Raw genomic sequence first — 57,671 nt, forward strand, 5'->3', positions numbered from 1 at the left:
GCCGCCGACCGGATTCACCACTACCGGCAGTGAATTGACAATGGCCCGTGCACCGAAGCCGTTGCAGAAGAAATCCCCTAGCGGAACTTCAACGGAAGGCTGTTCTTCATGATCCCAATACATGCGGAGTACCAGATCGCGCAGGACAAACCAGCCGGATTCGGTCTTATCCGTTACGGTCATCCAAATATGCTGAATGATCCCGGGACCTTCAATATCAACAAGCGTTGCGGTTTCTCCCTGAGCGAGTGAGATGAACGCCTTGCCTTTGCGGGCAATGCCCAGAGGCCCTTCCGCCTGGCCCCCTTGTCCCTTAAGGCCCTGCGGATTCTCTGCTGTAATCGCTCTGCTCCTGCCCTTCATTCTGCCAAATAGCTGGTCCATGGATTGCATCGTTTATCGTCTCCTTATCCTTTATCCTTTGACTGCGCCGTCTGACGCCCCGGCCATCACATATTTGTTCAGGAACAAGTACGTAATAATAATGGGAATAATGCTGATACTGATTGCTGCAAAAGTCTGGCCCCAATCCGTTGCCCCAAAAGCTCCGATGAATTCCTGAAGCCCGACCGCAATCGTCTTGTATGCCTTGTCATTCGTGAACGTGTTGGAGAATACGAAATCATTCCAGATGAAAATAAAGTTAATAGATGCCACTGTAATGGTTGTATTGACCGTAAGCGGTGAAATAATGCGGATAAACACCTGATAGATGTTACAGCCGTCGATCACTGCAGCCTCGATAAGCTCATTGGGAACATACCTGTAGAAGCTGGTAAAGATCAGAATGGACAGAGGCAGAGCGAAACCGACCTGCGGCAGGATCAGTGCCGGATACGAATTCAGCAGCCCGTAATCCTTGTACATAATAAACAGAGGAATCAGTGTAACCTGAATCGGAATCATGATGCCGACTGTAAAGAACAGCAGCAGCTTCGAATTCAGCCGGTTAATCATTTTGACAAGGGCAAATCCTGCCGTCGCGCTGAGTACAATAATTAGAGCCAGACAGGTAAAGGTTACAATGGCGGTATTCTTGATATACAGGAGCAGACTGCTCTCCCGGAATACACTGGCATAGTTCTCAAACGACCAGGACGACGGCATGGCAAACGGCCGTGTCGTCAGCTCGATGCTCGACTTGAAGCTGGACAGCATCAGCCACACTACCGGGTAGATCTGAATCACAAGAATCACAATCACCAGCAGATAGAGCAGTGAAGAGGAGAGCTTTTTTCTCGCAAACATATCAGGCATCTCCTTTCTTCGCATTAAAGATAGCCCGGATGATCATTACCGCAAGCAGACTCTCGATAACGATGAACACGGCAATGGTGCTTCCATACCCATACTGGATAGTGGAGAATGCCTGCTTGTACATATAGGTGGTGACAAGCTCTGTAGCAGATCCGGGCACCCCAATAATGTAAGGAATATCGAAGCCGCGCAGCGCCCCGGTTGTACACATAATCAAAGCCAGGCTCAGCACATGCATGATACTCGGAAGCTTAATATAACGAATCAGTTGCCAGCCGGTTACACCGTCAATTCTGGCTGCTTCCTCGATTTCTTTGGGGATCGCAATCAGAGCGGCATAAAAGATCACCATATACATCCCGATAAACCGCCATCCCTCGGGAATGGACACTGCGATTAACGCCGTATGGGGATTGGAGAGCCAGGCCGATTGCAGATGCCCCATTCCCGCCCAGTCCAGGAACATATTCATGAGACCCAGAGGCTGAAGCGAGTAGAAATTACGGAACATCTGCGCAATAGCCACAGTTACAACAACCGCCGGCAAATAATACAGGGTTCTGAAGATCCCTGCACCTTTGGTGACATAGGACAGGAGCAGGGCAAAGAACAAGCCGATGAACACCTGCATGAATACCACAATCACTACGTACACCAGATTGTTCTGCACTGAATTCCAGAAGTAAGAATCACTAAACATCGCAATATAATTATCAAAGCCGGTATAGCGCGGCTCCTGAATGCCATTCCATTGCTGAAAGCTGTATTTCAGTGACTGGATAATGGGAACAAAGACCGTACCCAGATAAAATATTAATGCTGGCAAAATGAAGACCAGCCACGCTTTTTTGTCCTTAAGTACATTCATTTAGGGTCACCCCGTTTGTGGAATTCCATCATTATTGACAAAAGGCTCCACCCGGCCCTGCAAGCCCGGGCGGAGACAGGTCAAGGTTACTTATTTGCTGCCTGTATTCTTGGCAATGGCTTCATCAATCTGTTTGGCAAAGTCCTCAGGAGTCATAAAGCCCATAGTCATTTTGGTAATCAGATCACTCATCACCGAGTTGGTATTCGGATCAAGCAGAGTATCCCAAGGCTTGGCGAACTCTGAGCCATAGTTGTCCATATCCTTTTTGATCCGCAGGAACAATTCCGAGAATTTGGACTCGTCGTCAATCGTGAATTTCAGCGGTGACATTTGTTGTTTGGCCACGTAGACATCGCTATAATTTTTCAGGACATAGCTCAGGAATTCCTTCGGCAGCCCATCGAATGTTTTGGCAGAAGCTCCTAGTCCGATACCGCTGTTGCCGAAGAATTCATTCTCCGGTGTAACCGCATTGCTGGTGGTAGGCAGATAGAAGTAATCGACATTGCCTTTAAGTCCTTCCGGCAGGCTTTCTTCCACGAAGGATGGGATTTCCCAAGTGCCCATGTTGTACATGGCAGCTTCTCCGTTCAGGAACATGTTTTTGGCTGTCGTATAATCCGTGGTTGCGAATCCCTCCTGAAAGTATTTACCGATTTGAGCAGCGAAGGTAGCCGCCTGCATGCCTGCCTCATCGGACATTTTGGCTTTGCCCTGGCTCAAATCACGGATGAACTGATTGCCTGTGGTGCGGAAAGGATACATGGCTGCATAACGCAATACCGGCCATACATCAACGCCGTCCACTGCGATTGGCGTAATTCCCTTGTCTTTGAGCGCTTGGCTGACTGTAAGCAGGTCGTCAAGGGTTTTGGGTACCGTAAGGTTGTTGTCTGCAAATATTTTTTTGTTATACCAGGTCATTTCCATGTGATATTCCATCGGCAGAAGATACAGGCTTCCATCCGGCAGCTCCTGATATTTCAGCGCGGGTTCATAGAATTTATCGTACAGCCCCTCGTCCTTCAGGAATTTCCCCATATCCACCAGTAAGTCTGCATTTACAAGCTCCTGGGCAAAAGGGTCGGCATCGCTGTCAATGAAATCAGGCATCTGTCCTGAAGCAACCAGTGTTCTGAGCTTGGTTAGATATGAGGGTCTGTCCGCCGTCACCTGAAGGTCCAGCTTAAAGCCCGGGTGGTCGGCGGCGAACCGGTCGGCAAGCTCACGGATTGTCTGGACAATCGCTCCATTCTCCGGTCTGGCGGAGAGCCAGGTTACCGTCTGCTCCTTAGGTGCGTCTGTTGAACCAGCGGTGTTTGTGTTTTTGTTGTCCGCAGAGCTGCCGCAGCCCGCCAGAGCTGTTGCTGCCAACGATAATATGGCAAGTCCGGCGAACATTTTAGAAGTTGTTTTTGTCATTGTAATAACCCCTCCAATAGATTGATCGGTATAAGTTCTATGAAATTCATCTCTGCCAAGTTAACGGTCAGTGGCCGTCTTCATGCGGATGTCCTCCACATTCACAGCACCCTCATTGGCAAAAAAACCAAAATGTCCGTCTTTGAAATTATAAATTCGTGTGGTCATGGCGACTTCATCGTTGACATACAGACAGAGGATATCTTCTTCCAGAATCAGCTGAATACGAATTCGGCTATAAGCAGCAAAATTAAGTGGACGCTCCAGCTCAATCATCTGCGGTTTGTCCCCGGCAATTTGCCATTGGAAAAATCCCGCTTCCCTTCTCGGCCACATATCAAAGGTGATCCGGTTGTGAAAAGGATCAAACTTGATGAAATAACCATTGTCCAGCTTCTGGTCCGTGCGAACTGCGATCCCAAAGTCCTTAACATGCTGCCAATCCGTAAAGGAAGCCTCAAGCATGACCTGAGAAGGCAAGGGGTTAAGCACGCTATATGCCAGCCCATCCGGCGAAGATAGCTGCAGCCTATCCCCCTGCTTCAGGCAATTGTCCGCCTCTTGGAGAATAATCGGTTCGTTCCTATTAAAATGTCCATAGATGGAAGAAGGCATTCTCACCAGCAGCTCTCCCCGTTCGTTCTGGTACACTTCATGGACAACCAGCGTGCCTGCCCACTCCCAATCTCCATAATCATTGCTGCCCTTCTTCGAGGGGACCCAGCCGAAGGCGTACCGCTTCTCGCCGTCTGAGGCTGTCTTGGCTGCGTAGAATCCTCTGCCGTCAAAGGTGTCCAATACCGGTGAGGTATATAAGCCGTCAATCGTTTTGCTCTTTTTATAATGGGTGACAAACTTCTCACTGAACGTGGAGTAGACGAGGTAATGCCATTCTCCCATCTGGAAATAATCGGGACATTCCATCGTAATGTATTTGTCCGGGCTGTAGAAGGGCTCACGGAATTCCCAACTCAGCAGGTCGTCCGATGTCAGAAGTGCGATGCACCCGCCTCTTTTCTCAGAGGAGTTCATTTCCCTGGTAGTGACCAGCATCCAGTACTCCTGCTTCTCTTGGTTGAAGAATACAAAAGGGTCCCGCCAATCAAATGCCTCATAGATCACTTCATCCCCGTAAAGCTGGAATTCACGATCCTTCGTCCAATGAATACCGTCGGTGCCAGTGGCACGCAGTACAACTTGTAAGGGCTTACCATCCTTGCAAAACGCAGAGTTGGGATTATGTCCCGTGTAGAATAGATGATACAGGCCTTCCTTGTCCCGGATCACAGATCCGGTATACGCGTTCCGGTCTGACTCGGTCTCACTGCCATTCGGCACAACCTCTCCGTAATCCTCAAAATCAAGCCCGTTTCCAGTGGCCACCAAATTCCATGAGGTATGGTTGCCATACTCCCCCCCCACTCTCTCATCGTGAAGATAATACAGCTTGTACTCCCCTTGATCATAAAACGGAATTACGTCTCCTACCCAGCCATTCGCAGGTCTGTAGAATACTTTTTTCATTGTCATCATCTCCATTGGTAAAACGTTTTACAAACATATATTATCATATTATTTTTTGTTGTCAACGGTTACATTCTTTTATATAATGAGTTTATTAGGGGATAATAAGCTTGGTTAATTATTATTGAGTAAAACGTTTACTAATATATATTCACATGAAATGTTCATTGGGGAAAATAAGAAAAACGCTGCCAGCCTATTGCCAGCAACGTTTCTCTTTTTGGTTATAGTTTACTTTTTCAATACAATTTCAAATCGGGAGCCAGCCTCACCTGCAAATACAATGCGGCCGTTTTCCGGTAGGACAACCTCATTCTTACCACTGACCACGCTGTGGTTCATACAGATCCCAGTCTGATCATATACGGCAAAGCCCCCCTTTGCAGGAATCTTCACGGTCATGACTTTTCCTTTCACAGCAGCTGGTACCGAAAACCATCTGGCATATCCATCTGTCTGAATGGTGGTTACGGATTGTTTACCCGAATAGATGGGCTTCACCAGCTCCTCACTGGCGTATACATAACCTGAAGCTTTAAGATACTCTCCTCCATCCTTTTTAGAGAAATGAATATCCATTGTATCGCGTCCGGCTGTGCCGGGAATTTGCAACAGGTTGGCTGCTTCGTTTGCTCCAAGAATCTTATTGTTGATCATATACCCGGGATTCTCTTTATTCAACTGAATAGGCAGGATGGATGTGCCACTGAGATAGACCATGGATGTGGACTTTTCATTCAGCAGGTAATATTTTGTACCATCGCGCTTGTTCCATACGGCGTCAATCTCCTTGGATAATTCATTGGCCTCCAGCTTCTCTGCTTTATATTCTGAGAAAGCCAGCTGTCCGAGTTCTGGTATGGATATATAAGACCGGGACCAGAGGTAGGTATGCCCATTTTTCTCGACAACGAATTTCAATTTCCCTGTACCATCCTCGTTAACAAAAGTACCATCTGCTGTATAGGTATATTCTTGAGCCGGATTACTAGGAGCTGTAGGTGTGGATACGGTCATTTGCCCAGCCGGACTTATTTTGATCTTCATCACCGAATTATTACCGCCATACATCCCTTCATACTTGGACAATTCTTTGGGCATGTCAGTCTTCACGGGTACACCAAATGATTTTTCCGGCTTCCGTTCTGGAATAAGGTTCTTTTCCTCAAGTGCGCTGAGCAATAATTCATTCGCAATGAATTGATTGGTTAAGCTTGTCCCGCCTGAAGAGGTAACTGCTGCAGCCATGTTATGTTCCGGAAGCACCACGAATGAAGACTGATAAGATAACGTATCTCCCCCCTTCATCACTGCCTTAATGCCGTACTCGTTGAATGGGAACATGTTCACCGTATCCCACCCTAACCCGTAAGACATGAACGTATCGCTGTCCTCTGACCACATGCCTCTTTTATACTCCTCCTGCGCCATGGCTTCTACAGATGTACTGGATAGAATGCCGTTGACCTCTCCCGTGAAGATTCTTGAGAATTTGACCAAATCTTCAGCGGTGGAATACAGACCTCCAGTACCGATAATATTATAATTCTCTTTGGGAAGCTGTCCCTTATACAAAGGAGAATAGACTCCCGCCATGTCTGCCGGGTCAAGCGCATCCTGTGGCGTTGTGGTATGCGTCATATCCAGCGGCCCTGTAAAATATTTGTGTATAAATGCGGTATAACCGATGCCGCTAACTCTTTCGACCAGAATCTCGGCTAACGTAAAACCATCGTTGCTGTAGACGGAGTAAGCGCCGGGATCTGCCTTCAAGCGTTGATTCGCTAATTGCTCCACAAACATATCATGTAAATACGTGTCGTTATCTCCGTACAAGGCGGCATTATTGCTTGAGGTGCCCAGAAGACCGGAGGAATGGTTCAGCAGCATCCGGGGGGTAATCTGTTTGTAGCGGTTATCTTTCATCGTGAAGTCAGGGATATAGTTCACAACAGGCAGATCCAGATCGACCTTGCCTTCATCGACCAGCTTCATGACAGCGGCAGTAAGCATTATTTTACTGGTTGAACCAATGCCATAGACCGTGTTCGAAGTAAGAGGTACCTTGCCGTTCATATCATTTTTGCCCGTTTGACCGGACACCACAATCTTCCCATTATCCATGAGCGCATACTGCAGACTTGTCGTACCGTACGTCTCAGTCAGTAATTTGGCTTTGTCCATCATGGTGTTCTTCGTTGCTTCATACGTAAGATTGCTGTTGTTATTCACGGCAGCCGGGGCGGCCATTGCAGACATTGGAGCAAGCACTGTCAGCATGACACTCACAGCGGCTATAGCACTTCTGTGTCTTGTTGTCCTCGTACTCATCTTCATTGTTGTTACCTCCCTTGGTTTCACTCACACATCTACTCCTGTCTTCATCATTAGATTGGGGCACCTTATCGGGGCGCTACAGACAGTATAGACAACCAAGATGTCCCCTTAATGACTACAACATGAACGGAGGATGAACAAGCCGGAAAGAATGAGCTCAACTAGAGGTAGTACCAACAAAACGCGGAAAGCATACTTATTCTCCAGCGACAATTACTCCTTTGATCCTTCTGACTCAAGCAGAAGATTGTTCTTTTGTAATCCTGAACTTTCCTAAGGTTGTGGTATCTTCTATATGAGGTCCTCCACATACTTCCCGGCTCCATACTTTCCCTTCGTGATCTTGGATGGTATACACCTTAACGATATCCGGATATTTATCCCAAAAGTTTCCTTCCACATTACTTTCTTTCGCTTCAAGTTTAGGCAGCTCTGAAATATAAGTAACTGCTTTTGATGAAATCGCATCATTGACATACTTCTCCACCTTAGCTATTTGCTCGGGCGTAAGTTTATCATCATGGTTGAAGTCAAACCGTAATCGTTCGGAAGTAATATTACTTCCTTGTTGGTGAACATGATCACCTAATCGGGCAGTCCCTCAAAAGAATTCCCGCGTGTCAGGCTATGACTCTGATCGGCCCAGCGGATCTGAAGCGAACGGGAAGTGAATATGTCGGGTCCGTCTGATACTTGAAAATGCAAGTGTGCTTCACTGGAGTTCCCTGAATTACCGAGATGTCCGATGAGATTTCCCTGCTGGACGTTATCCCCTTTTTTGACGGCTACACTGCCTTTTTTGAGATGTGCTGTTATGCTGTGCTCCCCGTTTCCATGATCAATGACCACAACATTTCCTTCCGGTTCTTCGGCGTTCATTACGCCCGGCGTGTTATCCGGGATGTCATTTTTGACTTCAACCACCTTGCCCTCTGCTGCTGCATAGAGCGGTTCGCCAAAAGCATAATAGTCCTCGTTGTCCTTTCCCTCCCCTTGATAGCTGGAATCATCCTGTGTGCGGATAATGTCGAGTGCGTAACGCTGTGTTTCATGAGCATAATGATAGTTGGACAAGACATCGTTTCCTCCCCAGAACACAAACCATTCGCCCTTCAACGGAAACTGGAATTCTGCCTTGGTCAATGCCTTGTCCGTTGCTTCATGCGTCTCAAGCGGCTGAATAAGCAGCCCCTCAATCTGGTGATTTTCGGCAAAAGAGGCTTGAATCCCCTTAGTCCCCGTCTGATCCTTCCACGAACGATCAACCAGTTTGTTCAGGTTAACTTCCGTAACCTTGTTCCATGAAGTAACGCCTTCCATAAAGCTAGCGGCAGTTGTCTTGAATTCGTCCAGCGATATGATCTTCTGTAGCTCCGGACTCATCTGCTTATAGATGTCCTCCTTCGATCCATTCATTAAGGTATCCATGAAATTGTCAGGTGTAATCATTGCGTCCTCCTTGGCTGTCTGTTCTACCGGTAATTGCTCTTGTGGTTCAGTTGCTTCCGAAGTGCCGCAGGCAGACAACATCACACACGTACCAAGCACTGCGGCAAGCCGCTTCCAGCTTTTCGAATATACTCTAGTCATTTCCCTGCACTCCTTTGTCAGATCAATATCTTTCCAGTTCAGTGTACGAAATCAATCTTATCTGCCGTCTAACCTACTCTTACGTCTATCTTAACTTTGCGGCGTGTTATATCTCCAAAATTAAGCATCCGTTAAGGTTGCCGGCACGCAACACAGTGTTTCAGAATGGTATGATACTTATATAAAAAGCTGGGAGGCTCTAATTCGTCATGGAAGAAGTTTCAATCCTGCTTGTTGATGATGAACAGGCGATTCTGCATATGCTCAGAACGGTATTGCTTAAAGAGCAATTCCTGGATATTGATACGATCACTACCGGTGAAGACGCGATTGCTGCATGTAAAAAGAAAACCTATCACTGCATTGTGCTGGACGTGATGCTTCCAGGCCGAAGCGGGCTGGAAATCTGCCCTTTTCTGCGTCAAATTACAGATGCACCTATCCTCTTTCTGACTGCGAAAACTACCGATTATGACAAGCTGACCGGCTTTGCGGTTGGAGGAGACGATTATGTCGTTAAACCCTTTAACCCGCTGGAAGTAGTCGCACGGATCAAATCCCTGCTGAGACGATATTTGCCCAGACAGACGGAAGCAGACAGACTGCCGCAGGATGGCATCTATGATTTTGGACGCTTTCAGGTCATGGAGCCTGCCGGTGAACTCAGAGTCGAAGGTCAACTGGTGAACTGCCCGGCGCTGGTATACCAGTTGCTGCTGTTCTTTTGCAAACATCCCAATCGTATCTTCACTAAGTCTGAATTGTATGAGCGGGTCTGGGGATCGGGGGCCATTCGAGATGACAACACCGTCATGGTTCATATTCACCGGATTCGTGAGCGTATTGAGGCTGATCCGTCCAACCCTGAACTGTTAGTGAACGTTCGCGGGATGGGCTATAAGCTCATTCAGACCGACATGGGGCCTGGGCGATGAGTGTAAGACGCAGATTGATGACGCGGTTCATTGGCCTGCTTGCGGGGACGGTGATTCTGATCCTGGTCATCGGCGGAAGTATAGCTTACTGGGTCATTCAGCAGCTGAATGAGGCCAGCCTTGTTGAAGATTTTGCCACTGTGGGGCTCGATCAGCTAATCAGCACAGCAGAGATTTTGCCGGACGGTAATGTTAAGTATGATCCCGGACTGCTGAAGCGAATCGAAGAGAACGACGGCTGGCTGCAGATTCTCGATGAGCAGGGCCGTGTTCTGGATGCTTTTCATACCCCTCCCGATGTGCCGGATCACTATAAACCTGGAGAGCTGATATCCTATTGGCAAGGAAAAAAGCCTTTTCCTTACGAGCTATATCTTCTGATCCGTGAACGGAAAGGGATTAATTTCACCCTGCTGTATGGAGAGAACAACCAGGCTGCATCCATGTTGGAGCAAGTATATAATGGGGGCCGTTATGCCAACAACAAGCTGGAATTGGCACCCGGGCATCAGGACATCATTCGCACGGCGGATGCCTATCTGCAGATTTTGGATGAACAGGGACGTGAGGTCACTTCTTTCAACAAGCCCGCAAGCGGTATCCCGGACAGCTACAGCCTCCAGGATCTGATTCTGCGTACACGCTACCCCGCCCGGTATGGGATGACTACAGTGACCAGCTATGATGAGCAGAATCATTCTACCTGGATGCTTAGTGTTCCTCTTGGAAGTAATCCGGCGGGTAGTAATGAGAATCCCTTCGGGTTTATTTTGGGTCCTGCCCTGATTGCACTTCTGGTATCTATTATCAGCTTGCTTATCCTGCTTGCGGTTTGGTATGCCAACCTGTTCGGTTATCCCATGCTTCATATGCTCCAATGGCTGCAGCGGCTTGAACGCGGACAATATGAGGAGCCAGCCGGCCCCCGCGGCAGGCCGCTTAGCCAGAAGGAGAACGGGAAATGGCGGCGGAACTATCGGGTATATACGGAAGTGTTAGGTTCCATCCAGACGTTATCCGATACCCTGAGACAGGATAAAGAACTCCGCAGACAGACCGACTCTTTGCGTGAGGAATGGATTGCTGGAATCACCCATGATCTAAAGACACCTCTATCCTCCATCCAGGGCTATGCACATATGCTGGAAGCAGAGAAATACCAGTGGACTTCAGGAGAAGTCCGCGAATTCGCGGGCATTATGCTGGACAAGTCCATGTACATGGACAGGCTGGTGAACGACCTGGCCATGACATACCGTCTGCGTAGTGGCGGATACCAGCCCCCTATTGAACAAACGGATATAAATGCTCTGCTTCAGGATTTGGTACATCGCGCTGAACGTAACCCGGCTTATGGAGAGGGCCGCATTACTTTCCAGCCTGCCCAGATTGAGGTACAAGGGCATGTACACATTCCCTCCTTTGAACGGATCGTTGATAATCTGACAGCTAACGCCCTGCTGCATAATCCGCCGGAAACGAAGCTGATTGTCAGTGTGCAGTCAGGTGAAGAGGCAGGCGATTTCATCGTTCAATTTACCGATAATGGACGCGGGATGGATCAGGAGACGGTGTGGAAGCTGTTTGAACGATACTACCGTGGAACAGATACAGCAGCACCCGATGTCGGCTCAGGCCTGGGCATGGCGGTAACCAAAGGCTTGATCGAGGCTATGAAAGGACGAATTGAGGTTCGATCGAATCCCAAAGAGGGAACGGAAATCCGTTTGATATGGGATGTTCATTCGAGGGCTGGAACAAAATAATCCAGAGTTCATGTACACATTAGGGCTTCAAAAGAAAGACGCCGGGCATCTTCCCGGCGTCTTCTTCGATAGTCAGTTGTGTTCCGTATATGGGATTGGAGCTTTCCGCATCGAACGTTTCAATGATCTTCGTCGCTTAGTTACTTACCATTGTCTCCTAACTGCTTGTGCAGTATCCCCTGGAGTATCACTTCAATGGCCCAGAAGAACCTCTCCTTGGAGGCGGTATCCCCCGAGAAAAAATCCGTCTTCAGCCTGTTCATCAACGGAAACCGTACCGGATCTGCTTCATTATAGTAACCTTGGGCAGTTTCCATCAGTTCGCTTGCTCTCTTTGCCTTCTCCAAGGCTATGGAAGACACATACAGGAGCAACAGGTCCGTTCCCCAGGCAGCGGCCGTAGAGGTGATTCCGCCCTTCTGGAGGACGGTAAGTAAATACTCATTCAGACGAAAGGCATGATTTCCAATAGGAATCGTCTGCAGGGACAGCTCCGCTAATCCGGGCTGCTCGATAAGCAGCTCCGCATAAGCATGCAGTGCTTGGAATAACTGGTCCTTCCAGTCATCGTCTCTCAGCTCCGGCAGGTTCAACTCACCAAGACCAAGGTCAAGCACATAAGAACTCAATTCCTGAAGATTTTTAACGTAAACATACAGGGAGGAAGGTCCAGTGTCCAGATGCTTGGCTACCTTCCTCATGCTCATGCCGGAGGTTCCTTCCTGCTTCAGCAGCTCATACGCGGTCTTCACAATTAATTCATGACTTAGGGGTTCTTTGGCTGGCCGATTACGGCGGCTCACAATTTCACGTTTAGGTTTCATCATACTTTCCTTATAACATGCCGGAAGCCAATAGTAAATACATGGCGGAAGATAACATCACCCTTGCTGCTCATACAGGTCTTGATAGGATTGCATGAGTGCTGCAAACTTTGGAGCGGCGTTCTCTGAGAAGCTGAGGATGAGATTTTCGTTAGATACATATGCTTTCTCTGAAGCATACTGGAACATTTTCTCCTCATATTCTTCAATGGCCACAGGTGTCTGCTTGTTCCTTACTATGGCAATAGCCAGCTCCAGCGCATCCAGCATCGCGAGATTCACCCCTTCTCCGGCAAAAGGAGACATGACATGAGCGGCATCTCCGATCAACGTGACACCAGAGTTCCGTTCCCAGCGAAAGCCGACAGGCAGCATGTAAATCCGTCTGGGTACAACAGCATCTTCCGCATACCGGATATAGTTCTTCAGCGGTTCACTCCAATCGTGAAATAGCTCTAGCAGCGTTGCTTTCATCTCTTGCGGGTTATCGTTGCGGATCTCGTCTAACCAGTCCCGGCTGGCATTGAAGCTCGCATATACTTTGATCCGTCCGTTGCCGTTCAGCTGGCCCAGAATCCCTTTGTGATCATCCAGTGCAAACATCTTGCCGCGTGCATTGAATGCTGCTAAATCCGGGTGTTTGTCTGCAATAACGTTAAGCTCCAGCATAGTCAGACCTGAATATTCCACATCTGTATCCGTAAGCAGAGGGCGAACGCGGGAAAAGGCGCCATCCGCCCCAATTACAAGATCGGCCACAGTGAGATGTCCATTCTCAAAATGAAGCTCCGTCTTCCCTTCGCCCAGAGACACAACCTTCTCCAGTTTATAGCCATACTGTATAGTAGACGGATCTAGTTTGTTTAAAAGCAAGTCACAAAGCACACCGCGGTCAATCTCCGGGCGTCTCTGCTCTTCCGAGATCTCTTCATCAGCCACTTCATCCAGGTATAGGGTTCCCGTCTTATCCATGAGCCTGAAGTCTTCACCCTCAAACCGTGCTGCCTGCAGAAAAGCTTCATATAATCCGGCTTCCTTCAAAGCGAGCTGCCCGGACTCTTCATGGATATCTAAGGAGCCTCCACGTTCATGGCTAAGGTCCTCATGTTCACGTTCGTAAATCGTCGAGGAAATACCATGCTGTTGCAGAATCAGTGCCAGCGTTAACCCCCCGGGTCCACCTCCGATAATGGCGATCCGGCGTTGTTCTGTAGAATTATTTGTTGTCATGTATAGACATCTCCTTCGTTTGAAAGTTAAAAAACAAAGATAAAACCAATGCACCTATTGCAAAGCCCAAAGTAATCCAGAATGTTGAGCCGAAGGCATGACCTAATTGATCGGGTGAATGCTGTGCTGGAAGTCCCCTCAATTGTTTGGCCAGAAAAGCCATCGTGATGGTAACACCGAAGGAGGACATGATCTGCTGTGCTGAAGTGGTTATGGGGGTAACACGGCTAATTAATTCCTTCGGAGCTGATCTGAGGACATGTGTATTAATCTGCATCATTGTTAATCCTTGGCCAAGCCCTGCAAAAGCGAAGCTGCAAATGATATATAGAGAACTCGTCTGGGCATCAATCTGCGTCAGTGCAAGTAAGGACCCGCAGAGCGACAGAATGCCCATGATGGCGACCGGGCGAACACCGAAACGGTCAAATAACCGGCCGCCTACGTTAATCCCGACAGTAGATAACAGGGCTTGCGGGATCACATATAATCCAGCCTCAAGAGGAGTTAGCCCTCTTACTTGCTGTAAATACAGCGGGAATAACAGAATACTCCCGAATAAAGCAATTTGATTCAGCCAGGCGACAGAAATGCCATGTACAAAGGTAGGCGAACGGAATACTCTTAGCTCCAGCAGCGGGTGCTTTTGCCTGAGCTCATTCCAGATAAAGACGGCCAATATAACCAGGCCCCCTGCCAGTGGAGCTAACGTCCATAGATTGGACCACCCCTTCTCACCTGCTTGATGGACGGCAAACACAATTGAGGTAAAGGCAACCGGGGCCAAAAGTGCGCCGGTCACATCCAGCTTGTTGCTCAATTTTGAATCCGATGCAGGTAAATACCTCCAGGCCATCAGTAAAGCTAAAACGCCAACCGGTACGTTGATGAAAAAGATCCAGTGCCAGTTGATGTACTCGATTAGCCAGCCCGACAATAACGGGCCTAGAATGGGAGCAAGCAGCATCGGGATCCCGAGGATGCCCATAACAGATCCTCTTTTGTCAGGAGGAGCGACCATGAATACAGTAGCAATTCCGATGGGAGCAACCATGCCTCCGCCCAAACCTTGAATAATACGGAAAAAGATAAGCTGCTCTGGAGTGGTTGCCATTGCACACAGAACAGAAGCGAGAACAAATAATACAATGCTGGTCATAAACATCCGTTTGGGCGAGAAACGGTCAGAGAACCAGCCCGCGAGCGGAATGACTGCCGATAAAGACAAGGTATACGCCGTAATGACCCACTGAATCGTACTAAGATTGGTATCGAAGGCACTTACCAATTTCGGAACAGCTACATTCATGATGGTGCTGTCTAATATCACCAGGAACATCCCTGAAGCAACAGCGAGTAGTATGGGCAAAATCTGTTTTAAGGAAAAGTCTGCTTGCATACTGCGGCTATTATTTGTCTCTGACATAAACGCTCTCCTCCTTTCCTTAAATAAAGCGTATGAAATAGTTAAGTTGATACATTTATAACATAACGAACACTGTTCGTCAAGAATGATGTTCGTTATTGAATTACAAAAAAACCCTCAGGAACGCATAAAGGCTTCCTGAGGGTTCATTCATTGTAATATTCCTTCGTGGACCTGGTCAGTTGCGTCGGTTCTCCACCGATTTCATACGGTTCTGATCGTCAGGCAGCCGGTCATTACTGAATTCCTGACCTGCTTCTACTTCCCCATCGGCGGATACCGCCCGGGCGAAGTTGGTGAACTGTCTCTTCTCCTCATCCTGCTCGTGCTTAAGCTTCAAGAGCTCCTTCGGATCTTGGGTTGTCATGCGGTTAACCTCCTAAGGGATCAAATCATGCTGTTTGTATGCACTATAGAAGTTTCTCCATAAGATCACGGTGCTTATGCAAATAATTCTCTGCTACACAATGATCAAGCACATTTCACCTCTTTTGGGAATAGGCTAACGCATACCGTTTAGGAGGGATTGTCATTGTATACTTATGAATCACGACAGCAGTATCCGCATCTGGCCTGGCACGAAACACTTGAACTGCATGAATTGACGGCTTACCAGAGCAATCAGCTCACGTTGTTTAAAATGGTGCTGGAGGATGTGAAAGATCCGCAGCTATATGCGCTGTATTTAGAGACCATTAGTGCTGTGGAGATGAACCTGCAAGAGCTGCTGCAATATTTTCCGCTTGCTCCCGAAGGAACGCGGAACAGCTCCAAGACTTCCGATATGACAGGCTTCTATGCCGGACTGCTCTTAGGCTTCGCCAAGACTGCGGTGCGTAGTTATGCTATCGGCATTACGGAAACAGCCACACAGAAACTTCGGGAAACACTGCAAAAGCAATTAAACGGTGCAATCCTCCTGCACGGTAAAATCTTCTACTTTATGCTGGAACGCGGACTCTATCCCGCTTATGATCTCCCCAAGCTGCTCTCCAACGACGTTGCTAATGCGAACAAGGCTTTATCCCTGTAACTGACAGCCTATAAAAAGGGTTTCCCGTAAGCTTAATTATGGCTTATCGGGAAGCCCCTATTTTACATATTCCGCTAATTAAAAGTTCTCACATCGCCAGCGGCCTTTCTTATGCAAGTTTATTTTGATCGTATAATGGGGCATTTTACAGAAGACACTACATAGGAAAAGCCAACCAGACTTTTAAGGAGGACGTTCGCTTGTATTTCTACAAAGAAGGTTTGATCAATAACATTGTGGTGGACAAACCCGATCCGGCCGCTGCCAAAGTGCTTCAGGAAATCTTAGGCGGTCATTACGGAGAGATGCGGACCATGATGCAGTATTTTTTCCAAAGCAGTAACTTTCGCGGCAAAGAAACCCAGTTCCGTGATTTAATGCGGGGGGTATTCCTGGAAGAGATCGCCCACGTTGATCTGGTACAGCATACCATTAACCAGCTGTTGAACGGTTCCGGTGAAGATCAGGTCGGAAATGGGGGCGGGGAGGGTGCCCCTCTCGAAGTGGCTGCGAAACATGCGAATCCCCATCATTATATTATGGGAGCACAAGCCTCATTGCCTGTGGATGCGATGGGTAATCCGTGGCTCGGAAATTATGTCTATAGTCATGGGAATCTGATCAGTGACCTCTTGGACAATGTTGTACTTGAATCGACTGGTGTGCTGCAGAAAACCCGGATTTACGAGATGAGCTCCAATCAAACCTTCCGCGAGACACTCGCCTTCCTGATTGTTCGCGATAATGCCCACCAAAATGCTTTTGCCAAGGCTCTGGAGACTCTGGGCGTGAATTGGGGAAATGTCTTCCCTGTTCCGAACTATGACATTAACAAGTATCCCGAGTGCCGCAAATTTGTAGATATGGGCTACCATAATGCCCAATTCAATTTCAGCCTGGACCCGACAAGGATGGCAGAAATATTCCAAGGCACTTCTCCAAGCCGTAATAAAGGCAATCTGGAGGTAGTTCCGCCTCCACCAGGCTTCCCTGTACCTGTTATGCCGGAGATGCCGAATGAACATAGTCCTGGTCTGCACGACATGAATGCCTGAGCTGGATACTGGAGAAAATGAGCAAACGCTTTGTCCTTTATTCCTGCGTAAAAGGCCCGCGAAAGATCGCGGGCCTTTTACTTCATCCTTTTACCGGTGAGCTGCTGTTCGGATTACGCTCCGGTACGTTTAGACCGGGCCGCTGAACGGCTCTTGGAGGATTTGCTGCTCCCCTTGTCCGGTTCTTCAAGAGGCCTTAGCTGCTTCAGGCTGGCCTGGAGGGCATCCATCAGATCTAGTACATTGGTTGCCTTATCTTCAGGAGCGACTTGCACTTCCTTGCCGTCCATCTTATCCTTAATCGCTGTACGCAAACGTTCTTTATATTCATTCCTGTATTTCTCGGGTTCAAAATTCCCCGTTAGCCCCTCAATAAGCATTTTGGCCATGTCCAGTTCTCTGCGGTCTACCTTCTCCTTATCCGGCAAGTCTGGAATTTGGCTGGGATCGCGAAGTTCTTCATCATAGAACATCGTTGCCAGACAGAGTACCCCATCAATCACTCTTACAGCGGCCAAGCTGCTTTTCTGCCGGATCGTTACATGGGCTACACCAATTTTATGTGTGGACTCAAGTGCACTTACAAGCAGCTTATACACATGCTGACCCGTCTCCTCCGGAGACAGGTAATAGGTTTTTTGATAATAGACGGGGTCGATTTCAGTCAGATCTACAAAATCCACAATACGAATCTCACGCGAGGTTTCCGAAGCCAAGTCCTCTAATTCCTGATGCTCAAACGTAACATAATGCCCTTCCTTATATTCATAGCCCTTCACAATGTCGTTCCAGGGAACCTCTTGCTCACATTTGGCACAGGTGCGTTTATAGTGGATGGGCTCCTTATGCTCCCGGTGGAGCAACCGCAGTGGAATATCCTTGTCCTCAGTAGACGAATACATCTTGACAGGAACATGTACCAGACCGAAGCTGACTGCCCCTTTCCAGATGGCCTGCATAATGGCAACCTCCTTCATGTGATCATTGTTGCCATTCATTAACCTCATAGGACAATCCGCAATCAAGAGAATAATATGTTTTTATGTTTATTTTCTACCAGACAAGTGTACTAATGTATTGACAAAAATTATTAAACCAACATGGAGGAGAAGTGATTATGGCTAAAGAATTGGCATTGCATGAGCAACTCGAAGTACATGAGCTTCTGACCCTGAGAACCTCTTGTGCCACCAAAGCTGTTACTATGCTGGAGCTCGTCAAAGACGATAAGCTCAAAGCACTAATTGAAGATGATCTTAAAAACTCGTCAAAAGCAATTGAAGAATTGACATCACTACTAAAATAGGAGGTTCAACTTATGCCAACAACAACCAAAACAAAAGAAATGCTGGTCAAAGCCATTGCCCCTATGGATGATCTTGCGATCGCTACCGACATGCTGTTGTCCGCCAAAGCCGCTGTCCGCAGCTACGCTATTGCACTTACCGAAACCGCAACGCCCAAAGTGCACAAAGTTCTCAAGGCCCAGCTGGATACCGCGATTAAGACGCATCAGAGCATTGCCGCCTATATGATTGAGAATGAAATGTACCACCCTTACGATTTCACGGGACAAGTGGTGCATGATGTGAAGAAAGCTGAAACTGCGCTTGAGCTGTTAAAATAATAGACTAAGACACATCAGAACACACCGCCAATTTTCTTAGCGGTGTGTTCTATTACGATAGTATGGTGGGTATGTTATGTGATATTCACCATAAGGTGAAGGTCATATTTTCTGTTTCTCTACCATTGTGTAATAAATCCCCCTTCGGGCGTACAGTTCAGCCGGACTGCCCTGCTCTACAATTTGTCCCTTCTCAACAACCAGGATGATATCCGCACTCTTCACAGTGGACAGCCGGTGTGCGATCACCAGTATAGTCTGCTTCCCCTTCAGGTTCAGTAAGGTATCATTTAGGTCACTCTCCGTAATGGCATCCAGAGCTGAGGTATACTCATCCAGCATGAGAATCCGGGGTTCATTCATAAATGCCCTGGCTAATAGAATCCGCTGGATTTCGCCACCAGAGAGATTGTCTCCGTGGCCCTCGACCTTCTTATCATATTGCTCAGGCATGGCTTGAACAAATGTATTGACATGAGCCATTTCAACAGCAGCATTGAATCTGAGCCATGTCTCTTCATCCATATCTTCCTTTTGCAGCGGGTAAATAATATTGTCCAGAATGGACTTATTCCATAGGACTCCCTTTTGCGGGGAATAGCCGACATATTGTCTGAGTTCATGAAGATCCAGCTCCTTGATCGGTACGCCGTCCAGGCATATCTCTCCTTCATCAGGCTCTATGTACCTGTGGATGAGCTCGAAAATCGTAGATTTCCCTGAGCCGCTTAAACCAATAATTCCCACGAAGGCTCCTGGCTGAATGTCCAGATTGAAGTCTGTGATCCCAAAAGAATCTTCAGGAGCGTACCGGTAGGATACATTTCTCATCTGCAGAAGGGGGACACGGCTATAATCAGGAGCTCTAGCTCCCGATTCGATTTTCTCCAGTTCAAGGATGTCATTCAGGTTATTTATAATAACCGTCATCCGGCTCCTGTCCATATTCAGCGTAAACAGTGACTTGAAGATGTTATATAGCCTTGGAAGAATAACAATGAATGCCAGTAACGTGCCAGGCGAGATACGGCCTTTCAGGATCAGGTACAGACTATAACCGTAAATGATACCTGTAATTAAGGATACCACCGTATCCGCAACAAGGTTCAATACCACATGATGAAACACCCGGGACTGCCTGGATATCTTCCACACCTCGTCATTCCAGTCACTCCATCGCTTCTGCTCTGCCTGATGTCCGTTACACCTGTGTACCGCCTTCAGATTCGTGAAGAAATCATTTAAATAACTGAGTCCCTTGTCCAAAATGCCATGATACTGCTTATCCAGCCTCTCTGTCTTGCTCCTGAAGCGCCTGAAGCCATACATACAAAGAGGAAACGAGAGCATGGCCGCGAGCGTGAGCTCTGCACTCATCGAGAACATGATCCACAGGGTAGCGATCAGCAGAATAACATTCGATACGAGGGACATGAGGGTATCTACCACGAAAATTTCACACAGCATCCCCACCTGTAAGGTGATCCGGTTAATGATTTCCCCCCTGCCGATGCTGTCTACCTTTCGTGGCGGGGTCTGGAGTAGATCAGAAAATAGCCGGAGGCGAAGATTCTTGGATAAATGGTTGCCGAGCTCATTATTGTAATAAGAGGTGACACTGTTCAAGGCGGCGTAAATAACAGGAATTAGAATGAGCAGCAGCATATAGAATGCAGCCGTACCGATCTGCCTGCCGGGCAGGATATCGTCAAATAAGTCTTTGAACAGGAGGGGCTGAAGAGTTGAGACGAATGCGGCTGAGATGTTGAAGAGCAGAATCAAAAAAAGGGTTCCCTTGCTTTTAGACAATATCTCCTTAATCAATGTCCGGGTTGGATTCATAAGTCCGCAGAACCTCCTTCAAAGGGCGCAGCTTATGTAATCATAACGGATCGGAAATATGAATTTAACCTGACTAATCATAGACAATCACCTGTCAGATTATAGGATCAGCCATCAGGGCTCTATTCCACTGCTGCCGCAGCTTCATTCTCCAGGTAAAGCACCTTTGCCTTCTTGTCATAGGCAATCAGCTCCGCATATCTGCCCCAGTCGATCACAATGTCCAGTTGAAGAGCGGCTTCCTCTGCTCCAAAATGCTTTTCAAAAATCTCCACGAAAAAGGCCCCTTCCATTTTGTTATTTGATTTCGATTGCAGAATCCAGATGATTTTCTCCATGATTGGAACATGCTCCAGCACCTGGTCTTTAAAAATCTCCTTCCGGAAGAGAACACTGGCATTGGCAAACCGGCGTCCTGCCTCAGTCAACCCGATATCTCCATGCACAACTGTAGCAAATTGCAGCATTTCCACCGCCTCGACGATGGGCAGGAAATCCTCCAGCTTCAGACTTAATTGATCCGCTAGTTTGTACAAGTCCACTTGCTGACCCAGGTCGTCAATCAGTTCAATGAAGCCTGTGAGGGCACCTGCCGGAACTGGTGGAATTTTCTCGATAGTATTGTCCTTTTTTTCGGCCTGTCCGGTAGTTTTCCCTTCCCTTTGGGTCAGTATGGAATAGATGCGGTCCACAAGCGAGGTGAACTGCAGATCTTGTTTATCCCTCCAGTGCGCCATGGGAATGGGAATATCGGAGATTACACGGGCAGGGTCCCTCGACAAGACGATGGCCCGGTCCGACATATAGACGGCTTCCTCAATACTGTGTGTAACCATAATGATGCATTGGGTAGGGATTTTGCGCTCCGTCCACAATTCCAGCAAGTCGCGCTTCAGGTTTTCTGCAGTCAATACGTCAAGGGCCGAGAACGGTTCATCCATCAAAAGGATATCCGGTTCCATGACCAAAGCCCGGCCAATACCCACGCGCTGCCGCATCCCGCCGGACAATTCTTTGGGGTAGGCTCCTTCGAATCCGTCAAGGCCGATCATATCAATGACTGAGAGAGCTTTACGCATTTTGTCGGCTTCACGTAACGGTTTATTCTCCAGTCCCAGCTTCACATTCTCCAGGACTGTAAGCCAAGGAAACAACGCAAACGATTGGAAGACCATTCCGACGCCCGGATTGGTTCCGGCAATCTCTTGTCCATTATAGAGAACCGTGCCTTGTGAAGGAGGGACAAGACCTGCAATGATGCGCAGGAGAGTCGATTTCCCTGAACCTGAAGGTCCCAGTATGGAGACCAGCTCGCCCTCCTTAATCTTGATATTAATATCCTCCATAATGCTCACACTTGCCTGCTTCGGCTGATCATAACGTTTGCTGATCTGCTGTAATTCAATCAGAGTTTTTCTCATCATCGGCACCTCTAGTCCATGTGATATTTATTTTCGGCTAATGCATACAGCCTGCTCCACACCAGGCGGTTCACAATTACAACGAGCAGGCACATGACAAGTATTCCCCAGATGATCTCCGGCCAGTTGCCGTTAGTAGTGGCCTCAGCGATGAACGTACCTAGTCCGGCTGCCTGAAGATCTTGATCCTTCCAGGATACGATTTCGGAGACAATGCTGGCGTTCCAGGCGCCTCCGCTTGCCGTGATGCAGCCGGTTACGAGAAATGGAAAGACAGCAGGAAGAATCAGCTTCTTCCAGGTCTGCCAGCGTGTCAATTTCAAAGTCACCGTGACTTCCTTAAGATCGGAAGGAATGGCCATCGCTCCGGCAATGACATTAAATAATACATACCATTGGGTACCCAGCATCATCAGCGGAATTGCCCCGATCTCCATCGGGATCCCGAACTTCAAGTACAGAATCGTGAATATCGGGAATGCCATGTTCGCCGGAAAAGAAGACAATACCTGCACAACAGGCTGAACCATCCGGGACAGCCGCGGATTCGTTCCAATGAACACTCCGATAGGCAGGGTCCAGACAACTGCCAGAAGAGTCGAAACGACAACCCTTAACCCGGTCAGCAGACCGAGGTACACCACATGGATCAGCTCGCTCCAGCTTAATTGGGCAATCTCAAGAATACCCGAATACAAATATCTCAGTATTAGTGCAGCGGCAGTAAGCAGAATCAGCCATTTGAAGATTTTCTTTATACCTGGCGGGACCTGTGGCAATTTCACCTGCGAGCTTGTGGCTGAGAGCCGTAAGAATCCGTCATGAACCCCTCGGCGCAGCTTACGGTTAAGATAATGGACAAAGCTGGCCCGCTTCAGAAGGTTCAATACCCATGAGGTTGGAACCTCTCCTGCTTCCGTCTGTTCATTCTTGAATTTCTGACTCCAGGCCACAATCGGACGCCAGAAGAATTGGTCTACTAGCACAATCAGCACAACCATCGTCAGGATCGCATAGATCAGGGCCTTAATATTGCCGTCATCTGCGGCCAAGGCCATGTATGTCCCGATTCCGGGCAAATGGAGATCCTGGTTCAGTACGCTGATCGACTCGCTGGCCGCCAGGAAAAACCATCCCCCGCCAAACGACATCATGCTGTTCCAGACCAAGCCAATCATCGAAAAAGGCGCTTCCAGCTTCGTGAAACGATGCCATCCGCCCAGCTGGTTCATTGCGGCAGCCTCATTCAATTCCCGGGGGATCGTCTTAAGGGAATGATAGTAGCTAAGTGTCATATTCCAGACCTGACTGGTGAAGATAGCGAAGATCGAAGCGAATTCCACGCCCAGCAGGCTTCCCGGAAACAATGCCATAAAAGCCAGTACAGTGGCCGACAGGAACCCCAGCACCGGCACGGATTGCAGAATATCAATGGCGGGAATCATGAATTTCTCTGCAGTCCGGTTATATGCCGCGATGCGTCCATACACGAAGGTGAACAGTAAGGACGCTGCAAAAGCAATAAACATCCGCAGGAGCGAGCGTCCAGCATAGTACGGAAGCCATTTAGGGTCCAGGCTCAAGGAGGACAGTTCATCCGGATCTAAAGGCACCTGCATACCCGAGCCTAACTTTGCCGCGGCATAGAGAATAGATAACAGCAGGGAAATCACGAGAATATCTGCCCAGCCAAATGGTCTTCTCTCGTTACCAGTGTGGAAATAATTCAATTGCATAGAGAACAACTCCAATCTGCGAGGCATGAATACAAAAAATCCCCGGGATTGCTCCCAGGTATGACTTGAATAGTATAGTGTAACATTGTTTTCCGCTTAAGGGTACCTCAGAGCGTGAATCAGCCAGCAGCATTGTGACCATACTAAGCGTCGAAATATGAATAAGGGAGAGGCTGATATGGATCTGCAGAGCGGTAAATTGTACTGGCCCACAACGGTGGTTAATCCTCCTTCTTACCCTAAGCTGGAAGAGGAGCACGGGTTCAAAGTGGATCTATTGGATGCGCAGCGTATAGCCAGCCTGTATCCTTTTCAGAAGGAAGCAGCACTGTACTATTATGAGGATGCTGAGATGAATCCGCTCAAATTTGTATACGGGCTTCTTGAGAAGGCGCAGTCTCAGGGAGGAAAGATCTATGAGGATACGGAAATAACCGGAAGACGTTTCGAACAGGAGTATGCCCTCTTCTACACCAAGGAACACCGCGAAATCCGGGCCAGACATGTAATTATTGCCGCGGGTTATGAAGACAGCGATTTCAAAACTGAAAAAAATGCAACACTGGCCAGTTCCTATGCTGTCATTACCAAGCCGGTCGCCGATCTTTCGAGCTGGCCTAAAAGAACATTAATATGGGAGACCGCACGCCCTTATGTATATATGCGTACTACCCCGGATAACCGGATCATTATTGGGGGCATGGATAAGGATACGCCTTTCGCAACAACAAGGGATTCTAAAATTCCGGCTAGCAGAGACAAACTTCTTGAAGCCTTTAAGACGCTCTTCCCGGATATACCGGCTCAGCCGGAATATTATTTCGGGGCGTTTTACGGAGGAACGCATGATGGCCTGCCTGTCATCGGCCGGTATGAAGATTATCCTCATTGTTATATCCTTATGGCTTACGGGGATAACGGAACGGTATATAACGGGGTGCTGGCCAAAGTTGTTTCGGACTCGATACTTAAGGGGTCCAGCCCGGACCTGGACCTCTATCTGCAGACCAGACCCCTTGTTCACCGATAGTTGTGTCAGGGACTAGGCATCCCGTCTGCGGTACAATAGTATGGCTGCTGCCATAAGGCTCAGCGTCCATAACATGGCAACACCAGTCCCTTCCATGGGTGTCAGGATATTACCGGCATCCACGGAAGGCGGCGTATACATATAATATCCCGCCTTATCCGGCAAATAGCCGGGTAGCCAATCTCTCGTCAATGGACTGACAATGAAATAATAACCGAGCAGCACCACTACAGCGGGAGTGGTGCGTCTTAATATTGCACCTACCGCTGCACTGAGCAGTGCGGTTAAGGTAAGATAGCCTGTTGCACCTGCTAAGGTCTGTATCACTGTGCCTATTTCCGTCATTAATGCAGTGTCTCCCAGCATGATAAAAGCATATAGCACGCCGGAAGCAGCCATAATAAACGCCGCAGGAATGGTTATCATCGCTAGTGCCAACATTTTCGCGGATATTTGAACACCCCGCCAGGGCATCGCAGTTAGAGTCGTTCGAATCTGCCCGCCGGTATACTCCGAACAAGTGGCCAAGATCCCAAGAATGATAAACCCTGCCTGAAGATATCCCATTGAAGCAAGTCCTGTGTTTAGCGTGTTTTGCGTTCCTGTTGTCTCTTGTAAACTCACAGAAGTAAAAGCTGCGGTTAGCGCTATATTAAGAATGAATGTAACGGTAAGAGTGAGTCTTATCAACGGCAATGTACGAAATTTATCCAGCTCAGCACCAAGGATGGGTGTGATCCTTCTTCCAGATGAGATTCTCATGCTGCAACGTCCCTCCTACGGAATACAATAGCTGCAAGCATGAGTAGCACGGCTACCCAGGCAAACATGACTAAGCCGCCTGTGAGCGGAGTGAGATAACTTTCAAATAAACTGCCTGTCCCCGGGGTGTGAGCGCTGCCGCTTGTAAACATAAACATCTCAAAGCCGGCCCGGTCTGGCAAGTAAAAAGCAAGCTTGGTAACCTTGTGCAGCAGGACACTGAAGGATACAACGGATGAATTGATAATGAGCACAGCAAGCGGGATAATGCCATTCCTGGTCAGCAAAGTCATCCCAAATGCCAACAGTGCCGTGAAGGTCCAGTAACATACTGCCCCGGCAAGTCTGGATCCTTCAAATGCAGGGGTATATTCACCCAGAATAAGATGTGTTGCTGATACCGTGGTTAGAATAGCCACCATACTAAGCAGGATGCTGATCACTGTCACAGCGCCTGCTTTGGCCAGCAGGAAATGAAGCCGGGAGGAAACAGCCGTTAAGCTTGTGGTCATCTGTTGTCCTCCGCCAGTCTCACTGCTCTCTGCCACATATTCACTGCTGACTGCAAGCACGCCAAGAATAATAACGCCTTGTACACCAAGGCCCAATCCGCTATAGCCCATTTCGGGCAGCCGTGTGCTGACTCCAGCTATAATCGCCTCTTTCTCGGCTATAGCGTCCAAGGCAGCAATGACCGCCGGGGCAACTGCGCCAATAAGCACGGCCAGCCAAATGCCCGGCAGAGAGAACAATTTGGATAGTTCCGCCTGGAATGCTCTCATACACCGTCACCAGCCTTTTCCATTGTCAGGGCAAAAAAGGCTTCCTCCAGCGAGGAATGGCGGCCTATTACTTCCTGCAAGGTTCCAGCTGCAACGATGGTTCCCTGCTTAATAATCACCACATCATCCACGGTCTCTGCAAGCTCGCCCATTAGATGGCTGGATAATAACACTGTATGTCCAGACTCTGCCCGTTTACGCAAAAAAGTCCGAATCCAGCGGATTCCTTCCGGGTCGAGCCCGTTGACAGGTTCATCTAAAATCAATATGTCGGGATCGCCAAGCAGTGCGGCTGCCATGCCAAGTCTTTTTCCCATCCCCAGGGAATAATTCCGGACCCTTTTGCCGGCGGCGTCAGACAGGCCTGTTAGTTCCAGAACTTCCTCGACCCGTGAGCGGGGCAAGCCTGCGGCGCGTGCGATCCAGCGCAAATGTGCCCGTCCTGTCCGCATAGGGTGAGCGCCGGAGCCATCCAGGGCCGCACCTACTGTGGCCAGAGGATGATGTAATTCTGCGTATGGCTTGCCTTGAATGAGCGCGCTGCCAGAGGTGGCCCGGTCTAGTCCAAGCAGGATACGCAGGGTAGAGCTTTTACCCGCCCCGTTTGGCCCCAAGAAGCCTGTTACTCTCCCCGGACGGGCTTCAAAGCTGATCCCGGACAGAATTTGTTGAGATCCGCGACGTTTGACTAAGCTATTGATTGTTAGCAACCATAACACTTCCTTTCGGTTATGGCCCTAATTATAAAGAAGCAAGGTTACATCGCGGTGATCACGTTGTTTAATTCCGGGTTACTTTTAGGTTAAGCTCTGCCAATAGCTACTCTGGTGCCATTTTCACTGGATGTATAGTCAGCCTTCAGCTTCATGGTGTTCAGCATATAATGGGATATCGATAACCCCATCCCTGCCCCCCGTTCATAGGATGAGCGTTCCATCCCCGGGCCCCGGTCGGCAACAATGATCAATTCTTGTTCTACATCTACGACAATGCTTGCATATTTCCCCTCTGCGGCATGGCGGACAATATTCTGGAATACATTATCCAGCACCCGTGTCATCCACCCAGGATCTGCTTCCCAATAAAAGGTCTCCTCTGCCGGTATATCAACATCCAGCTGAATGTCATGTTCTTCAAATACCGGATACCACGCAGCGACAGACGCTCTGACTAAACGTCCAATATCTGTGGAGACGGGCTTAAAAGGATGTTTTCCTGAGGTAAGCAATGTATAGGACAGCAGATCATCCATCAGCTCTCCGACTCTTGTAATCGTATCGTTCATCTCTGTTAAAGAGTCTTGTCCTTCTTCACTTATGGATTCTTTATTTAATCTGGTGATATGTCCCCGCAAAATGGTAAGAGGCGTCCGCAAGTCGTGAGACAAATTCGCAATAAGCCGGTGCCGCAGACCTTCCTCCTCATGCTCCCGCTTGCGGCTGTCTTCAAGCTGCTTGATCATCCGGTTGAAAGAACCGCCCAACTGGTCTATTTCATCCATGCGATCCTTTTGAATCAGGACAGGCTCTGTCCACGAATCAGCAGCGGGAGTAGCGGACATAGCTTCTTGTAAGCGGGTCAGACGTCTGCGTAGTCTCCAGAAGAACAGCCAGGATAGCACAACAAATGCCACGATAATACAAGTGAACAATAGCACTGTAACGTAAAATAGGTTCAGCGTATTGAGCCGTGGCTCGTGCTCAGAAGACCCAAAGAATGATGAGAAGACCAACAGCACAAGCGGCGGAAGAAGGATAAACAGAAAGTGCAGTTTTAGAAAATGGCGAAATAAGGATCTTGGCTGCTTCATAGCTTCACCCGGTAGCCGATTCCCTTCAGCGTCTCAATAATCTCCGGGGTCTCCGGGTCACGCTCCAGCTTGTGCCGCAGCCGGTGGAGATGTACCAGCAAGGTCTTGTCGCCAGGGATATAGGCTTCCTCCCAGACGGCTTCATAGATTTGTTCCTTCGGCAGCACTTGATTAGGATGGCGCAAGAAATACATTAGGATCTGATGCTGCTTCCCTGTCAATAGGATCTCTTCTCCTGTGCGCTTGTCATAGACTGTCTGAAGCTTCGTATCTACTTCAATATGAGTACCCAGCCTAATACGGTCCGAAGTGATTCCGCCGCTCCGGCGGATTAATACCTCTAATCTTGCAACCAGTTCATCCGTATGGAAGGGCTTGGTCAGATAATCATCAGCAAATTGTAAGCCTTCTACCTTATCGTCGATTGCGGTTCTAGCAGTTAACAGCAGAATAGGAACGGCGGGCGCTGCCTTTTTTAACCGTCTGCCCACAGTGAATCCGTCTAAGCCGGGCAGCATAATATCCAGAATAACGAGGTCATGCTCATTGACTTCTTGTTCGGCGCCTTCGCCGGACAGCAGCCACCGGACGGAGAATCCGCGCTGTTCCAGTTCATCTTTCACCCAGCGGCCTATTTTCTCATTATCTTCAATATAGAGTACGTTTTTTCTCAAGTGATTTCCTGCTCTCTATGGATCTGTGACTCTCCCTTCTTATTATACTGATTAATTAACTCATCCAATACCCTGGATTGCTTAAGTACAGCAGGATGCTGAAGATCATGATGTTTCTCCGCCAGAAGGTGAAGCCGGTTACGGGCACGTTCGATACGGACTTGTACGAGCATATTTCTGTTCACCATAGAATCCTCCCTTTACGCTATCTTAGGATTTTATGACAGATAATAGGATATCTGTTTGATTGCACAAAAATAGGCACCCCCGAAAAGTCAGGAGCACCCTTGTATATTTTCGCGAAAATGATTAAGTTCCCCAGCCATGCGTCAGTGTAGTCACCAAGGTTAACGTCGTTGAAATAACAATTGAAACACTACAGAGCGTCAAGAAGAATAAGACTTTTTTCCGCATTGAGCTGATACACCTCACTTGATAGATTTTTGAATCTTTCCTGCAGTTCCTGATCCGCAAAATCTCTATACTGCTCAAAAAGAGTCATACAAGCAATCATATTTTTACTGCTATTCATGGTAATTGATATTTCCAAGCCTCTCAGTACCGTGTTCAATGCCTGTTCCTTACTCTTGCTGTGATTGAAAAGATAGACTGCAAGCTCGATGAGGAATTGTGCATAGCTCTCTTGCAGAATGGCCTGCTTGTAATCGCCGAACTCTGTCTTGTTGGATTGATAAGGTATGTATGGCGCGAACCGCTCTAAGATGCTGTCAACATTAAGCTTAAATACATTTGCCGCTTGAAGGATATAACGCACTGCCACAAATATTTCATTCTCTTGAAGCGCTATATAGTCTGCATACTCATGTATTACATCCAGTTCTCCGGACATTAACCGGTACAGATAGGTGTTAGCAACCGCCCAATCCGTAAATTGTGCAATGATCTGCCGGGATTGTTCATCGTTCTCCTGTACCCAGTGCTCGGCATTTGCATATAGTTGTACAAAGGATAAGGCCCGTTCATAATCGCCACACGCTTCGCTGGTTTTAGATCTGGCTAAGTATGCGTACAGGATATAATAGTAGAAAGGGTGTTCAGGACACTTCAACCCTTCTTCTACTGTGTCCGATCGGCGGCCTTCCAGCTCATATTGAACGGATGCAATGCTGTGCATTTCCTTAGCAAGTTCGTCTACTTTTGTCCACTTGTGCACCAGACCATAAATATGCATTAGCTGTTTCAATGCATCGAGCTGATCGGCCGCGTCTAAGCGGTTTACATACAACTCAAATTGAGCTGCTGCGCGTAATTTCTCCTCCAGATCCTCTTGTTCTTCTATTTCAATCCGAAATATCCGGTACTGACATAACGCTAACCGTTCGGAATGCTGATACTTCTCAGCTTCGCTCACACCCTGATACAGTATCCTTGCAGCTTGGCGTTTATTGTCCCAATAAAAATGATCAGCGAATTCAAACAGTACAGATGCATAAGACAAATCCTCCAGCAGACGGTTCACAACCTGTTCAAGACAATCCAAACGTTCTAATTCTGCAGAGCGGAAAATAAAGGGTCGTATCCGCCTCATGGAGACTACAAAAGAGAAGCATTCATCTATGTAGTCTTCAAAAAAATAGTCTTCCGGCAGCTTCATTCCAGCGGTAATTGCAACAAGTTGTGCCATAGAGATTGGATGGTTGCCTTTTAAAATCCGGCTGAGCGTACCTGAATTGATACCCGATAACTCGGCAAAATGTGAATGTATCATTTGATTTCTGTTCATATACGCGAGCAGTTCTTCCCGGATAGAATTTACCGATCCCAAACCATTACACCTCCTTCCATAAAATAGGATTAAAAGCATACGTATAGTTGATACTAAGGTTGAATCAAACGGCGGTCAATATAAAGGGATATTTTACTATTTAATCCGTTTACATCTATTATTATATACTGAAAAAATTTTAACGCAATATATTTCGTGTATTATAAAGCGTTAAATTAACTGGTTTCCTCCCCTATCATAAAAACATACCGAAAAGTTGAGGGAGATATTGCATTTTGAGGATAAAGGATGCACGAAAAGCCGCAGGGTATACCCAAGAATCCATCGTACATCAGATTAATGACACCATGAAATGCACCTTGCGCAACTACCAGAATATTGAGTACGGTGTGGTACTCCCGAATGTTACATTGGCGCTTCTAATCAGTCACTTGTTTGGCGTTGATCCCCGTGAAGTAGATGAATGGAAATACTCAAATCACAGTGCAGATGCGCAAAAAAATGGCAATTGAATGTCCATTGTCAATTTTTTTCACGGCAAGAGGTTCATTTTATACGCAAAAAACCACCAGTGAAGGTTCTGAACCTTCACTGGTGGTTTTTCTTTTCTCTCCACGTTAACCGATGGTTTCAATAATAACATTCTCTCCGAAATCATCACTTACAAGAATTTCAATTAATTTAGATGCGGTGTATTCCGGCGTTTGCAGTTTGCCTTCCTCAGAGAGTTGAATGAATTCTTCCACATACGGGAAAAGCTCTTTGCTTACGGATCGTATATCCGATTGTAAAGCAGTATCAATCATGCCCGGATACACCGCCGCGACTTTGGCCGGATATGTAACCAGCTTCTGCTCAATGTCTATACTCCTTGTAAAAGAGTCTAAACCAGCTTTGGCAGTACTGTAACAGCTTTGCGAGGGTAAGATGTATTTCGCAGAAGCTGAGGAGATATTCAGGATTCTTTTGTCCACATTCATATGCTTAGTCAGCTTTAGATAGTTGGAGGTGATTACCATCGGCGCTAATAGATTTAAGTGGATATTCTCGATTATTTTCTCCGTTTCCAGCATTTCTATTGGGCTTACTGGAGTCAGCATGGCGGCATTATTGATCAGATACACGGCTTCATTGCTGGCATCAAGATCTATTAGACCGAAGATATCTTTGATAAGCGGATCAATCTCCCTAATATCGGTTAAATCAGCCTTCAAATAATCTCAGGGGCAATCCATTTCCTTCGCCCGGTCGATGATCCTTTGGTTAGCCGTTCTGGATATGCATATCAGGTGGTGGGACTTATTGATTAATTGATGAGCCAATGCTTCGCCGATCCCTCTGGACGTACCTGTAATAATAATATGTTTCAAATGTATCGCTCCCCGCAAGTTATCTGTGATCTTCCCGGATAATCAGTCTATGAACCGTCTCTTGCCAAATGAGCTGATAGTCCAGCTCCATCTTCATCATCTTACATCTGGACAAATTATCAATAAGGAGGGCCAGAATCTGAGCGCTAACCCCGGTTGTGGAAGGTGCAACAAGCCCGAATTCAGCGCCCTTCGCCAGGAGTTGAACCAAACCGTTGACAAAATCCTGTTGAACTTTCAATAGCGGCGCTCTAAATTGCTCATCCCGCTCGGCCAGCATCGCAAATTCACTTAGCACCCTTAAAGTTGAACGATACTCTTCATCAACGCTTGGCAGCATGTTTAGACCGCCGCGAATTAACGTCTCTGTGAAATTGTCTTCATTAACAGAGATAGTATCAAAGTATGCTGCAAATTGATGATCTCTAAAAATATGCTGAAAGGTCCGGCTGATCAGCTCTTCTTTGGTAGCAAAGTGATAATAAATGGAGGATTTAGTGATGCCCACTTTTTTGGCAATCATGCCCAGACTCGTCTTATCTATTCCATACTCAGCAAACAGCTCAAAGGCTGCCTGGATGATCTGACTGGATGTAATCTCTCTTTTCTTGATCGCCCTCAGCCTCCCTTCGATATGAATTAATGCCATTATAAGGATTAGTCAGCTAGAATGTCAATAATTAAACGACCGATCGTTCAAAAAAAAGCGGGATACGAAAACCACAAACGCAAAAGCGACCCTCCAATAATGGAGAATCGCTCTTTAGGACAACGCCATGAAAAGGCGCCTATGATTTTTTCACTGTGAAGTACACTTGATAGGGTTCATACCCGATGTCGCGGATTCTTCGGAGCTGAATGCCCGGGTCCTGATTGGCCGTCTTGAAGAAATAACGCCAGCTGCCCCACTCCCGTTCATTCTCCATGACGATCTCAGCGGTCACATCCTCTGACGGTGTGAACAGAATCCGCTCGTGCTCGCTGATTCCGGCCAGCACTTCAGGACCAAACCGGAAGGCTCCGGTCTGTTCGTCGTCAGGTAGAGGAATGAAACGGATGCCGACCGGCAGAATGATGCTGATCCGGTCTCCGTTCTTCCAACTCCGCATGATGCTATAGAAGGCATTGTGATCCGCAGATTTCCCGTGAAGCTGATCATTCACATAGATGACGGCTTCCGACATGATCCAGTCCGGTATGCGCAAATGGATGGCAAATGCTTGGGCAGAGCCGGTATGGACTACGAAATCATATTTTTTATAATCAGGCAGGTTCTCGTGAAGCGCGGTAATCTCATTCAATTCCTGCTGTCCGGCGGTGTTCGAGGAGTCCAGCATGCTTCCGCTCATGTAATCCTGCGATTGCTGAATGCGCACGTTCTCTTCATTGATCTCAGTTGTCAGCTCCGAGCGGAAATACTGGCATACATAGACATCCTTCTGATCCTGATAATAAATCCCTCGGTTCAATGCCGCATTGGCTTGTACCATAGTTCCGTGGCAGCAGAAAAAGCTGTCGGTCTCTGTACTCCAATCCTTCCGCAGCCCAGCCTTCATAGGCAGGAAGTAAGTAAGCAGCCCGGTGGCAGGATTATTATGCTTATTGCCGGTCAGATGATACTCCTGGTAGTAGGCCTGAGCCATAATTCCGTTGTACAAATTATATTCAATATACTGTGCATAGGCCGGATGAGAGGTATGCCGGAACAGAAACTCTGCCAGACGAATCATGTTATACACCGTGCAGTGTTCCTGATTCTTATCACCGAGGCGGGCCTTGATCTTCATCTTCGGCATCCACACTTCACCGGCCGTATTCCCACCAGTGGCCAGCGTTCCCCGCTCTGTGACCGCACATGTCCAGTAAGCTGTGACAATGTCCATCCATCTCTGCTCCCCGGTAACCTCGTAAGCTCTGGCACAGCCGAGTACCTCAGGAATGGTAGTGTTGGCGTGCATGTTGGTCAGCGGGTCCTTGTTCTCCAGTAACGGGCGGAACAGTCTGCTGCGGTAATAACGCTCCAGCAAGGTCTTGTATTTATCATTCCCTGTAATATGAAGCAGGTCCGCCCACGCTTCCAGCATCCCGCCTGTCTCCATGTCGAGAATATCATCGAATTTCTCTCTGCTGAAGGTACTGCTCCACTCCATGAACCAGTCTGCGAAGCGATCGGCTATCTCTAGTGCCTTTTGACTGCCGGTGAACTGGTACATATCCACCAGCCCCATGAATAACTTATGGATATTATACTGCGGGGCCCAGATCGCTTTGCCTTGGGCAACCCAGTGCAGGTATTTCTCAGGAATAGGCGCAGCCCATTGTCCGCCGTTATCCTTCTGGCATTCCGCCAGCTCGTCCAGGATGAGATCCGCTTTGAGCTTGAGCTCCAGATCACCGGTCTCATGAAACCGCATAGCTGCGGCAGACAGCCAGTGTCCAAGGAAATGCCCCCGGATCTGACAGACCGGCGTCTCCCAGCCCCCGTGTGCATCCGCTGGAATATCTCTGCCGTCATATCTGCCTGCTTCTACTTTATAGTTGAACAGGAGATTATCATTCGTTAGTTTCATTAGATAACGCCGGTTTGCTTCTTCCCTGCGTTTCAGATCATTATCTTGAAGAACGACATTCTTGCCCTTAAGTTCTCTCATTGCTGCAGCCCCTTAATCTAGTGACATTAATTTCACAATGAAAGTATATAGCAGCGCTTCCATCAATCCAATGATTAATACTCATATAAAGTTGATCCATACTGCTAAGATCAACGTGGGCACTTTAAGCGGACGCTGCGCGAACGGACCGTTGTTTGGGTCGCTGTTGTCTCCAGATTTTATTGATTCTCCTTAGCGGTGAAAATCCGGGGACAAAGGCGAACGCTTCATTAGGCAGGATACTGTAGCCATAATGGCTGAATATCCATTTGTAATTACTTTTTTGATTGAGTTAATATATTTGTTTTTCCTATAGATTTAATTACATTTATATATTAGACGAATAAGATAATACACCATAAGATGTTTTTATATAATACTAACGTTGGGGGAATAATCTGATGGCTATTTATGATTTTCAAGTAAACACGATCAGTGGTAAGACCATTGAATTGTCAATATACCTCGGAAAAGTACTCCTTATTGTTAACACTGCCAGCATGTGTAGTTATTCTCGCCAGTTCTCTGATCTTCAGAAGCTTTATGAAAGACACAGTAAACAGGGATTTGAAATACTCGGTTTTCCTTGTAACCAGTTCAATGAGAAAGAGCCCAGGAACAACTCAGAAGTGCAGGAATACTATAAAAGCAACTTTGGAGTGACGTTTCCGCTATTTGAGAAAGTGGAGGTTAGAGGTCAGACTGCTCATCCATTATTTAAATTTTTAACGAAGCAAGCACCATTTCAAGGCTTCGATACCCGGACTTCGAACGGTGAAAGGATGCAGAATTTCCTGCAAGAAAAGTATCCTGACCTACACGCTGGGGATGGGGTCAAATGGAATTTCACAAAGTTTTTGATTGATCGGAACGGACAAGTACATAATAGATACGAAACAACCACGGAACCATTTGATATACAGCCTGCAATTGAAAGACTGCTTTTAAAGTAATTGAATTGTTTCGGTCATTAAGTTAATGGGCAGGTTAGTTGAACAAAATCAGTGGATTTATGTCGCATTTGTTGCATATAGCGCACTAAGGGAGGGATAGTACGGTGAGAAAACTCAGCTTATCGCGGCAGCTCTGAACTAAACTTAAAACCAAAGTCATAGACTGCCGCTGTTATTTTTAAACTAACGTTTCCCGTTAGCCATACATGCAGGACTTGCGCTGCATCACAGATGATAGAAGTTATTGAGTTCTTCCATGGGAGTTTAACGCAAAATGGTTATTCATTAGTCAAGTTTAATAAACTTATCAAAGCAGTATGAATCTTTGTCATAGCCATTTTGTTCATAAAAAGCATGAGCCTCGGTTCTCTTCATCCCGGTGCATAGAATTATGCTGGATATTCCGTAATCTTTCGCATAATTTTCAGTGTATCTTAGCAGTTTAGTGCCTATCTTGTGTCGCCTGAAATCATTATGTACAGCAAGTCCGGTTATATGCAGATAATCATTCGCAGACCCTACAGCTAATGAATGAACGCTAGATATAAAACCAACAACATGGTTCTCAAGTAACGCTACAAACGTTTTGTAATTGCCTGCCTTTCTCATCTGTTCCATCTTAACGCGAAAGTTCTCATCCGTAACAGTATGAACGCCAAGTACATTGTTCCATAAGAAAACAACTTCAGTATAATCGTTTGCTATAATTTCTCGTATCTTAATTTCCATACCCTGCCCCCGTTATTAAAATATTCTCAATAAAGTATTCGTCAATTAAATGAAGCAATCCTTCCTGTGAGCTTAATGAAGTTTTTTCATCGAGAGTCATAGTGATTGATGCGCAGTACGAAGATATTCTGTAATAAAAAGAAAGCGTGCTTATTCAACTAACGGAAAACGTCAGTTGAACGACAACAGCGACAGTCTAAGACTTTATTTTTCAAGTCTTGTTCTGTCGCTGCTTTTTTAAACGGGCCATGGCTTGCTAAGGGTCTGTAATTCACTGATGACAGAGCTTGCAGCAGGCTTAATTGCACTTCGTACAGCTAAAACGTCTGATTTCAAACCAATTATTCGTTTAGATGTATTTCGTACATTTAAAACTCCATTTTCTCCTGGTTCTCACCCCTTTGGGCTGATTTAGTTGTACAGACTACAGGTATACGATGCTCGTATGCCTTTTCGGTGTTTTTAATTGTACATTCTACAGTTATCATTGAGTCCCTTTGCCGATTGATCTAGTTTCGTTTCACGGAATCTCTGAGGGTCTGACTCTATTTACAGATTCAATCTGATACCGTAATAGCCTTAAAAGCCTGCTTCCGTTCCCTGTATAAGCACCTCTACTAGCGCTTTAAGTGAATAATCAGAGGTGGAGCATAACAGAATGCTTCCGGCATTCTGCGGCAGGTACGCATCGTCATACGGGTTGCGAAGCACAAGGTTCAGCAGCGGTCCGGCGGCTGCGAGCTGACGGGCAAGCTGGAGCTGCCCGCTGAACAGATGGGCGTTCAGCGTTCCCTGAATCACTACGCGGCCGGCAGCCTGTGCACACAAGGCCGCGATTTCAGCGGCTTCGGGCTTCATGCTGCAGTATTGCACCTGCACGGACAAGCCCACGGCTTCCAGCAGTGCGGCCAAACCGATGTCATTGCCGCCGGAGTTGTCGGCAATGGTAAGCTGCTCCTGCTGCGGCAAGATCAGCATATATTGGTGTGAGGCAGACAGCGGCAGCAGTTGCAGCGGATCGCGGCTGACCTTGACCGTTCTGCGTGCAAGCTGGAGAGCCGCCTCGTTCCAGCCCTCCCGTGGAATGGGCCGGGCCCCGGTCTGGTATTGCCGGAATTTCGTATACAGGTGTTGGATACGGATGACTGATTCGTCGATTCTGGATTCGTCAATTACGCCATCCAGAACGGCTTTGTGGATTCCGGCGATCACCCGCTCCTGGTATTCCGGGGTATGGCACATCAGAATCATATCGTTACCGGCCAGCACGGCCAGTACGCCCACCTCATCCGGACTGAAATGCTTGCGGATCGCTCCCATCTCAATATCATCCGTGCAGATGATACCCTCGAAGCCCAGCCTGCTGCGCAGTAAGTCTCCGGCAAAGAAGGGGCTCAGTGAAGCAGGCAGTCCTGCCGACTCGGGAATGTTAGGAAATACGAGATGTCCCATCATGATCGAATCAGCCCTGGCTTCTATGGCGGCTATGAAGGGAAGCAGCGGCCCGTTCAATAATTCCTCCATGGTCAGTCCGCATTCAGGAAGGACGACATGGGAATCGCCGCTGACCTGTCCGTGGCCGGGGAAATGCTTGGCCGTCACAGCCACCCCTGCCTCGTGCATCCCCTGAATATATGCCTTGCCGAAGGCAGCCACCGATTCAGGGACTTCGCCGAAGGAACGTACTCCGACGACCGGATTGTCAAGGTTCGTATTCACATCCAGCACCGGAGCCCAGTTCATCGGGATGCCCAGCGAGTGTAGCTGGCTGCCGATGATTTTTCCCTGGAGATAGGCGGTGTCTGGATCTTGGCTTAGTCCTGCCGCCCGGTTGCCGGGGATGTAGGGATAGAAGGATTTGAACTTGGAGAGCGTACCTCCCTCCTCATCAATCGAGACATAGTAAGGCTGCGGAAGGCCATAATCACCAGTAATCGACTGCACTTCCTCCATTAGCTCCAGCGTCTGCTTCTCATTCTTCACGTTATGGGGGAAAATCCCGATCCCTCCGAACCGGTTCCGGGACATCCGACCGCGGAATTCCGGCTCTGCTGCCTTGGAGGGGGTCCCGACTACACACATCAGGGATATTTTGTCCTCCAGACTCATGTCTGCCGGTGCCGGATCTTGTAGCGGATTCACTTCGTTCTGCTGCATAACTGCTCCATCCTCCTGTCGGTTTGTTTGCTAACCCTCGCTGTGGACAAGCCCCAGCTCCTGATAGAGCGTCCGCTCCAGATAATCGTGCAGATAGAACCGGGAATTCACGAAATGCTCGGCCATATCGCGGGGCTGATACTCCATAAGAGCCTTCAGCATCCGGGGCCGGGCAGCTTCCCGCCCGTTGTGGTTACGCGTGTAATTGTTCCGCAGCGAGCGCCATTCCGCGCTGTCGCCCGGGTACAGCTCCCAGCGGTAGACATACTTATGGATCGCCCTGGAGCGGTCTGTCGCCACCTCGAACTCATGCATGATCGCGATTAGCTCGGCGTAATCCTTATTCTTCTGTACCTCATCCAGCAGCTTCCAGATGATATCGTAGTAATCCTCCAGCCGGTAATTGCCGAGCTGTGCATGACCAGCTTGGGGAGTAATCCCATGGAACAGCTCCAGGAAACGGTCAATGAAGGAGGAAGCATCGGCCCTCCGGTTCCAGGCCAGATCGGCATGCAGCAGCATCGGGTACCAGGTCGTCTCGAAGACGCCGTAAGGAACGCCAAGGCTGAACGGACCGGTCCAGTTCGTAGCCACCATGCAGCTGATATTCAGCCGCTTGGCGGTCTCTGCCCACTGCAAGAGGTTGTCGGTCCGGTTGTCCAGAACCGGATAATTCTGATGCTCCGCCCAGTCGAAGCTGCGGACTGCCGGTGCACCCATCACCTTGATGCCGAGTGCCCTGAACTTATTCGTTAAGGCAGTAACCTCTGCTTCTATGTTGCGCCCGTTATAGATCCAGATCATCGCTGCACTGCGCGGATCAAGCTTCGCCAGCTCCTCCGGCGGGCACTTATCCAGCATGTCATGCCAGAAGACGGGCTGTCTGCCCCGGCTTGCCGTGAATTCAATCAAGCGGTTCAGGAAGGAGATGAACGCACGCTCCCGCACGCCGCCGAATTGCTTCCGGCACGCTTCACATTCACACAGGCTGTACACCTCGTCACAGCCGAGATGGAGATAGTGCGACTCCGGATGAGCATCCATCATCTCGTCAAGCAGGCCGGTGATCAGGTCATAGGTCTCTGGATGTGAAGGGCAGATCTCCCCGGTCGATTCCTCGGTTTCCCGCAGATGCCTCCAGGCGTCATACCGCAGCACATACTCCAGGTGACCGAAGCTCTGCTGTAATGGAATAATCTCGATATAATGCTCATGGGCCGCAGTCTGGAGCGCTTCCAGCTGCTCCCGGCTAAGCGCGTGCTGTGGATGAGCGAATTCCCGGTGCGCCTTGAACGGGAATTTGTCCTCGTATTCAATGAGTACGGCGTTCGTCTTGAAGCGGGAGAATTCCGCCAAATAGTCCATTAGCCGTTCCGGCTTCGAGAACGTCTGGCGCAGATCGAAATTCATCACCCGCAGGGCGGTATCGGGCCAGTCTGTTATGGACACGGCAGGAATATCGCCGCCATACAGGCTCTGCAATTGCAGCAGCGTCTGCAAGCCGTAGTAGAGTCCGGGCGCATCCAGCGCGCGGATCACAGCCCCCCTTGCGCCCGCCTCCAGCAGGTACCCTTCCGCCTTGCCGTTCAGCACAGACAGGTCTGCCTCTTCAACAGCCTTGACTGGTGCTGTATCCCGCCCAATCTCTTCAGATCCTGTCTGTTGCGGCAGGGTCTGTTGAATATGCAGCGAATAGCCCCGTCCTGATACAGCGCTGGTAACTTCCTGATCCGGGAATGCCCGCCGGCAATGCAGCTCCAGCCGGGGATCTTCCTGTTCCATTGTTAGATGAAGATGTACCCCTTCGCGGATCTGTAAAGGCTTCTCTTCTCTAATCCTCACCTGCTTCGGCTCGGGTATCAAGCTCAGCATCGCTCTCTCCTCCTAATCCTTATCGGCCGCGTGAATCTGGCCATTCTTCCATACCGCCTGAATATCCATGGCCCCGCCGTTCCTGCGGAAGCTGATCAGATCCGCAGGCGCACCGGCGGTAAGCCCTCCTGCCTGCGCAAGTCCCAGCAGCCGGGCCGGGTGAACCGAGGCGCAATCAAGGGCCTCCTCCAGCGGTGCCAATCCGGCTTCCGCCAGATAGGCTACCTGCTCGGCCAGCATCATGGCCGAGCCTGCCAGCAGCTGCGGATTGCCTGCCAGATGCAGCCGCCCTTCTGCCGTCAGAACAACGTCTCCGCCGATATGCAGGCGGTAGGCGCCCGGCGCCATGCCGCTCAGCGATACGGCATCGCTGACCAGGATCGCCCGGCTGCGCTTCATCCGCAGAATGACCTTCAGCAGTGAATCCGGCAGATGGCAGCCGTCCGCAATCATACAGCCGTACAGCTCATCGGCGGCCAATTGCTCCCACAGATAGTGGGGATGCCGCGGAAGCGTAAGATGTGTGCCGTTGCCCAGATGAGTAGACATCACCGCGCCTGCGGCAACGGCTTCCCGGATCTGCTCCGGCGAAGCCGCCGTGTGTCCGATGGAGACCCGGACGCCGGAGGCGCTGCATCTGGAGATGAAGGCTGCGGCATCCGGCCATTCAGGGGACAACGTAATGATCCGGATCTGCCCTTCCGCCGCCTCCTGCCAGCGGCAGAAGGATTCCCAGTCCGGCGGGCAGATATGCTCCCTTGGATGGGCCCCGCGCGGTCCGTCCTCCGGTGACAGAAAGGGCCCCTCCAGATGAATCCCTGCAATCAGACCAGCGGCATTCGGCTGTGTCCGCATGGCTTCCGCAATGACGGACAACGCCTGGGCAAGTGCCTCTGCCCCGTTCGTAATCAGGGTCGGGCAATAAGCCGTGACTCCCCGCGCCAGCAGGCGGCGTGAGAGTTCAGATACCGTCTCCGGCCGCAGCGGCAGCGTGTTAAGATCCAAGCCCCAGCCACCGTTCACCTGTAAATCGACCAGACCCGGCGCCAGCCAGGGCCAGTCTAATGTGAGAGGATTCTCCTCCAGGGTAACGATCTTGGCAATGACGCCGTCGGTTATACTCACCTCAACCGGAAGGCCGCTTCTGTAATGTCGTCCGGCGATGACGCCGCTCATGAGCCGTAGGCATCCCGGTCGGTGAATAGCGTAATACCTGGATGTGTACGGAGAATGCTGGCCGGACACGCGGTGCTGACCGGATCATAGAGAGCCGCCTGAAGAGCGTCATGCTTGGCCTTGCCGGGAACCATGGCGAACAGATGGCGCCCTGCCATCAGGGCAGGCACCGTCAGGGTCAGCGCATGGGCGGGTACCTCCTCCAGGCTGGCGAAGCAGCCGTCGTTCACCTGCTGCTGGCGGCAGGCTTCGTCCAGCAGAACGCTTTTCACGGGATAGGGATCTGCAAAGTCCGCCACAGGCGGGTCATTGAACGCAATATGCCCGTTCTCCCCGATGCCGAGGCAGACGATATCAATAGGCGCTTCATTCAGCAGAGCCGCGTATCTCCGGCATTCCTCTTCGATATTGCCTGTTCTCCCAAGCAGCTCTATACGTCCCGGATTCACTCTGCGGAACAGCCGCTCCTGCAAGTAATTCCCGAAGCGCTGGGGAGCGTCAGCCGGCAGGCCGATATATTCATCCATATGAAAAGCACAGACACGGGACCAGTCGATCCCCTGCTCCTGCAGCAGCCCCTCATACAGCTCCTGCTGTGACGGGGCTGCTGCAAATATCATGCGGACCGGAGCTGAGAAATGCTCCTGCAAGTCTCTGATCCTCTGCCCGACCTGTCCGGCTGCCGCCGCACCCATGTGACTGCGGTGGTTATAGACCAGCACACGCATACGTTCCACCTGATGCTCCGCCGCCGGGTTAATAATGTCTGTCATGGTTATGCCCTCCGTCCTTATTGGGGCGAAGCTCTCGCCCCTGTCTGTTAAGCTAGCGTTGAAGCGCCAAGTCTACACCATATGGAGTAGCGTCATGGCTTACGGCTGGTTATGGGCGCTGGCATAGTAATAACCGGCTGCCTGAATTCTTCTGGGCTCGAACCCGGCCTGCCGGCCCGGGGGAATGGCTTCTGAAGTAAAAGCCGCACGCCCGTCTGCTCCCGTAACAGCCGCCGAGTAACGGCCTGCGGAATACGTGAACCGCCCTTCCACTGCGGCACCGGCAAGCACATTCCCGGTAGCGTAATCACGCACCTTCATGGAAGCTGTCGCCGCTGAACCGTTATACGATAACAGCAGATCTGTCACGATCATCGGCTTAAGCGCCGTGCTGCCGGTGACCGCAGACACAATACTGGAGAACGGACCGATATTGCCCGCCAGATCGCGGGCCGCAATACGGTAGTAGTAGGTGGTCTCCGGCAGCAGTCCCTTGTCCTGGTAATTCAGGCCCCGGGCCAGTCCGGCAATGTCCGCAGCGGTAGGCGTGAAGCCGGGCACCGTGCTGCGGTAGACGATATAGCGGTCTACCTCCGAATTGTCGCTGGCCATGCCGTAAGTCAGCCTTATACTCTGATAGTCACTGGCAACAGCGGACGGTGTGCCCGCAGGTGCAGACGGTGCTTCATGGTCTTCCGGCGCCGTCCAGAATACCCCTCCCGGTCCCCAATACGAAGGTAGTGCCCGGTAGGAATCATAATGATGTACAGCTATACCGCCGAAAGCGCTGCTCTGCCCGGAAGCGGCATACACCTTGTCCAGCTCAGCTTCCATGTGGCTGCGGCCCTCCTCCTGAAAGGTGATGGTCTCCGGGTCGCCGCTGTTCGCAATATCCAGAGTCTCCACTCCGATGACTACGGAATTCGGCTTGCCGATCGCCTCGGCGTAGGCCAGCTCTCCGGCTGCACCGGCAATGATGCCGGCGGTTCCGTCCGCAGAATCCCGGTAATCCATGATCGAGATGTAGTCGGAGATATCCTGGATATGCTCGGACAACCATTTCGTTGTACCGTTCCACTGGATATTCGCCCCCTGCTCTGACGAATCGTACCATTTGGGCACAGCCGGGCCGAAGGGCAGCCGGATGCCCGCTGTATCGCGGCGGTCAATCATCTTCTGCAGGCCATCCAGGTACTCCTTCTGCAGGAACTTGGTTGGGTTTTTGAAATCCGGGGAAATATACGGCTCGATGTCCACATTGATTCCGTCGAACTGCTCCTTCCCCGCTACGGAGAGATTATAGTTGATAATCTGCTCGATCTCCCGCACCGCATGATCGTGGTAGCGCTCATAGGCTCCCATATAAGCCGGGGAGGTTCCGCCCGCCACCAGGGCATGGACACTTAAGTTCCGCTCATGCGCCCAGCGCATGAAGGAGCGCAGCTCATCTTCCTGCTCCTCCAGCGCCCGGTACCCGGCATAACTGCCTACAGCCAGATACAGCGTCGTGACCGGCTCTGATCCGAAGGTTGCGGTGTCCGTAACGAAGGCTTCCAGCACCTCCCGCGAGCCCGGATTCAGCAGCAGCTTGTAGCTCTCCGGCTCCCAGATCCACATCGCCCGGTCCTGCTCCGGCAACGGAAGTGCCGGCTCATGGGTGCCCGCACCGACCTGAGCGTAGACGGTCGGACTATAGCCGTAACGTCCGGGCGCATTGGTTGCCCGTGCTTCAAGGCTGACGGTCCGGTCGCCGGTTCCGGCCGTGTTCCAGGCATATACATAGTCCGTGCCGTTATAGGCTGCCTGCTGCCAGGGTCCCCGGTTCACCCGGACCTGTACGGCCGAGACCGGCGTAGCCGATCCTGCCTGGACGGTGACCGCCACTTGTCCGGTCAGCGCAATCCCTTCGTCCGGCCCCGTAATCGTCACCGCAGGCGCAACGCCTGCAGGATTGTTCACCTCCAGGCTGACGCCTGGACTCCACACCCCATAACGGGTGGCGGTGTCCAGCCCCCGCGCCACCAGTTCCACACTGCCGTTGTAACGGGCAGTGTCCAGCGTGTATGACCAGCTTCCGCTGTCATCCCCATCCGGATCATCCAGCAGCGCTTCGAACTGGGCCGTCCCGTTCACATACAACCGGACATCGTACAGCCCGGTATAGGTTCCGCTGACTTCCACCAGCCCGCCGGAGGATACATATCCTCCGGGCGGTTCGTCCAGCGTAATGGTGCCTGCGGCCCGGGCAGTGCCCGGAACCGCCGTTCCCAAGATTACAACCAGCAACATCACAGACAGCATCCATCCAAGCCGTTGTCCAGTGCCTTGCAGCCTTTGCCTCATCAGTGGCGCCTCCTTTGGGTGGTCACGAGAGTATGAGATAACCGTTCATAGGGATCAGTGGTCCTATCCGTTATTTACTGCCTAATTGAATATTCTGCACGCGGTCATACGCTTCCTTATACGTCTCCAGCAGCTTGTCTACGCCCAGATTGTTCATTTCCTCCACATATTTATCCCAGTCCGCCAGCTTGCGGGAGCCGGTGACGAACTTCGCGAAGCTCTCATCGCGGTGCTTCTTGATCGCCTGCCCGGTGATCGAGATGACTTCATTCTCCTTCTCCGTGAAGGCCGGACGCGGCTGCATATTGGCCGGATCATAGTTGACGGCTTCTTCATAGGCGTGCTTCAGGTCCTCCGAGAACAGGGACAGATGGGCGTCGAAGTCAATCCAGGTATAGGTTCCGCTGGTCTGCAGCCCCGTCTGCTTCCGCATCTCAATGACATCGGTGAATTCCGGCTTGAACTTGATCGCGTCGCCTTCCTTCACATACGTCTCGCCTTCCACTCCCCAGCTGCTGAGCGTCCGTCCGTCTTCCGAATAGAAAAAGTCCATGTAACTCATGATGTCTTCGATATTCTTGGAGGTGGAAGCGACCGTCAGCCCGCCCTCCATATAATGGAAGTAAGGATTCAGCTGTTTACCGCCGGGAAGCCCGGCAGGAGGAGCCATGAACTGCATATTGAATTCAGGATTCTCCTTGCGCATCGCATTATTGAAGAAGTCCACCCGGCTGATGTAATCAACTGTCACGAACGACTTGCCGGTGGAGACCATATCCTGCCACTGCTTGGTTTGTAAGGAGAGGAAGTCCGGCGGAATCAGCCCTTCATCATAGAACTGCTTCCATCTGCCGACCATCTCCTTGTAGCTCTCCTCTGTCGGACCATAACGCCATTCCTTTTTGTCAAAATCATAGTAAGCCCCCTCCCCTGTCTCATAGTTAACGGTCATGCTCATATTCATCTCATCGGGGATCTGGCCGTAACGGACCGATAGCGGATAACTGTCCGGGTATTTCGTCTTGAGCGTCTTGAGAGCTGTATGCAGCTCTTCATAGGTGGCCGGAGCCTTGATGCCTTCCTTCTCAAAAACATCCTGGCGGTACATCCAGATCATGCGGTTCGTCTCCCCGAAGCCCTGGTTCGGGAACATATACATTTTGCCGTCGGCTGAGAGCGCCGCCTTCGCCTCATCCGGATATTGCTTCATCCATGCGGTCAAATTCGGCAGCTTGTCCATGTATTCCATCAGATCGACGAGTGCACCCTGCTGCCCGAACTTGTTCGATTCCTTGCGGTTGGGCATATACATCAGGTCCGGCAGGACATTGGAGGCCACCGCCAGGTTCAGCGCTTCGGCCAGCTTCCCGGAAGGCGTCTGCACCTCCAGTGTTACGCCGGTCTTGTCCTTGATCCAGCCCCAGACCGGCCAATCCTTGGAATAGGGGAAAGTGGCGTTGTTGTCCAGCAGTGCGGTGAAGGTGTGCTCCTGCTTCGCCCCGGCAGTGGCAGCGGCATCTCCGCCGGATGTACCAGTAGCAGCAGGCGGGGTGCTATTGTTGTTGCCTCCGCTACAGCCCGTCACCAGCATGGCGGCAGTTACGAGAGGCAGCATTACAGACTTCCATTTGTTCATTCATCATCTCTCCCTTAATTGTAATTATGGCGCAGGGTGATCAGCCTTTCACCGCACCAATCATGGCGCCTTTGACAAAATACTTCTGAACAAACGGATATACCGTGAGTATCGGCAGCGTAGAGACCATAATCGTCGCATATTTGAGCGATTCTTCTACGACCTGATTATCTCCCCCGATCCCGGTCACATCCCCCGAGCTGGCACTTCCCGCCAGCACCAGATTGCGGAGCAGCACCTGGAGCGGGAACAGATCCGGGGTGCGCAGATACAGCAGCGGGTAGATGAAGTTGTTCCACATGCCCACGGCGTAAAACAAAGCAATCGTGGCGAAGGAAGCCTTCGACAGCGGAACAATGATCCGCATGAAGATCCCGATATCATTCAATCCGTCGATGCGGCCGGATTCCTCCAGCTCCTTGGGAATGCCGGAGAAGAAGGTCCGCATCAGAATCAGATTCCAGGTACTGACCGCGCCCGGCAGCACCATGCCCCATACGGTGTCCACCATATCCAGGGAGCGGACAACTAGGAAGGTCGGGATCATTCCTCCGCTGAAGAACATCGTGATGACGATCAGCAGGGTGAAGGTACCCCGCAGCGCCATATCCCGGCGGGAGAGCGCATAGGCTCCTGTGGAAGTAACTACCAGCGAGATCAGGGTGCCGAGCACGGTGTAGATCAGCGTGTTTTTATAGGCCGTCCAGATCTTCGGGTCTCCAAGCACCAGCTCGTACATATTCACATTGAAGCCCTTGGGCCAGAACGAGATGTTGTTCTTGATGACATTGACATCACTACTCAGGGATACCGCAAGCATGTGCAGAAACGGATAGAGCGTAATCACTACAACCCCCAGCAGGAAGACCGTGCTGACCACGTTAAACCAGGAAAACTTCGGTGATCTCATCACCACACCTCTTTTCTACCATAGACTTGTCTCGCTGACACGGCGGCTGATGTAATTGGCACTATAGATGAAGATCAGGCTGATAATGCCCATGAACAGGTCAATGGAGGCACCATAGCTGAAATTCCCCTGCTCCATCCCGACCCGGTAGACATAGGTACTGATGATATCTGCCGTATCGTAGATCGCCGGATTCTGCATGAGGAAGACCTTCTCGAAGCCGATCTCCAGTACCTTGCCGATATTCAGAATCAGGGTGATGACAATCGCCGGTGAGATGCCGGGCAGCGTGACATGCCATATTTTGCGCATCCGGCTGGCCCCGTCCATATCTGCCGCCTCATAGAGCTGCGGATCAATCGCCGTCAGAGCGGCCAGATAGATGATGGTCTCCCAGCCGATATGCTGCCAGATCTCCGACAGGACATAGATCCCCCGGAATAACCCGGGCTCATTCATGAAGTTAATCGGTCCAATCCCAAACGTGCCCAGCAGATTGTTAATCAGGCCTCCGGTGGGCGACAGGAACATAATGACCATGCTCGCCACAATGACATTGGAGATGAAATGCGGCAGATAGCTGACGGTCTGTACGAACTTTTTGAATGTTGCCTTGCGCACCTCGTTCAGCAGAATAGCCAGGATGATGGGAGCCGGGAACCCGAATACAAGCTTGTACAGGCCCAGCAGTAAGGTGTTCTTCATCAGCGGCCAAAAGTCGGGATTCTCCACAAACATCCGGTAGTATTTGAGCCCCACCCAGTCGCTGGCCCAGATCCCTTTGAACAGATTATAATCCTTAAATGTAATGACGAGGCCAAACATCGGCGCATACCGGAAAATCAGATAATACAGCAGGCACGGCAGGAACAGCAGCCATAGTGCTTTGTTATGGTGCCAGGTCCGCAGCAGCCGCCCCTGCCGCCGGTAGGGATTCTTCAGTTCCTTTCGCAAGTTGTCTTGTACTGCACTCGGTTGAGCCATAGGCATTCCCCTCACGTTCTTAATGATGGCAGCTCACTTGGATGTCAGCTTACTTCCCCGGTGATTCCCGGGTTTGTCTCCGAAGTATAGCCGCAATGGTTTGGTAAGCGCTATCAGCATGTTATATAACTTTTCGCCTTATCTGCATATTTCCCGATACCTGCGTATAAATCGTTAAAAGTGCATATTGTGCGTGTCAGCTTTATGCCGCTATGATAGGATAAAACTATGTATAAAGCGGCTGCACCAGAAGGGGGACTACCTATGAAGAGACTGCTGACCAGCCAATTTGCCCTTAGCGGCTTGTTCGTCAAGCTCATGCTCAGCTTCCTGAGCATCATCCTGCTGCTGGCTTCCTTCAATCTGTTCTCACATCTATATCTTAGCGGCAAGGTGTATCAGGAGGTCGTCCGGCAGAATGAGCAGGCGCTCAAGCAGACGGTGGAGGGGTATGAGAATCACTTCCGGCTGACCCAGAATATGATTCTGGCGCTCACCCAGTCGGATACGTGGACCGCCAATCTGGGCATTCTCAGCCATCTGAACGAGAACCGGCGTTACGATGTGGTGAACGAGGTGAAGTCGGATCTGATGACGCTGTACGGCAATCCTTTTTTGCATATTGAGAATTTCATTCTGTATTTCAAGACGGAGGATTATGTGCTCGAAAAAGAAGGGCTTAGCAGCACCAGCGACATGTTCGGCAAATATTATTCCAGTCAGGAATATACGGCGGACTTCTGGCGCGGCCAGACCATGGACAACCAGTATCTGAAGGTCATGCCTGCCGCCTCCTTCACAGAGACAACGATGAGCTCCACGCGCCCGCTCGGACGGCTGATGCCGGTGCTGATCAAAGCGATTCCTTACGAAGAGGTATACGGCCTGGTGATGCTGAATCCGCAGCGGCTGGAGAAGGCTTACGGGGATGCCGGCAAGAATCCCTTCTATATAATGGATGCGCAGAACCGTCTGCTCTTCTCCACAGCGGAGACAGAATTGCCGGCTCTGAAGTATGCGGGCAATACAAGTGCCCATGAGCGGATCGGGGATCAGTATTATTTCTATGAAAAAGGGGCGCAGACCGGCTTCACCTATGTCAGGGTGACCGAAGTTGCCGCCATCGCAACCGGGCTGCGCGGCATGAGGCTGCTGCTGGCCGCCCTGCTCACTGCGGCGGTGCTGGTCAGCCTGCTATTCTCCTTCTTGTTCAGCTTCCGGCTGAACCAGCCGCTTCAGCGCCTGGTCGCCGCGCTTGACCGCACAGCAGGCAGCGGCCCCGGCAAGCGGAGCAGCGTGAAGGAATTCGCCATTATCGGCGACCGGCTGAGCTCCATCCTGGAGAACAATCAATTCATCCAGAACGATCTGGATCACAAGAATTCGCTGGTCCGCCAGTATGCGTATACCTATAAAGTTAAGAACATTCCGCTGAACGCTAAGCTCGGTGATCTGGAGGAGGCGCTGCATTCGGAACAGCCTTACGCGTCCATCCTGTTCAAGCTTAGCTTCACCAGCTTGCCGGAGGAGCCCGAGAAGCATACGCTGGCCTTGTGGCAGCTGATTCAGCGTCTGTTCACCGGAGGTGAAGGCGAGAATGTCGTCCTTCAGCCGGAGCAGGACCTGTTGCTCTTGCTGCTCTTCAATCCGGGTCCGCAGAGCGGAATTCTTCAGGTGCTGGGCACCTTGCAGGAGCTGCTGGCCGAGGAGCCTTCCCTCTACCTCACCATTGCAGTCAGTCCGGTATACTCCGGGGAAACCCCGTTTACCGATGCTTACCATAACCTGACGGTACTGCTGAAGGAACGCAGATTAAATCGGGAGACCCAGATTATTGTGGAGCCGCGGGCCTCGTCAGCCAAAGCGTTCCACATGAAGGTAACGTACGGGGATGAGCTGCATAACCTGCTGCAATCCGGCAGCGAAGACGCAGTCTTCGGCTGGGTGGAGCGTCAGCTGGAGCAGCTTCGGAATAAGGATGCCACCGCTGAGGATTTCCGGACATTTGCCCGCGGGGTTGTAGAGCAGACAGGCAAAACGGTCATGAAGCAGAATCTGCCGGAGCTTGAAGCGGGGCTTCTCTCTGCGCTGTCCGGTGAGCCGTTCGCCGCCTTCTATTCCACCGTTCAATACCGCGAATGGCTGAGCGGGCTGCTCACTCCTGTGCTTGCGGCCATCCGAAATGGCTCGGAGATTCGTGATCCGGTCATCAGCTTCGTACTAGAGTATCTGGACAAGCATTACGGGGAGGATATTAATCTGAGCATTGTAGCCGACAAGCTGAATCTAACCTCGGGGTATTTGTCGAGCATCTTCAAAGAGAAAACCGGGATCAACTTCAGCGAATATCTGAACACGCTGCGGATCGAGCGGGCCAAGGAGCTGCTGCTGAATATCGACCTGCGGATTCAGGATATTGCGCTTCAGGTCGGCTACCAGAATGTGAATTCGTTCATCCGCACGTTCAAGCGCAGCTCCGGCTTAACGCCGGGTGAATACCGCAAGCGGTACGATCAAAAGCATTCAACAAATACGGGCACGTACGACCACGAATAGAAGTACGGCAGCAACCATTCGCTAAATAAAGGCACATATGCGAAAAAAGAGGACGGCAAACGCCTGTCCTCTATGTTCCTGTTAGCCCTGGTTGAAACCATTAGGATACGGTTTCCCGGAGTGCTTCCACCGTTATGCGTTCAATGAATTTGCTGTATTTCTCTTTCTTTTTCCCATGCTCCTGAAAGATTGAAATCAATCCGGTAACGATTGGAATTAGCCGTTCTTCTTTGACCCCGGATATAAAGAGCCGGGCAAGTTTCGCTTTCAAGCCTTTAGCTTCTCCTCCGATATAGATATCAAATGTATCTCTCATCTTCACAACAGCAATATCTTTTAGCAAAGGTTCACTGGTCCCTAACGCGCATCCGGCGTATCCGATCTTTAAGGGACTTGGGACCTCATGACCGGCAATCATCTCATCCAGCGCCTTGGCTACATCCAATCCGGCATCCTCGGCACCTTTGCAGAAATTGCAGGCGATCAAGCTTTTGGTGAAATAACCGGAAGGATGGATCTGCAAACCGGATTTTTGGAGTTCATCCTGTACCTCTTCCAGCCGGTCCTCCTCCATCGCAACATACAACTGCTTAAATGTGGTCAATTCAATTTTAGCATTGTCACCAACAATGCGGCCCAGAATTGCCAACTGTTCCGGTTTAAATACCGTACCGCCAACTTCAAAGCCGGGGGTGACGGCAAACTTCTTTACGGCCACTCTTAGCTCACTCTCCCTATGATTAGGCTGTATTAAAGAACATTTATGACAAAAGGCACCGTAAACACCTGGTCGTTATGCTTGAATTGTCCCCATATTTTATAGAGGCCGCTCTTCGGAAATGTCGTCATAAACTGGGCATCCGGTCCTGAAGCTGTCTCTTCCATCGGATGCACATGCAGATACTCTTCTGTACTCTCCGTCAAGATCACAACATGCCCAACAGCTCCCAGATAGGGTTGAAGGTTTGTAATGGGCGTCTTCGTTTTTTCTTGTTTAAAGGTATAGGTAAGCATCAATTCTTTGTTTGCCGCTAATGAATCAAACTGCAGGGTTACCAGTTTCCCGTCTACGGCTTTGGTAAGCTCCTTCTCGGGCTGGACCGGTTGTGCTGTTGCAGTGTCTCCTTCGACATGCACCCACTCCATTTTACTCATCGCGCTGCCGCCAGTTGGAATAAAATCGGCAATCAGCTTGTAATCCCCGCCAGCTGGAAACTGAGTCTTAATTTCAAATAGTCCGTTTCCTTTAAATGCCGGGTGTATGTGATTAAAATACGATAAATCTTTGCTGACTATCATCATGTGCAGCTTCTTTTCATGGCTGATATCGAAATTATCAAGCGGTTTTCCATCATTTCGAACTTCCAGATGAATGATCGTATCCTGCTTAGCCTGCGCCTTTTGACCGCCTGCAAGCGTCCATACCGCCTTCACCTTATCGGCTTTAATGATATCCTTGCCTTCCTTACCATGACCTCCATGACCTCTATGTTCGTGACCTGCCGGCTCCTTCGCTTTGTGATCTGTTTGATGTCCTCCGTGATTTTTATCCATCATGTTTGATCCCCTTTCTTTGATTCGCTCGTTAAACTTTCATCCGTTGAAGCCTCAATGCATTCAGTACTACAGAGACGGAGCTGAGTGCCATCGCTGCTCCTGCCACCCAAGGTGCTAACAATCCGAGTGCCGCAATCGGGATACCGAGCGTATTATAGCCAAGCGCCCAGAACAGATTTTGACGAATGTTGCTCATCGTTTTGCGGCTCATGTAGATAGCATCCGGAATGCTGTTCAAATCGCCGCGCATCAAGGTTACGTCAGCCGCTTCCATTGCGACATCTGTTCCTGTTCCGATCGCCATGCCGATATCCGCCATCGCCAGTGCAGGAGCGTCATTGATGCCATCGCCGACCATCGCAACTTTCTTGCCCTGCGCCTGCAGTTTCTTCACTTCTTCCGCCTTGCCTTCCGGCAGGACTTCCGCACGGACTTGATCAATACCGACTTGCTTGGCGATCGCCTGAGCTGTACGTTCGTTATCACCAGTAATCATGATAACCTCAATACCCATGTCCTTCAGCCGGGCTACGGCTGCTTTTGAGGTTTCTTTAATGGTATCTGCCACCGCGACCAGACCTGTGTACTTACCATCAATCGCGATCAGCATGGCTGTCTTGCCTTCCTCCTCGAGCTGTGTCATGTGATCAAAGGCATGTTCGACAGAGATCTTATATTTGGCCATCAATTTGCGCGTGCCGGCCAGAATTTCCCTGCCTTCGACCATCGCACGGATACCATATCCCGGAATCGCCTCGAATTGTTCTGTACCCGGAAGCTCAATGCCTTTGGCTGTGATACCGGATACGATCGCTTCTGCAAGCGGATGCTCAGAGTCCTTCTCAGCAGCACCAACCAAGCGAAGGAAATCTTGTTCATTCATATGCTGGACGGCAACATCCGTGAGTTCCGGCTTGCCTTTCGTTACGGTACCGGTTTTGTCAAGAATAATAGCATCAATTTTATGAGTAGATTCCAGATGCTCGCCGCCTTTAAACAGCACACCGAGCTCCGCGGCGCGTCCTGATCCCGCCATAATTGATGTTGGTGTTGCAAGTCCAAGCGCACATGGGCATGCAATAACCAGAATCGCAATCGCCTTCTCCAGTGCACCCGCGAAATCGCCAGGCGTAACCCAGAAGTACCAAACCAGGAAGGCAGCAATCGCAATGCCGACGACGATCGGTACGAAGATGCCGGAAATGACATCCGCTACTCGTTGAATCGGTGCTTTCGAGCCTTGTGCTTCTTCCACAACCTTTATGATTTGAGCAAGTGCAGTTTCTTTGCCAACCTTGGTTGCTTTCACTTTTAATCTGCCGTTTTTGTTGATGGTTGCACCTATGACGTTGTCTCCGGCTTTCTTCTCCACTGGAAGACTCTCGCCTGTCAGCATCGATTCATCGACCGCGGAACTTCCTTCCAGTACTTCCCCATCCACCGGAACCTTCTCACCCGGTTTAATCACGACGATGTCGCCGGTAAGTACCTCTTCCAAAGGAATCGTCATTTCTTGGTTGCCACGAATGACCAAAGCTGTTTTCGCCTGCAGTCCCATCAGCGTTTTGATAGCTTCGGATGTGCGGCCTTTGGCAAGCGACTCGAACAGCTTCCCAAGAATAACAAGTGTGATCAAGACCGCGCTTGTTTCGTAATACATGGCTGGACCATGGTGAGCCATGCTGCCCATTGAAGCCCATTCAAGGGTTAAGTAAAGACTGTAGAAGTAAGCAGCTGACGTTCCCAGTGATACGAGCACGTCCATATTCCCACTTTTATTGCGGAGGGCTTTGAAAGCACCCACATAAAATTGCTTGCCGATGTAGAATTGGACCGGTGTCGCCAACGCTAGCTGAAACCACGGATTCATGAATAAATCTGGCATCCAGATCCATGATAAGAAGGTAAAGTGACCAACCATGGACCAAAGCAAAGGCAGTGAAAGAATAGAGGAGATGAGCAGCTTGCGCTTTTGCTGCGCAATGGCTTTCTCCCGGTGCTGGGAGGGGCCCGTTTCCTCCTGCTTTGGAACCGCTTTGTATCCAAGCTTCTCCACCCGCTTTTGGATTTCGGCTATCGTGACTTCCGTTGCGTTATATTCAACCCGGGCAGTCTCTATGGCGAAATTAACGACAGCGCTCGTGACCCCAGGTGTTTTATTCAGCGTTTTTTCGACTTTGACGGCGCATGCTGCACAGAACATGCCGACAAGATTGAAATCGACAACTTCTTTGGCCGTACCGTAACCAAGTTTCTGAATACTTTGTTCCATTTGTGAAACACTGACTTTATTCGGATCATACGTAACCGTAGCCCGTTCCAGTGCAAAGTTCACGGTTGCTTCCGTTACGCCTTCGAGTTTATTTAATCCCTTTTCAATCCGGTTTGCACATGCGGCACATGTCATTCCGGTTAATTGCAGGGAGGTTTGCTCCGTTTCCAACCTGGTTGCTTCCATCACGAGCGCCTCGCTCCTTTCGTCGATTGATTAAACTACGTCGTATCCTTGTTCTTTAATGGCTTCTTTAATGGCATCCAGCGTTAATTTACTTTCATCATAAGCAACTGCGACCGTACCGCCGGAAAGATCGACCTTCCCGCTTGCTCCGAGTGTTCTCAGAGCACCTTCGATTGAGTTTACACAGTGTCCGCAAGACATACCTTCAACATTTAGATTTACATTTTTCATCATTCATTTCTCCTTTTATGATCTATTTGTTTTATTTCATTAGCTTCTGTATGGTTTGCAGCAGCTCTTCAACGACTTCTGAATCGCCTTTTTGAATGCGATCCACCACACAATCTTTAAGATGTCCCGTCAGAAGAACTTTTCGCACTCCGTTAAGTGCGGCTTGAACGGCAGCGATTTGATTCAATACCTGATCACAATACGTATCCTTTTCGATGAGTCCCCTCACACCGCGAATTTGCCCTTCAATCCGGTTTAACCTGACGACTAAGTCATCCTTCACCACACTCGAATGATGACTTTTTCGGCCGTCGCTCATCCCGCAGCACTCTTGTTCGATCTTCGTTTGAAGCTCATCCAATGTTGATCACCTCCTTGAATGTAGTATACCCCCCTATACTATATAAAGTCAAACGAATTTTACTACCTTACCTCTCTACCCTATATTTTATACAAAAAGAAAAGGATTCTTGCGAATCCCCGGCAGTTACTTATTTCATTAATTTATTTATCGTAACCAATAACTCATCAATCACTTCATTCTCGCCCTCTTGTATGCGTTCAATGACACAGCTCTTCATATGGTGCTCCAAAAGCAGTTTACCGACGCCGTTCAAAGCCGATTGAACCGAAGAGATCTGATTCAGAACGTCATCACAATAGGTATCCTTCTCAATCATACCCTTAAGGCCCCTAACCTGACCCTCAATCCGGTTAAGCCGACTGATAAGTGCGTTTTTGCTTTTTTCAGAATGATGGCTTTTTCGCTCATTAGTACCGCAGGATTCGTGCGTGTGTGTATTGGCCTCTTGAATGATATCTTCCATGCCCTCACTCCTTTCTCTTTACTTATATTGTACCATAGTCCCCCTACCCTATACAAAATCATAAATAGTGGAGACCAAGCTGGAACAAAAACGCGATCCAGCCTTATTATGGCCTGGATCGCTTAAGTATAGGAAATCTATGCTTTATTGTTTAGGCATCCGTAAAAAGAGCAGCGAGAGAACCGCACCTGCGATAGCAGCAATCGCCGCGCCAATGAATGCAGCATGAAAGCCTGTGTTTAATGCAGTAATTTGTTCGATCCCTTGCTCCACCTGGCCTCCTGTCCAAGTAGCCGCCACTGCGGACATGATGGCAAGTCCAATGGCTGAGCCAATCTGGTAGCTGGTATTTGCAATTCCTGAAGCTAAGCCCGTTTCCTCCGGCTTGGCTCCCGACATAGAGGCCATCGTTCCTGGGATGAAGGCGAGCGCCATCCCAAGCGCCCCTAATAATGAGGCTGGAAGCACGTTCGCTATGAAGTCCCCCTCCAGCGGCGTATAACCTGCTAGCAGGAACAAGGACCCCGCCAGAAGGAGCAAACCGATAACCAGAATGTTCTTAAATCCAAAACGCCCTACCAAGCGGCCCGTAAACCCCACCATGAATACCATAACTAAAACGGTCATCGGTACGAGTGCCAATCCGCCAGCAAAGGCGGAGAACCGTAAAACCTGCTGCAGATATAGATTCAAGAAGAACCATAACGGAATCCACGCAGCGGCGAGCAAGCCAAATGCGATATTCCCGGCAAGCAAGTTCGGCGCGGTAAAAATACCAAGCGGAACCAGTGGCTCTTTTTTTACCTTTTGGATAGTAAAGAAAGCAATTAGCAGTACCGCTGTTATTATGAGTAAGGTAATGGTCTGAGTCGATACCCAGCCTACCTGCCCTGCGGTAACGACCGCATAGACTGCCAACACAAGGGCTGCTGTTATGGCCAATGCGCCGACAATATCAATACTTCCTTTGCGGCGAACACTGACCGGAAGTACCTTCATGCTGTAAAGAAGCGCAAATATGCCCACGGGTATATTGATTAAAAATGTCCAGTTCCAGCTTAACCACTCCGTTATTACCCCTCCGAGAAACACGCCTGCTGTACCTCCGGCTGCCGCGGAGGCCCCCCAGAATCCAAGTGCTTTTGTGAGTTCTTTCGGATTATGACTAAACAAAGTCATAACAATCGTAAGTGCAGCTGGCAGAATGAGCGCTGAGCCTAGCCCTTGTATGGCACGGCCAACATTCATCGAAGCTTCTGACCATGCGAGGCCGGCAAGTAATGAGGCTACGGAAAGAATAAGAAATCCGATCATGAATATTTTCCGCTGTCCGAACAGATCAGATAATCGACCTCCCAGCAGCATTAGCCCTCCTAAGAAAATAACATAAGCATTGAACACCCACTGCAAGTTATCCTGGGAATAACCCAGGGCTTCCTTAATGGCCGGAAGCGCGACTCCGATAATGGATGTGTCCATGATGACCATAAATTGCGCTAAACACAGTAAAAACAACGCTTTCCATCTTCTTGCATCTGGCGATGCACTTGCGTTTGCCTGTGATGACATTTGCTTCTCCTCCTTTAATGGCTGTGGATTCGCTCAACTCCGAACAATTGTGCTGAACCTATCCTTAAGCAATATAGTATAGACCCCTACCCTATTTGTCAATCATGTTTATTGATATTCCTCTTTGCAGAAGGTGTTGCTTATTATGGGTTGCATAGGGTAGGGGACTATATGATATAATTTCATCGTTCGTATCAAATATGAGCGAGGAGGCAAGT

51 protein-coding genes and 1 pseudogene (1 of these 52 only partly in view) are annotated in these 57,671 nt (G+C 49.6%); 10 read left to right on the top strand and 42 right to left on the bottom strand.

The genetic code is table 11. The annotated features are described in order from the left end of the window. From HQN87_RS20895 to HQN87_RS20930, 8 genes are all read right to left on the bottom strand, one after another. Positions 1 to 393, bottom strand: the beginning of a protein-coding gene (locus HQN87_RS20895) for a glycoside hydrolase family 172 protein (RefSeq protein WP_173137276.1). Its footprint begins 696 nt before the window's first position; the window shows 393 of its 1,089 coding nt (coding positions 1-393); the start codon lies at positions 391 to 393; the stop codon falls past the left edge of the window. A gap of 21 nt (positions 394 to 414) precedes the next feature. After that, positions 415 to 1,248: a carbohydrate ABC transporter permease gene (locus HQN87_RS20900; protein ID WP_173137278.1), complete on the bottom strand. Its 834-nt coding sequence runs from the start codon at positions 1,246 to 1,248 to the stop codon at positions 415 to 417. A gap of 1 nt (position 1,249) precedes the next feature. Beyond that, entirely contained in the window at positions 1,250 to 2,083 is an 834-nt protein-coding gene (locus tag HQN87_RS20905) for a carbohydrate ABC transporter permease (RefSeq protein WP_254075587.1), read from the bottom strand. Positions 2,084 to 2,215: 132 nt separating this feature from the next. Further along, positions 2,216 to 3,550, bottom strand: coding sequence for an ABC transporter substrate-binding protein (locus HQN87_RS20910; RefSeq protein WP_173137282.1), 1,335 nt, complete (start codon positions 3,548 to 3,550; stop codon positions 2,216 to 2,218). A 60-nt stretch (positions 3,551 to 3,610) separates the two neighbouring features. Next, entirely contained in the window at positions 3,611 to 5,074 is a 1,464-nt protein-coding gene (locus HQN87_RS20915) for a glycoside hydrolase family 32 protein (protein WP_173137284.1), read from the bottom strand. 231 nt (positions 5,075 to 5,305) lie between these two features. Continuing rightward, entirely contained in the window at positions 5,306 to 7,405 is a 2,100-nt protein-coding gene (locus tag HQN87_RS20920; protein ID WP_436836480.1) for a serine hydrolase domain-containing protein, read from the bottom strand. A gap of 241 nt (positions 7,406 to 7,646) precedes the next feature. Further along, a complete protein-coding gene (locus HQN87_RS20925) occupies positions 7,647 to 7,898 on the bottom strand; it encodes a hypothetical protein (RefSeq protein WP_173137288.1) in 252 nt (83 codons plus the stop codon). Between the two features lie 98 nt (positions 7,899 to 7,996). Continuing rightward, entirely contained in the window at positions 7,997 to 9,001 is a 1,005-nt protein-coding gene (locus HQN87_RS20930) for a M23 family metallopeptidase (protein ID WP_173137290.1), read from the bottom strand. 209 nt (positions 9,002 to 9,210) lie between these two features. Here HQN87_RS20930 and HQN87_RS20935 point away from each other — a divergent pair, with 209 nt between their 5' ends. Both HQN87_RS20935 and HQN87_RS20940 read left to right on the top strand, forming a co-directional pair. After that, entirely contained in the window at positions 9,211 to 9,936 is a 726-nt protein-coding gene (locus HQN87_RS20935) for a response regulator transcription factor (RefSeq protein ID WP_173137292.1), read from the top strand. Continuing rightward, complete coding sequence (locus HQN87_RS20940; protein ID WP_173137294.1) at positions 9,933 to 11,702, top strand: sensor histidine kinase; 1,770 nt, start codon at positions 9,933 to 9,935, stop codon at positions 11,700 to 11,702. The genes HQN87_RS20935 and HQN87_RS20940 overlap by 4 nt, the downstream gene beginning before the upstream one ends. Positions 11,703 to 11,842: 140 nt before the next feature. On the opposite strand, the gene HQN87_RS20945 is transcribed toward HQN87_RS20940, so the two are convergent. The 4 genes from HQN87_RS20945 to HQN87_RS20960 form a co-directional block, all read right to left on the bottom strand. Beyond that, positions 11,843 to 12,529, bottom strand: a complete 687-nt coding sequence (locus HQN87_RS20945; RefSeq protein ID WP_173137296.1) for a TetR/AcrR family transcriptional regulator — start codon at positions 12,527 to 12,529, stop codon at positions 11,843 to 11,845. A 54-nt stretch (positions 12,530 to 12,583) separates the two neighbouring features. Further along, positions 12,584 to 13,756: an FAD-dependent oxidoreductase gene (locus tag HQN87_RS20950; RefSeq protein WP_173137298.1), complete on the bottom strand. Its 1,173-nt coding sequence runs from the start codon at positions 13,754 to 13,756 to the stop codon at positions 12,584 to 12,586. Further along, positions 13,743 to 15,182, bottom strand: coding sequence for an MDR family MFS transporter (locus HQN87_RS20955; RefSeq protein ID WP_173137300.1), 1,440 nt, complete (start codon positions 15,180 to 15,182; stop codon positions 13,743 to 13,745). Before HQN87_RS20955 ends, HQN87_RS20950 begins: the two co-directional genes overlap by 14 nt. A gap of 178 nt (positions 15,183 to 15,360) precedes the next feature. Continuing rightward, entirely contained in the window at positions 15,361 to 15,549 is a 189-nt protein-coding gene (locus tag HQN87_RS20960) for a hypothetical protein (RefSeq protein ID WP_173137302.1), read from the bottom strand. Positions 15,550 to 15,714: 165 nt separating this feature from the next. On the opposite strand from HQN87_RS20960, the gene HQN87_RS20965 reads away from it, so the two are divergent. Next, a complete protein-coding gene (locus HQN87_RS20965) occupies positions 15,715 to 16,215 on the top strand; it encodes a spore coat protein (protein ID WP_246552690.1) in 501 nt (166 codons plus the stop codon). A gap of 200 nt (positions 16,216 to 16,415) precedes the next feature. After that, positions 16,416 to 17,270 (top strand): manganese catalase family protein, encoded by an 855-nt coding sequence (locus HQN87_RS20970; protein ID WP_173137304.1) that lies wholly within the window; start codon positions 16,416 to 16,418, stop codon positions 17,268 to 17,270. A gap of 113 nt (positions 17,271 to 17,383) precedes the next feature. Here HQN87_RS20970 and ku read toward each other — a convergent pair whose 3' ends face one another. Next, entirely contained in the window at positions 17,384 to 18,229 is an 846-nt protein-coding gene (gene ku / locus HQN87_RS20975) for a non-homologous end joining protein Ku (protein WP_173137306.1), read from the bottom strand. Positions 18,230 to 18,387: 158 nt separating this feature from the next. Between ku and HQN87_RS20980 the strand changes: the two genes are divergently transcribed. Together HQN87_RS20980 and HQN87_RS20985 are read left to right on the top strand one after the other, a co-directional pair. Then, positions 18,388 to 18,576, top strand: coding sequence for a spore coat protein (locus HQN87_RS20980; RefSeq protein ID WP_173137307.1), 189 nt, complete (start codon positions 18,388 to 18,390; stop codon positions 18,574 to 18,576). Between the two features lie 12 nt (positions 18,577 to 18,588). Then, positions 18,589 to 18,897, top strand: a complete 309-nt coding sequence (locus HQN87_RS20985) for a spore coat protein (RefSeq protein ID WP_173137308.1) — start codon at positions 18,589 to 18,591, stop codon at positions 18,895 to 18,897. 102 nt (positions 18,898 to 18,999) lie between these two features. Here the strand turns inward: HQN87_RS20985 and HQN87_RS20990 are convergent, their stop codons facing one another. The 3 genes from HQN87_RS20990 to HQN87_RS21000 form a co-directional block, all read right to left on the bottom strand. Beyond that, complete coding sequence (locus HQN87_RS20990; RefSeq protein ID WP_173137309.1) at positions 19,000 to 20,739, bottom strand: ABC transporter ATP-binding protein; 1,740 nt, start codon at positions 20,737 to 20,739, stop codon at positions 19,000 to 19,002. Positions 20,740 to 20,861: 122 nt separating this feature from the next. Beyond that, positions 20,862 to 22,163: an ABC transporter ATP-binding protein gene (locus tag HQN87_RS20995; RefSeq protein WP_254075588.1), complete on the bottom strand. Its 1,302-nt coding sequence runs from the start codon at positions 22,161 to 22,163 to the stop codon at positions 20,862 to 20,864. An 8-nt stretch (positions 22,164 to 22,171) separates the two neighbouring features. Further along, positions 22,172 to 23,896, bottom strand: coding sequence for an ABC transporter permease (locus tag HQN87_RS21000; protein WP_173137310.1), 1,725 nt, complete (start codon positions 23,894 to 23,896; stop codon positions 22,172 to 22,174). A 178-nt stretch (positions 23,897 to 24,074) separates the two neighbouring features. On the opposite strand from HQN87_RS21000, the gene HQN87_RS21005 reads away from it, so the two are divergent. Next, positions 24,075 to 24,926 carry an NAD(P)/FAD-dependent oxidoreductase gene (locus HQN87_RS21005; protein ID WP_254075589.1) on the top strand — a complete coding sequence of 284 codons (852 nt, stop codon included), beginning with the start codon at positions 24,075 to 24,077 and terminating at the stop codon, positions 24,924 to 24,926. 12 nt (positions 24,927 to 24,938) lie between these two features. Here HQN87_RS21005 and HQN87_RS32420 read toward each other — a convergent pair whose 3' ends face one another. The 7 genes from HQN87_RS32420 to HQN87_RS21040 all read right to left on the bottom strand — a co-directional run bounded on the left by HQN87_RS32420 (position 24,939) and on the right by HQN87_RS21040 (position 30,740). Then, positions 24,939 to 25,352: a hypothetical protein gene (locus tag HQN87_RS32420; protein ID WP_254075590.1), complete on the bottom strand. Its 414-nt coding sequence runs from the start codon at positions 25,350 to 25,352 to the stop codon at positions 24,939 to 24,941. Positions 25,353 to 25,684: 332 nt separating this feature from the next. After that, on the bottom strand, positions 25,685 to 26,470 hold the full coding sequence (locus HQN87_RS21015) for an ABC transporter permease (protein WP_173137313.1): 786 nt from the start codon (positions 26,468 to 26,470) through the stop codon (positions 25,685 to 25,687). Further along, on the bottom strand, positions 26,467 to 27,180 hold the full coding sequence (locus HQN87_RS21020) for an ABC transporter ATP-binding protein (RefSeq protein WP_173137314.1): 714 nt from the start codon (positions 27,178 to 27,180) through the stop codon (positions 26,467 to 26,469). Before HQN87_RS21020 ends, HQN87_RS21015 begins: the two co-directional genes overlap by 4 nt. Before the next feature lie 92 nt (positions 27,181 to 27,272). Next, positions 27,273 to 28,103 carry a sensor histidine kinase gene (locus tag HQN87_RS21025; RefSeq protein WP_367272760.1) on the bottom strand — a complete coding sequence of 277 codons (831 nt, stop codon included), beginning with the start codon at positions 28,101 to 28,103 and terminating at the stop codon, positions 27,273 to 27,275. Positions 28,104 to 28,276: 173 nt separating this feature from the next. Further along, the gene (locus tag HQN87_RS21030) at positions 28,277 to 28,954 is read right to left on the bottom strand and encodes a response regulator transcription factor (protein ID WP_173137318.1); all 678 of its coding nucleotides are present in this window, start codon (positions 28,952 to 28,954) and stop codon (positions 28,277 to 28,279) included. Beyond that, complete coding sequence (locus HQN87_RS21035; protein ID WP_173137320.1) at positions 28,951 to 29,142, bottom strand: aspartyl-phosphate phosphatase Spo0E family protein; 192 nt, start codon at positions 29,140 to 29,142, stop codon at positions 28,951 to 28,953. The genes HQN87_RS21030 and HQN87_RS21035 overlap by 4 nt, the downstream gene beginning before the upstream one ends. A gap of 188 nt (positions 29,143 to 29,330) precedes the next feature. Next, positions 29,331 to 30,740 carry a helix-turn-helix domain-containing protein gene (locus HQN87_RS21040; RefSeq protein WP_173137322.1) on the bottom strand — a complete coding sequence of 470 codons (1,410 nt, stop codon included), beginning with the start codon at positions 30,738 to 30,740 and terminating at the stop codon, positions 29,331 to 29,333. A gap of 236 nt (positions 30,741 to 30,976) precedes the next feature. Between HQN87_RS21040 and HQN87_RS21045 the strand changes: the two genes are divergently transcribed. Beyond that, positions 30,977 to 31,213 (top strand): helix-turn-helix transcriptional regulator, encoded by a 237-nt coding sequence (locus HQN87_RS21045; protein WP_173137324.1) that lies wholly within the window; start codon positions 30,977 to 30,979, stop codon positions 31,211 to 31,213. A gap of 105 nt (positions 31,214 to 31,318) precedes the next feature. Here the strand turns inward: HQN87_RS21045 and HQN87_RS21050 are convergent. From HQN87_RS21050 to HQN87_RS21060, 3 genes and pseudogenes are all read right to left on the bottom strand, one after another. Beyond that, positions 31,319 to 32,089 (bottom strand): annotated as a pseudogene (locus HQN87_RS21050) ((S)-benzoin forming benzil reductase). A 1-nt stretch (position 32,090) separates the two neighbouring features. Next, the gene (locus HQN87_RS32800; RefSeq protein WP_301953204.1) at positions 32,091 to 32,720 is read right to left on the bottom strand and encodes a TetR/AcrR family transcriptional regulator; all 630 of its coding nucleotides are present in this window, start codon (positions 32,718 to 32,720) and stop codon (positions 32,091 to 32,093) included. Positions 32,721 to 32,859: 139 nt separating this feature from the next. Continuing rightward, entirely contained in the window at positions 32,860 to 34,722 is a 1,863-nt protein-coding gene (locus HQN87_RS21060) for a beta-L-arabinofuranosidase domain-containing protein (RefSeq protein ID WP_173137326.1), read from the bottom strand. Between the two features lie 401 nt (positions 34,723 to 35,123). Between HQN87_RS21060 and HQN87_RS21065 the strand changes: the two genes are divergently transcribed. Continuing rightward, positions 35,124 to 35,675: a glutathione peroxidase gene (locus HQN87_RS21065; RefSeq protein WP_173137328.1), complete on the top strand. Its 552-nt coding sequence runs from the start codon at positions 35,124 to 35,126 to the stop codon at positions 35,673 to 35,675. 285 nt (positions 35,676 to 35,960) lie between these two features. Here HQN87_RS21065 and HQN87_RS21070 read toward each other — a convergent pair whose 3' ends face one another. The 9 genes from HQN87_RS21070 to HQN87_RS21110 form a co-directional block, all read right to left on the bottom strand. Further along, positions 35,961 to 36,404 (bottom strand): GNAT family N-acetyltransferase, encoded by a 444-nt coding sequence (locus HQN87_RS21070; protein ID WP_173137329.1) that lies wholly within the window; start codon positions 36,402 to 36,404, stop codon positions 35,961 to 35,963. A 579-nt stretch (positions 36,405 to 36,983) separates the two neighbouring features. Further along, entirely contained in the window at positions 36,984 to 38,561 is a 1,578-nt protein-coding gene (locus tag HQN87_RS21075) for a glycoside hydrolase family 3 N-terminal domain-containing protein (protein WP_173137331.1), read from the bottom strand. A gap of 30 nt (positions 38,562 to 38,591) precedes the next feature. Further along, positions 38,592 to 40,433 carry a family 20 glycosylhydrolase gene (locus tag HQN87_RS21080; protein WP_173137333.1) on the bottom strand — a complete coding sequence of 614 codons (1,842 nt, stop codon included), beginning with the start codon at positions 40,431 to 40,433 and terminating at the stop codon, positions 38,592 to 38,594. A gap of 12 nt (positions 40,434 to 40,445) precedes the next feature. After that, on the bottom strand, positions 40,446 to 41,609 hold the full coding sequence (locus HQN87_RS21085) for an N-acetylglucosamine-6-phosphate deacetylase (protein ID WP_173137335.1): 1,164 nt from the start codon (positions 41,607 to 41,609) through the stop codon (positions 40,446 to 40,448). Continuing rightward, positions 41,606 to 42,382 (bottom strand): glucosamine-6-phosphate deaminase, encoded by a 777-nt coding sequence (locus HQN87_RS21090; RefSeq protein ID WP_173137337.1) that lies wholly within the window; start codon positions 42,380 to 42,382, stop codon positions 41,606 to 41,608. The genes HQN87_RS21085 and HQN87_RS21090 overlap by 4 nt, the downstream gene beginning before the upstream one ends. Positions 42,383 to 42,481: 99 nt before the next feature. Beyond that, positions 42,482 to 44,725 (bottom strand): Ig-like domain-containing protein, encoded by a 2,244-nt coding sequence (locus HQN87_RS21095; protein ID WP_173137339.1) that lies wholly within the window; start codon positions 44,723 to 44,725, stop codon positions 42,482 to 42,484. 70 nt (positions 44,726 to 44,795) lie between these two features. After that, positions 44,796 to 46,361, bottom strand: coding sequence for an extracellular solute-binding protein (locus HQN87_RS21100; RefSeq protein ID WP_173137341.1), 1,566 nt, complete (start codon positions 46,359 to 46,361; stop codon positions 44,796 to 44,798). A gap of 40 nt (positions 46,362 to 46,401) precedes the next feature. Continuing rightward, positions 46,402 to 47,271 carry a carbohydrate ABC transporter permease gene (locus tag HQN87_RS21105; RefSeq protein ID WP_173137343.1) on the bottom strand — a complete coding sequence of 290 codons (870 nt, stop codon included), beginning with the start codon at positions 47,269 to 47,271 and terminating at the stop codon, positions 46,402 to 46,404. A gap of 15 nt (positions 47,272 to 47,286) precedes the next feature. Further along, positions 47,287 to 48,255: an ABC transporter permease gene (locus HQN87_RS21110; RefSeq protein WP_254075591.1), complete on the bottom strand. Its 969-nt coding sequence runs from the start codon at positions 48,253 to 48,255 to the stop codon at positions 47,287 to 47,289. A 264-nt stretch (positions 48,256 to 48,519) separates the two neighbouring features. On the opposite strand from HQN87_RS21110, the gene HQN87_RS21115 reads away from it, so the two are divergent. After that, the gene (locus HQN87_RS21115) at positions 48,520 to 50,811 is read left to right on the top strand and encodes a helix-turn-helix domain-containing protein (protein WP_173137347.1); all 2,292 of its coding nucleotides are present in this window, start codon (positions 48,520 to 48,522) and stop codon (positions 50,809 to 50,811) included. A gap of 100 nt (positions 50,812 to 50,911) precedes the next feature. On the opposite strand, the gene HQN87_RS21120 is transcribed toward HQN87_RS21115, so the two are convergent. The 7 genes from HQN87_RS21120 to HQN87_RS21150 all read right to left on the bottom strand — a co-directional run bounded on the left by HQN87_RS21120 (position 50,912) and on the right by HQN87_RS21150 (position 57,453). After that, complete coding sequence (locus tag HQN87_RS21120; protein WP_173137349.1) at positions 50,912 to 51,529, bottom strand: NAD(P)/FAD-dependent oxidoreductase; 618 nt, start codon at positions 51,527 to 51,529, stop codon at positions 50,912 to 50,914. 32 nt (positions 51,530 to 51,561) lie between these two features. Beyond that, a complete protein-coding gene (locus HQN87_RS21125) occupies positions 51,562 to 52,368 on the bottom strand; it encodes a DUF8832 domain-containing protein (protein WP_173137351.1) in 807 nt (268 codons plus the stop codon). A 28-nt stretch (positions 52,369 to 52,396) separates the two neighbouring features. Then, the gene (locus tag HQN87_RS21130) at positions 52,397 to 54,826 is read right to left on the bottom strand and encodes a heavy metal translocating P-type ATPase (RefSeq protein ID WP_173137462.1); all 2,430 of its coding nucleotides are present in this window, start codon (positions 54,824 to 54,826) and stop codon (positions 52,397 to 52,399) included. Positions 54,827 to 54,856: 30 nt separating this feature from the next. Beyond that, entirely contained in the window at positions 54,857 to 55,057 is a 201-nt protein-coding gene (locus HQN87_RS21135) for a cation transporter (protein WP_173137464.1), read from the bottom strand. 31 nt (positions 55,058 to 55,088) lie between these two features. Continuing rightward, on the bottom strand, positions 55,089 to 55,376 hold the full coding sequence (locus HQN87_RS21140; protein ID WP_173137466.1) for a metal-sensitive transcriptional regulator: 288 nt from the start codon (positions 55,374 to 55,376) through the stop codon (positions 55,089 to 55,091). A 172-nt stretch (positions 55,377 to 55,548) separates the two neighbouring features. Continuing rightward, positions 55,549 to 55,884, bottom strand: coding sequence for a metal-sensitive transcriptional regulator (locus HQN87_RS21145; protein ID WP_173137353.1), 336 nt, complete (start codon positions 55,882 to 55,884; stop codon positions 55,549 to 55,551). A 144-nt stretch (positions 55,885 to 56,028) separates the two neighbouring features. After that, positions 56,029 to 57,453, bottom strand: a complete 1,425-nt coding sequence (locus HQN87_RS21150) for a DHA2 family efflux MFS transporter permease subunit (RefSeq protein ID WP_173137355.1) — start codon at positions 57,451 to 57,453, stop codon at positions 56,029 to 56,031. Between the last annotated feature and the right edge of the window lie 218 nt (positions 57,454 to 57,671).

It is taken from the genome of Paenibacillus tritici (assembly GCF_013204885.1).
Lineage (GTDB): Bacteria > Bacillota > Bacilli > Paenibacillales > Paenibacillaceae > Paenibacillus_AQ > Paenibacillus_AQ tritici.

Coding starts and splice junctions, on each gene's coding strand:
- HQN87_RS20900 (WP_173137278.1), bottom strand. CDS start 1,248: ATGTTTGCGAGAAAAAAGCTCTCCTCTTCACTGCTCTATCTGCTGGTG.
- HQN87_RS20910 (WP_173137282.1), bottom strand. CDS start 3,550: ATGACAAAAACAACTTCTAAAATGTTCGCCGGACTTGCCATATTATCG.
- HQN87_RS20915 (WP_173137284.1), bottom strand. CDS start 5,074: ATGAAAAAAGTATTCTACAGACCTGCGAATGGCTGGGTAGGAGACGTA.
- HQN87_RS20920 (WP_436836480.1), bottom strand. CDS start 7,405: ATGAGTACGAGGACAACAAGACACAGAAGTGCTATAGCCGCTGTGAGT.
- HQN87_RS20930 (WP_173137290.1), bottom strand. CDS start 9,001: ATGACTAGAGTATATTCGAAAAGCTGGAAGCGGCTTGCCGCAGTGCTT.
- HQN87_RS20935 (WP_173137292.1), top strand. CDS start 9,211: ATGGAAGAAGTTTCAATCCTGCTTGTTGATGATGAACAGGCGATTCTG.
- HQN87_RS20940 (WP_173137294.1), top strand. CDS start 9,933: ATGAGTGTAAGACGCAGATTGATGACGCGGTTCATTGGCCTGCTTGCG.
- HQN87_RS20945 (WP_173137296.1), bottom strand. CDS start 12,529: ATGATGAAACCTAAACGTGAAATTGTGAGCCGCCGTAATCGGCCAGCC.
- HQN87_RS20950 (WP_173137298.1), bottom strand. CDS start 13,756: ATGACAACAAATAATTCTACAGAACAACGCCGGATCGCCATTATCGGA.
- HQN87_RS20955 (WP_173137300.1), bottom strand. CDS start 15,182: ATGTCAGAGACAAATAATAGCCGCAGTATGCAAGCAGACTTTTCCTTA.
- HQN87_RS20960 (WP_173137302.1), bottom strand. CDS start 15,549: ATGACAACCCAAGATCCGAAGGAGCTCTTGAAGCTTAAGCACGAGCAG.
- ku (WP_173137306.1), bottom strand. CDS start 18,229: ATGCAGGCCATCTGGAAAGGGGCAGTCAGCTTCGGTCTGGTACATGTT.
- HQN87_RS20980 (WP_173137307.1), top strand. CDS start 18,388: ATGGCTAAAGAATTGGCATTGCATGAGCAACTCGAAGTACATGAGCTT.
- HQN87_RS20985 (WP_173137308.1), top strand. CDS start 18,589: ATGCCAACAACAACCAAAACAAAAGAAATGCTGGTCAAAGCCATTGCC.
- HQN87_RS20990 (WP_173137309.1), bottom strand. CDS start 20,739: ATGAATCCAACCCGGACATTGATTAAGGAGATATTGTCTAAAAGCAAG.
- HQN87_RS20995 (WP_254075588.1), bottom strand. CDS start 22,163: ATGATGAGAAAAACTCTGATTGAATTACAGCAGATCAGCAAACGTTAT.
- HQN87_RS21000 (WP_173137310.1), bottom strand. CDS start 23,896: ATGCAATTGAATTATTTCCACACTGGTAACGAGAGAAGACCATTTGGC.
- HQN87_RS21005 (WP_254075589.1), top strand. CDS start 24,075: ATGGATCTGCAGAGCGGTAAATTGTACTGGCCCACAACGGTGGTTAAT.
- HQN87_RS32420 (WP_254075590.1), bottom strand. CDS start 25,352: ATGATAACCATTCCTGCGGCGTTTATTATGGCTGCTTCCGGCGTGCTA.
- HQN87_RS21015 (WP_173137313.1), bottom strand. CDS start 26,470: ATGAGAGCATTCCAGGCGGAACTATCCAAATTGTTCTCTCTGCCGGGC.
- HQN87_RS21035 (WP_173137320.1), bottom strand. CDS start 29,142: ATGGTGAACAGAAATATGCTCGTACAAGTCCGTATCGAACGTGCCCGT.
- HQN87_RS32800 (WP_301953204.1), bottom strand. CDS start 32,720: ATGGCATTAATTCATATCGAAGGGAGGCTGAGGGCGATCAAGAAAAGA.
- HQN87_RS21060 (WP_173137326.1), bottom strand. CDS start 34,722: ATGAGAGAACTTAAGGGCAAGAATGTCGTTCTTCAAGATAATGATCTG.
- HQN87_RS21065 (WP_173137328.1), top strand. CDS start 35,124: ATGGCTATTTATGATTTTCAAGTAAACACGATCAGTGGTAAGACCATT.
- HQN87_RS21070 (WP_173137329.1), bottom strand. CDS start 36,404: ATGGAAATTAAGATACGAGAAATTATAGCAAACGATTATACTGAAGTT.
- HQN87_RS21075 (WP_173137331.1), bottom strand. CDS start 38,561: ATGCAGCAGAACGAAGTGAATCCGCTACAAGATCCGGCACCGGCAGAC.
- HQN87_RS21080 (WP_173137333.1), bottom strand. CDS start 40,433: ATGCTGAGCTTGATACCCGAGCCGAAGCAGGTGAGGATTAGAGAAGAG.
- HQN87_RS21085 (WP_173137335.1), bottom strand. CDS start 41,609: ATGAGCGGCGTCATCGCCGGACGACATTACAGAAGCGGCCTTCCGGTT.
- HQN87_RS21090 (WP_173137337.1), bottom strand. CDS start 42,382: ATGACAGACATTATTAACCCGGCGGCGGAGCATCAGGTGGAACGTATG.
- HQN87_RS21095 (WP_173137339.1), bottom strand. CDS start 44,725: ATGAGGCAAAGGCTGCAAGGCACTGGACAACGGCTTGGATGGATGCTG.
- HQN87_RS21100 (WP_173137341.1), bottom strand. CDS start 46,361: ATGAACAAATGGAAGTCTGTAATGCTGCCTCTCGTAACTGCCGCCATG.
- HQN87_RS21105 (WP_173137343.1), bottom strand. CDS start 47,271: ATGAGATCACCGAAGTTTTCCTGGTTTAACGTGGTCAGCACGGTCTTC.
- HQN87_RS21110 (WP_254075591.1), bottom strand. CDS start 48,255: ATGGCTCAACCGAGTGCAGTACAAGACAACTTGCGAAAGGAACTGAAG.
- HQN87_RS21115 (WP_173137347.1), top strand. CDS start 48,520: ATGAAGAGACTGCTGACCAGCCAATTTGCCCTTAGCGGCTTGTTCGTC.
- HQN87_RS21125 (WP_173137351.1), bottom strand. CDS start 52,368: ATGATGGATAAAAATCACGGAGGACATCAAACAGATCACAAAGCGAAG.
- HQN87_RS21130 (WP_173137462.1), bottom strand. CDS start 54,826: ATGGAAGCAACCAGGTTGGAAACGGAGCAAACCTCCCTGCAATTAACC.
- HQN87_RS21135 (WP_173137464.1), bottom strand. CDS start 55,057: ATGAAAAATGTAAATCTAAATGTTGAAGGTATGTCTTGCGGACACTGT.
- HQN87_RS21140 (WP_173137466.1), bottom strand. CDS start 55,376: ATGAGCGACGGCCGAAAAAGTCATCATTCGAGTGTGGTGAAGGATGAC.
- HQN87_RS21145 (WP_173137353.1), bottom strand. CDS start 55,884: ATGGAAGATATCATTCAAGAGGCCAATACACACACGCACGAATCCTGC.
- HQN87_RS21150 (WP_173137355.1), bottom strand. CDS start 57,453: ATGTCATCACAGGCAAACGCAAGTGCATCGCCAGATGCAAGAAGATGG.